We start from the raw sequence: 56131 nt of genomic DNA, 5'->3' as shown, positions 1-56131 counted from the left end.
GCCTCCCAGCCTTGTCGTGTCTCCCGGTCAATCTCGGTATCCTCCAGCGGGTTGCCGAACATACCGAGCGTCGAGATGTTGACATCCGCGTCGCCGATCGCCTCCTTCAATTGTGCCGCCAGCGTCGGCAGATCTTTGTTCATCACCTGCCAGAAGAACGGCTCGATGCTTTCGAACCCATGGGGCAGGATACTTTTCACGTAAGCGGCGGGATCGGGCGCATTGGCCTTGATCATCGTGCCGATGCGGATGGATTTCGCCGGATCGCTCAATTGGAACTCCTCAGATCGTTATTTCTACCCGCTGTCCGGCTTCGGCGCTGTCGATCGCGCCGAACACCATGGCAAGGCTCCTGATATTCTCCGCTCCCACCGTTTCGGGCGCCGGACCACCGCGCGTCGCGGCAATGAAATCCTGCATCACTCCGAGGTGGCCGCCCGTGCGGTCGGAGCGATCGAGGGGAGGTATCTCGACGGCGGCCACCTCGGAGAACAGGCCGTCTCTGCCGGAGGTGACGGCTTCGGCCTGTATATCGTCATGCCCGTCCCAGACGAGCGATCCCCGGCTGCCGACGATGCGCCAGGCACTTTCCCAGCTCGTCCGCATGCCATCAGCGCACCAGCTGCCGCGATAGGTGAAGACCGCTCCGTTGGAAAACTCGAAGATCGCCGCCGCGGACGAGCCCTGGGCATACCAAGAATTGTCGGGTTCCCACTCCCGCGCATAAACGGCGCTTGGGGCTACCCCGGCAAATAGACGTGCGGCGTCGAAGGTGTGTATGGCCATGTCATGCAGCAGCACATGCCGCATTTCCTCGCGAAATCCGCCGAAATGGGGCGCGAGGAAAAAATCGCAGTGGAGGCTCGTCACTTCGCCGATCGCGCCTGAACGGATTAGCCGGCAGATGCGCCGGATCTGCGGAACATACCGCCGATTTTGAACCACGGCGTGGATGCGCCCTGCCCTCTTCGCCCGCCCGATCAGATCGCGCGCTTCATCCAGCGTTTCAGCCATCGGTTTCTCCGAGAGCACATGGCAGCCGGCGTCGAGCCCGGCGGATACGGTCGCATGGCGCGCCTGCGGAATCACGATGTCGAAAAGAAGTTCCGGTTGGGTTTTCTTGAGTACACTTGGAAGATCGTCGGAGATAATCGACTGATCAAGGCCGTATTCCCGGGCACGCGCCTCGGCCCTCTCGGTATCAATATCGATGATGCCGACAATGTCGATATCGCCAATGGCCCGGCTTGCCTCGAACCATGCTTTGCTCATGGCTCCGCAGCCGACTAGAACGACACGCTGCATCCAATCTCCTCCCAGGAATTCATTATTAAACCGATTTAGGCGGCTTAAAATGACTTCCGTAAACGTTTACGATTTCATAATACCATTTTGGTTTTGTCAATCCCTCTTTTCGGTGTTTTATGACGGAAAGGGGTTCGTGGTCGGAGTGTTTGAGATTCAGTTGAATATCAGCACCCCCTGAAACGCGAAGGGAGAAAACTGTGAGCATTCGGGATCTTGCCCGCCATCTCGACATCTCGATTGGAACCGTCTCGCGTGCCTTGAACGGCAAGGCGGACGTCAACCCTGAAACGCGCGAGCGGGTGCTTGAGGCAGCCAAGCGGCTTGGCTATGTGCCGAACCAGTCAGGACGCAGCCTCAGGCAGGGAACGACGAATACAATCGGCTTCATGATCGAGTCCACCATCGAGACCGCCGATGCAGGCGGCAGTTTCTTCATGCCGGTGTTCGAAGGCGTGCAGTCGGTGTTTCGCCGCCATCATCTCGATCTCGTCGCGCTGCTCTGTGGAACGGATGAGGACCCCGCCTCCTATTTGAACCGGGTGGTCGGGCGCCGGTTCGTCGACGGGCTGATCATTTCGGCGACGATGCGTCACGATCCGCGCATCGATTTCCTGCTGGAACGCAAGATTCCCTTCGTCGCCCTGGGCCGCAGCGCCACCAGGGGAGACTATTCCTGGATCGATCTCGACTTCGAAGGAGTCGCCGCGACGGCGGTCACCCGCCTCGCCGGCTTCGGCCACCGGCGCATTGCGATCGGCACGCCGGCCAGTGACCTCAATCTCGGCTATGTCTTTCTTGATGGCTATAAGCGCGCGCTTGCAGCCAACGGCATTGGCTTCGACCCTAGCCTCATCCTGCCTGCCAATGGAAATGAAGAAGGCGGTTATCAGGTGGCGTGCAGACTTCTCGCGCAGGAGCCCATGCCGACCGCGATCATTCTCGTCAACGAGAACATGGCGGTCGGTCTCTATCGGCGCCTCTACGAAGCGGGACTCCAGCCGGGCCGCGACATAGCCGTCATCGGCTTTCGAGAGAGTACCCAGAGCCGGTTTCTCTCGCCGACATTGACGTGCTTCCGGATTTCGCTGCGCGACCTCGGCATCAAACTGGCCGAAGCCATGCTTTCGGCCCTGCCGGCATTCGAAGGCCAGTATCCGAGGGAAACGGTCGAATTGATCTGGCCGATGCAACTGGTATCCGGTGAAAGCGACCGGCCTGGCTCACCATCCGGACTTGCGTGAGACAAACAGAGTGGCTCTCCATATCAGGAGAATGCAGGGTGCATTAAGCCGTTCGACCGAGCTTACGCAATATGTGGATATTTCCTCGCTTCCGATCTTTCGTCACATTGCCGAAGCTGTTGCTTGACAGCCGAGGCCCGGTGCCCCCGCCCCCAAATATAACCGGGCCTCGTCACTTTATTGCGGGCGCCTAAACGGTTCCGGCGTCACGGCAACGCCCCTTCGAAATCCCTGAGGAACAAAGTCGTGCCCAACAGGTTACGACGACGCCGGTGGCGGGCGAATAGCCTGCCAGGCAACCACGCCGGTGCCGGCATGCCAGCCTGGCCGGCAGAGAGGCTTGTTCGGCTACTATCTTGCCTCTCACCGGACTTGGCGGCAATGGTCATCCCTCCCATTGTCTCCGGGTCCACAATCTAGAATATCGCAAATTCCACAATTAAAACGCGATAAAAAGATGAATACGCTGTTGACTTTCTGTTAATAATACTATTTATCTCTCACAACTTTTTGGGGGCACAACAATGCCGGAAACAAACGATCGCGGATTGAGAGATGTGTTGTTGTGGCTGAGCTATGCCTGCGCTTTCGTGGTGATTTTCATCGCGATCAATGAACTGCGTGGTGTGATCGTCTGAAACAGACGCCGCAGACAGCGTGGCTTTGGCGTTTCCCGTACTGGTAGAATCGGAAATTCGGCTCCCGCCATCCCCCTTAATCTCATCATCCTTTGGAAGCGGCGTCACGGAATGCCGCGACTTCGTTATGCTCGGCCCGCTTACCGTGTCGACATGTTCGCGACCGGCGGGCTTGGTGTCATAAGCCGCCTCTGGTTTCGCCCTGCGCCCGCGACGGCCCTCTTGATCATCCTTTTGTAGCGGCTCTTTGGTTGCCTCTCAGGCATGTAGCGGATCATCAACGGTTCAGAAACTGCAGTTGATGGGAACCAAGGCACGCCGAAAAGGTTCCGGCGGAAGCGTATTCACGCAATTTCAAGAGGAACCCCGATGCCGCTTACCTTGACCTGTCCGACCTTTGCCGAAGGCGAAACCATTCCCGTCAAACATGTGCGCGATGGCGAAAATCTGATGCCGCCGCTGAAATGGACGGGAATCCCCGAAGGCACGCAGAGCTTCGTCCTGATTGTGGAAGACCCCGATGCCCCAAGGGGGACCTTCTATCATTGCGCGATATACAACATCCCACCTGACCGCGAGGGGCTGCCTCAAAGCATCGATACAAGCCATGACAATGCGCTGAGCTATGCCCGGAATGATTTCGGCAATGGCCGCTATGATGGCCCGGAACCACCAGTGGGGCATGGTCCGCACCACTATCATTTCCGTTTGGCCGCGCTCGACGTGCCGAACCTCAATATTCCCGCCAAGGCCGGTGCGCAGCAGATCTGGCGGGAGGCGCGAAAACACCTGATCGAGGAAGCCGAACTGGTCGGCGTATACGAGCGGTGACTACTTTGTTGTGATTTCACCCTATCTTTAGTGTGAGACAAGTCGATTTCCTTTCCGATTGAGGAAGAAGCGATAGAGAAACCGCGGCAGGGAGTGCAGGCATGAAAGTTCTCGTCACCGGCGCGACCGGTCTGATCGGATCTGCGATATGCGCTCGCCTTTTCGCCGAAGGACACGAGGTGGCCGCGGCAATACGGCCGGGTAGCACCCCCGTACCCGTTTCCGTTAAGCGCATGATCCCGCTTGACATGGCAAAGGCCACGCATCCCCGGGACTGGATTCCCCACCTCCATGGGATCGAGGCGGTGGTCAATTGTGTCGGTGTTCTGCAGAACAGCCCGCGTGAGGACACGGAAGGAGTCCACGTCAGCGGAGCATCGGCGCTGTTCCTTGCCTGCGAGGAGCTGAGCATTCGGCGAGTGATCCAGTTTTCCGCGATCGGCGTGGACCGCGGCCACGTATCAGCTTTCTCGGAAACCAAATTGCGCGGCGATATGGCTCTGATGGAACGTGACCTTGACTGGGTTATCCTGCGCCCCGCGGTGGTGCTGGGCCAAGCTGTTTTCGGGGCCAGCGCGCTCTTTCGTGGCTTGGCCGCCCTTCCTGTCTTACCGGTCACGAAGGATACAGGCGACTTGCAGGTCGTTCAGCTCGATGACGTGACCGCTACCGTCGCTTTCTTCCTGAAAGCGTCCGCTCCCACACGTGTGGCGGTCGAGCTGGTCGGACCGCAGAGGCTGACCATGAGCGGGGTCGTGGCAAGCTATCGGCGATGGCTGGGATGGCGTCCGGCTCATGAGTTCGATGCGCCTCGCCCGCTTTCGGCACTTCTCTACCGGGCTGGCGATCTTGTCGGGGCTCTCGGGTGGCGATCACCGATGCGAACCACCGCGGCAAAGGAGATTGGCCGCGGTGCGATCGGCGACGCGACGCACTGGAACCGGCTGACAGGCATCAGCCCCCAATCCCTCGATGCCGCACTGGCGGCAAAACCTGTGATGGTGCAGGACCGCTGGTTCGCAAAGCTCTATTTCCTCAAACCTCTGATCCTTGCCGTGCTGGTGTTGTTCTGGATCGCCACCGGAATTGTATCGCTCACCAGTGGCTTTCATACCGGCGTCGACCTGATGGTCCAGGCGCGAACCGGGGGATTGGCCGCTCCGGGCGTGGTGGCGGGAGCGATCGCCGATATTCTCGTTGCACTGGCGATCGCCTATCGCCGGACCACCCGGCAGGGTCTATACGCCGCGATCATCCTGTCGCTCTTTTATATCGTGGCGGGCACGATCCTGCTCCCCGAACTCTGGAACGAACCCCTCGGGCCGCTAATGAAGATTTGGCCCATATTGGCGCTACATTTCGTGGCCCTCGCCATTTTGGATGAGCGTTAGAGAGCCTGGAAAGCGGGAACCGCTTCAATGATCTATTTCATTCTCAAATACCTGCATGTGATCGGCGCCGCAGTGCTGCTGGGTACCGGTGCAGGCATAGCATTTTTCATGCTTTTGGCGCACCGGACGGGCAATGCCGCAATCATTGCCGCCGTTGCGCGTATGGTCGTGATTGCAGACTTTCTTTTCACGGCCACCGCGGTCGCCGCACAGCCCATCACAGGTATCGCGCTTGCGTGGCATCTTGGTTATCCACTCACTGAAGGCTGGATCGTCCTGTCGATCCTGCTCTATCTCCTAACCGGCGCCTTCTGGCTTCCCGTAGTCTGGATGCAGATGGAAATGCGGCGTCTGGCGACTGAGGCCGCGGCAAAAAACGCCGTTCTGCCCGCGCGCTACCACAGGCTCTTCCGGCTCTGGTTCGCCTTCGGCTTTCCTGCCTTTGGCGCTGTCCTCGCCATTTTCTGGCTGATGATTACCCGACCGGCGATCTGGTAGAAGTCCAGCGCCATTCGAAATAATCCAAACCCGAACCAGCCACCCGGAACAATGCATATCCGGGAAGTTTAACGCCGTGCACTGTTTGGTGACCGGGACCTGAAGCAAGGCTGCCGGTTCAGATAATCCACGACTGAACAGCGGCGTCTGCACCGCCCGGAAAGAAGGAGCCCCAAAATGGCGACCATGGATGATTGGCTGAATCAGTGGCTACGTGCGAGGAAATCTGTCATGAGGAGGAAGCCATGGCCGCATGGCTCGCCGATCATGCCGACGAGGTGACGCGCAAATATCTGAAGCGGGAGCAAGTCGAGCTGGAAACAGCCAAGCGGCAGCCAAAATAATTGGAACCGCCTTTTTCTGTCAGCCCAGGTGGTTTTGCATGATAACAGAAAGGCTAAAGAAGAACTTCAGCGTCAGCAATTTTGTGGCGCCGAGTTGCACGCCTATTTATATTATTATTGCAAACATCTGAAACGCCGATAATATCTGAAATCGTTTGACTCTTGCCGATGTGCGGCCCACACTTTTTTCTCAGGCAACTCCATTCATGGCAGCATTTACCCAGAGTCCAGCCCAGTTGAACGGAGAGCAACATGCCGATAAGAGGTGGCTATCCTGGCCCCGAATCCGCCTATACAAGCGAAGACTGGCGCATCATGCAGGCCGCCTATCATAAATCGGCTGCTCTTCTGGGGCAGGCGGACGGAAGCAAGGATACGGATCGGCTCGCCAGGGAGATAATGCGCCTCTACAACCTCGGCTATCGGGATATCGAAGCCTTAGCCTTCGCGGCAGCGAATATCGAGAATAATCGCAGAGAACAGGACAAAAGAAGTCCCGCCTCCGTCTGAATGCTCAACGGCAGCTCGCTCATGCTCCGCGACGCCTATCCCGGGCATCATCGCCAGGGAAGGCCACGAGGCTTCACATCCAACATCTGCGCATTAACGCTCCCGTTAAAGCCGGCTGAAGGCCCGCGACGATCACTGCTCGATGAAAGAGCGGAGCCGCGACAAGGCATCATCCCATTGTCGGGAAACCTCGTCGAGATAAGATCTGATCTCCGCGATCGGTTCGGGCCGCAAAGCGAACTGGCTTTCACGACCCACCCGGCTGCTGCTCACCAACCCCGCATTCTCCAGTACGCGAAGATGCTTGGTGACGGCTTGCCGGGTGATCTCCGTATCCGCTGAAAGCTTGGCAATCGAGCGCGTCTGCCCGTCGCTCAACTTCATCACCAGCGAGAGGCGGGTCCGGTCTCCCAAAGCCGCGAATATGGGCGCGGGGTCCGGATCGCGCGTCTGGATGCTATGCGTCGACATGGGCTTCGATATTCTTCATCTGCTCTGCCCAGCCCCCCTCATTCATACGCAACGCATCAGGCCGACGGTGGCTCGGGAGCGAGTCGAAACCGGATTCGATCACCGTCAAACGCGTTCCCGTCGATATCGGCTCCAGCCGGAACTCGACAAGCGTAGGCTCTTCTCGCGAATAATCGACATCCGGATCGATGGCATAAGGATGCCATGTGAATGAGAAATAGTGCGGCGGGTCCATCCGCTTGATGGCCGCTTCCCAGTTCAGATGCTCATAACCGGGATATAGGATGTGACCACGCGAGATTTCTCCCGGCACGAAGGGTCCGTTCAACCGCACCCGGAACCATGCACCGAATTCCTCATGGTCGGTCAATGCCCGCCAAACCCGCTCGATAGGTGCGTTCAGATCAATGCTCTTCTCGATACGATCAGTCATGATGCAACCTCCTGGTTGCCTATATCATGAAGACTATCGACTCAAAAAGCAACCATTCAGTTGCGTATTTTTGAGCAGCGCCAGTAACAAATGTTCTCCCCATTTGTTAGGGTTGCGACTCACCCAATATTTAGCGCACAAATTGCAAGCCGGATGTTCCATCGGCACTGAGGCCCGACCCCCACCCGCAACCATCATCCAGGTCGGGCCTCTTCCTTTCCCTCACATCTAATTTCAGCTTTCGCGCGATGATTGCAGCACTTCGCCTGTTATGAATAACGGCGGCTCTGTCATGCGTATGGATAAAAGATAACCGACGGCGCATTAACGAATTTCTCGCGGAATCGCTACCCGCAGTTGACTTTTTAATCGACATACAATCTTGTGCCCACAATTCATCTGGGGGCCGATAGTGAAAGAGACGAACCGCCGCGCATTGAAAGACACATTGCTTTGGCTGATCTACGCCATGATATTCGTGGCGATCGCTCTTGCATTCAATTTTCTGCGCGGCACCTCGATGTAATGGAACGGATTCCGGCTCTCAGCAAAAGATGACGGCGGGTCGAGAACGACCCGCCGTCAATTCAAACCGACTATTCCATTGCGGAATAGACAGACTTAGTAGTCGCTGTAAGCGCGCTTATTGCGACGGACGCCGTCATTGACCCGGATCGTCTTTGCGGTACGGATCGTACGCTCCGGCAGATATTCCACGCGGTTGACGTACTGGTTGCGGGTGACGACACGGGGACGCTCGTGAATGCGCGTGACAACATTCTCACGCACGACCGGCTGAACGCGATTGACCTTCACGATGCGGTTGACGTGACGCACATAGCGGGTGTTGTTGACATCGCGGTAACGGGTGACGTTGTTCACCTTCCGAACGGTCTTGTAACGGTAGACTGTCTCGGAGGTCGGACGCACGTTAGCGCGATTGACGACCGTCTTGCCCGTCCGGATATGGCGGGTGGGAAGGACGTTCGTCTGCGAACCATAACGGTTTTCGCGGATCACCGCGGTCCTGTTATGGACGCGGGTGACCGTGTTGACGCGCGTAACCGGCTGGACACGCGTGACGTTCACGATACGCCTCGTGTGCGTCACGGTGCGCGGACGCTCGACGTCCCGATACCGGGTAACGTTGCGAACCTTGCGAACGGTATTTCCCTGCTGATAGGTCGTGCTGACCTTCGTGGTGGCGATCGGACGCTTATTCCGTTCGGCGGCTTCCGCCGAAACCGAAATCGCTACCATCGATGCACTTGCCAGAGCGGCAATGGCAAAGAGCGCCTTAAAGGACTTCATCATGACTATACTCTCCTGGGTTCAAATAGAGAATTACACATGCACGGTACTAAGCCCATCAGCCGCCCCCTCGACCGAAACGACCTAACCTGAATTACTCTAATCGATCATCATCAATTCTGTATCATCAAAAGAAAAACAGAACTTATTCTGCTTTAAGCAGATAAAATGATTTTTATTTATTCTTGAATAAGCTGGTTTTTTAATATTTTTTTACTCAGCCATTCTCCGGACAAATTCCTGCGGCTTATTGCCCGCCATCTCTCCAAAATTAGTAATTTGTAAAGGATAGAAGATGCGTGGGATTCTTCAGGGAGCCATTATAGCTTTGGCCTTTTTCGGCCTTTCCGAAACTGCCAGCGCCGCGCCGAATACTGGATGCCAGAGCAAGGCCATTAACAGTCTGCAGCAACTTTCACCGCACGGTTATCAGGTTTACCGGGCAATGAAGGACAAAAGCCAGTTCACGACATGGATCACCTGTGATGATCTTCAGCTGGGCCTGGCGACCGCCGTGCATGAATCCGTTCACAACCTCACGGAGGAGCGCGACTCCTTCCCGCTGATTGGAGGCGGCAATATCGCCCGCCCGCACCAGACCGAAACGTTCTTCGCACCGAAGCTGATCGCCAGACAGATGGGGCGCAACTTCAATGATACGCTGTTCATCCAGTCCTATCTCAAGCCGGGCTCAGCCTCTTCGGCAGATAATTTCATGTATCTCCTGGATGAGTTCAATGCCTATAGCCATGATCTGAGCTCGGCCACCAAGCTCACCCCGATGCGCCCGGGCGACACCCAGGTTGATCACCGCGATGGGTTGGCCGCAATGATGGCATTCATGATGGGTTATGCCGCCGAAGCGCGCAAGAACCACCCCGAGACCTGGGAAGGACTGAAAGCGCCGCAGACCGCCAAGGTCGTTCAAACACTTTGGAAGCAGGCTGAAAAGACCATGGCGGCATCCTGCGGAATACGCGATTTCGGCACGAATGACCGGGAATATCTCAGCTATGTCTGTAACGCCAAGAATGCCGGCGCCCTGACGGAGATACTCCGCCGCGCGCCCTCTTGTCCGACGCGCTGCCTGACCGCCGCAACGGCAGCAGCGCAATAGCCGGAGTACCAGGGTCAGGACCTGGGGAACTTTTGAACTTGGCATTCGATCTTGAGGCTGACATCGAGCGGATATCGAATGTCAAATTCGTTCCACTGGTCATCTTCGCCATGGCTTACTAGATAACGGGAAGCGGCAGCGTCTCAAAAGGCTGGAAGCCATGGCCTGGTCCTTCAAGATTGGAACGATTGCGGGCACCGCACTGCGTGTCCACATCACCTTCGCGCTTCTGCTCGTCTGGATATGGCTGATGCATTACCGGATCGGTGGCGCGCCGGCGGCCTGGGAAGGTGTCGCGTTCATCATCGCCGTCTTCGCCTGCGTGGTGCTGCATGAATTCGGTCATATCGCCGCCGCACGTTATTTCGGGATCAGGACACCCGACATCACGCTGCTGCCGATCGGCGGGCTGGCTCGTCTCGAGCGCATGCCGGAGGAACCAGGGCAGGAATTCGTGATCGCCATTGCCGGGCCGTTGGTCAATGTGGCGATTGCGGCCATCATCTTCCTCGTGCTGCATGGCTCGACGGGAATGGAGGCGACGGCCGATATCGAGGATCCCCGCCTGAGCTTCCTCGCCAGGCTCGCCGGCGTCAACATCTTCCTCGTTGTCTTCAATATGATCCCGGCTTTTCCGATGGACGGCGGCCGCGTGCTGCGCGCCGCCCTCGCCTCACGCCTTAGCTGGTCGCGCGCGACGCAGGTCGCAGCCTCCATCGGGCAGGGTCTTGCCTTCGTATTCGGCTTCATCGGCCTGTTCTACAATCCGCTGCTGATCTTCATCGCCATCTTTGTCTATCTCGCGGCGGCGGCCGAGGCGCAGAATGCCCAGATCCGCGACGTCGCCGGCAGCGTGCTGGTCGGCGACGTGATGATCACCGAGTTCGCGAGGCTCCAGCATGGAGCCAATATCGCCGATGCCATCGAGATGCTGCTTGCGACCACGCAGCGCGAGTTTCCGGTGGTCGATGCCTCGGGCCATTTGGAAGGCCTGCTGACGCGCGACGACATGATCCGTGCGTTGAAGGAAAGAGGCGCCGGAACGCCCGTCGTCAGCGCAATGCGCACCGATATTCCGAAGGTCCATTATCGCAAGCACCTCCGGGAGAGCCTTCGGCTTATGCAGGAGGCGAATGTGCCGGCTATTGCCGTCGTAGACGGCGCGGACCGACTGATCGGCCTGATGACGCATGAGACGATCGGCGAAATGATGATGGTCCGCGCCGCGACGTCGGACCGCTTCCGCTTCGGCCGACCGCACCACGGCCAGCCGCATTCCCCGCAGATGTGAAGCAACGCCCCGTCGCGAACCCGATTGCGCACAGCGCTCCGTTAACACGGCTCTATCCGCACCCCCCGCCTGATTCAGCATCGCCGTAGACTGAATGAAGAGACTGGCGTCCATGAATTTCCTTCCAAACCTCAATTCGAGACGAAAGAACAAGCGCCAACCCGGACAATCATGCGCAAGTCACTACCTATGGTAGCGCTTCTCTTACCCCTCCCTCAACCGAGCATCCGATGACCTGGCAACGATGGGACAAGAGAATGCCCAAACGCGCCGGTACACTTTTTCTTTCCTGCCTCACATTACCTTGATCACAGCGCTGTTGCCGTTTAGTGGAGACCGCGTTACAGCCTCCCCTCGGAATTTCGAAGTGGACCTCTGTTCGAATCTGCATAAAGTTTTCTATTTCCTATCCCTCGTCATGAGCGTATCAATGTTCAAGCATCGTTGTTCCAACTAAGGGAAAGCAATCTGGCAGCCAAAGGTGGACAGAGATGATCCAGTGCAACAGTCACGGATACTTGCCGACATCTTCATATCCGGCAAACAGCTCTCGAACGCGGAGCCCTAAGTTCGAGAGGATCGGCGTTGATCACCTTGAGTCTGTTATTCCGGGCGCCCAGTTGATTGGCAGGCCCAAGGGCCACATACCGGTCAGGTGATCGCATGCTGTCCCCTGAACGTATGCTGCCCCTTGAAAGTGAAAGCGAGGCACGCGTCGCCATTTTGATGGCCGTGCTCAACGGTGAAAAATTCCTGGATGATCAGTTCAGGTCGCTGGAAGCGCAAACTATTCCCACCATCGACATATGGGCGAGCGATGACGGTTCGTCCGACGGTTCACTCGCCCTTCTGAAGCAGTGGCAGGCGCGTTGGAAAAAAGGGCATTTCCAAATTCTGGCTGGTCCGCAAAGAGGTTTTGCTGAAAACTTCCGCAGCTTGATGATGCGCAGCGATATCGAGGCTGATTTCTTCGCTTTCTGTGACCAGGACGACATCTGGGACGAGGACAAGCTGGAAATAGCCGTGGCGCAACTTTCGCAAAGCTGTGCTGACCAGGCGGGGCTTTATGCATCGAGAACCCGCATCATCGATGCAAGCGGTAATCCGGTCGGCGTTTCCCCACTATTCAGGAAAGAGCCGAGTTTCCGTAACGCCATCGTCCAGAATATCGGTGGCGGAAATACCATGCTCGTCAATCGCCGCGCCTGGAGCATTATCCGGGAAGGTGCACGGCGAACCGGTTTCGTCAGCCACGACTGGTGGTCATATCTGCTTGTAAGCGGCGCTGGAGGGCAAGTCATCTATGATCCGACACCCAGGACCGGCTATCGTCGCCATGAGAAGAACCTGGTTGGCGATAACGCAAGCATAGGCGCCCGCATCGACAGGCTTCGCCGTCTACTCGCGGGGGAATTCGCGGTATGGAACCAGCGCAACATCGATAGCCTCGAACGATGCGAGGATTTACTCGATGCCGATTCCAGGAAAGTGTTTGAGGAATTCAAGCATATTCGCCGCCTGATTGCGTTCACGGCGCTATCGGAACTCATGAGATCCGGCATCCGCAGGCAGACCCTCATCGATAACGCCGCCCTCTTTTCAGCCGGCATGATGGGCAAGTTGTAGAGCGGTCAATAGCGCAAATTCAGAGATACCGGCGGGGTGGCCTTCGGCCAAAATAAGAACCGCGCCAAACACAGGAAAACGGACTTCCCTGTGTTGAATTGCGCTCACAAAAATGGTTTACCAACAACGTGGATCAGCTTTCAAAAAGGGGGAGCACGTTGAAGGGAATAATTCTGGCGGGTGGTAGTGGCACACGTCTGTACCCGCTGACTTTAACGATCTCGAAACAAATTCTCCCGGTCTACGACAAGCCGATGATTTTCTATCCCCTGAGCGTTCTGATGCTGGCGGGGATCCGAGAAATACTGGTGATTTCGACACCGCGCGATCTCGTGGCGTTCAAATCATTGCTGGGTGACGGAAGCGAATTCGGCATCGCCGTTTCCTATGCCGAGCAGCCCCATCCGAACGGACTTGCCGAAGCTTTCATAATCGGTCGCGAATTCATCGGAGACGACAATGTCGCGATGATTCTCGGAGACAATATTTATTACGGCGATGGCCTTTCCAATCTGTGCCAATGGGCGGCGAAGCGGACATCCGGCGCTTCCGTTTTTGCGTATCATGTCGAGGACCCCGAACGTTATGGTGTCGTCACCTTCGACAAGGTTACAGGCCAGGCCCTTTCAATTGAGGAAAAGCCCGCAAAGCCCAAATCCAACTGGGCGGTTACCGGCCTTTATTTCTACGACAATGACGTCGTCGAGATCGCCTCATCGATTAAGCCGTCCGCCCGTGGGGAACTGGAGATCACGACGGTCAACAACATCTATCTCGAACGCGGCGCGCTTCATGTGCAGCAATTGGGCCGAGGATATGCGTGGCTCGACACCGGAACCCATGACAGCCTGCATGAAGCCTCGTCCTTTGTCCGCACGATAGAGCACCGGCAAGGCATCAAGATCGCCTGCCCTGAAGAGATCGGAATGGAGATGGGCTGGCTCAACGCCGAGCAGGTGATGCGTCGTGCGGAGAAGCTCGGAAAAACAGAATACGGCGCCTATCTGCGCCGTCGTGTAGCGGAATTTTTCGAACAATGATCAATATCAACCCGCTAGGCCTCGATGGCGTTCTCGAAATCACGCCGCGAAAATTCGGCGACGCTCGTGGTTTTTTCTCCGAGACCTACAACAAATCGAGCTTCACAGAAGCTGGGATCGATCTTGAGTTTGTTCAGGACAACCATTCCTACTCCGCCGCAAAGGGCGTTTTGCGCGGGCTGCACTATCAGCTCAGCCCGCGCGCGCAGGACAAACTCGTACGGGTTGTCCGCGGCTCGATATTGGATGTGGCGGTCGACATCAGACGGGAATCGCCCGATTTCGGCAAGTGGGTTTCTCTTGTCGTTTCAGCGGAGAAGTGGAACCAGATTCTCGTTCCAAAAGGCTTTGCCCATGGTTTCGTTACGCTCGAAGACGATACCGAGGTGGTCTACAAGGTAACGGACGTCTATTCGCCAGAACACGATCGATCCATCCGCTACGACGATCCGGCCATCGGAATAGAATGGCCGATTGCAGCAACCGAAATACAGTTGTCGGACAAAGACCGGAATGCGCCGCTGCTCTCCGCGGCGGAAGTTTTTGGCTAAGGGATGGGATACCGATGAAGAACATACTGGTAACCGGAGGAGCGGGCTTTATCGGGTCGGCCGTTTGCCGTTATCTGGCAAGCAATCCCGAAATCAATGTCGTCAATGTCGACAAGCTTACCTATGCAGGCAATCTCGCCTCGCTGCGCCAGATCGAAAATCACCCGAATTATCGATTCCATCAGGTCGATATATGCGACGACGTCAAAATGCTCGATATTCTCCGGGCAGAGAAGATCGATGCGATTATGCATCTCGCTGCGGAGAGCCATGTCGATCGTTCGATCGACGGCCCCGGCGCATTCATCGAGACGAACATCGTCGGTACCTATCGCCTGTTGAACGCAACGCTGACCTACTGGCGAGACCTGCCGTCCGAAAAAAAGGAGGCATTCCGCTTTCACCACGTTTCCACCGACGAGGTGTTCGGCGATCTTCCATTCGACAGCGGCATCTTCACCGAAGAAACACCTTATGCTCCGTCGTCTCCCTACTCCGCATCCAAGGCGGCATCGGACCATCTTGTATCAGCCTGGCACGAGACTTACGGCTTGCCGGTGGTGTTATCCAACTGCTCCAATAATTATGGGCCGTATCACTTCCCCGAAAAGCTCATTCCGCTCGCGATTCTGAACGCGCTCGACGAAAAGCCCCTCACTGTATATGGCGCGGGAGCCAACATCCGGGATTGGCTTTATGTCGAAGATCATGCTCAAGCGCTCGCTTGCGTCATCACCAAAGGCGGGCCAGGCGAGCGCTACAATATCGGTGGCCGCGCCGAGCGCACCAATTTGAGCGTTGTGGAAGCGATTTGCGATATTCTCGACAAGAAGAAGCCGCGAAAATCCGGCAGGTCCCATCGTGAACTGATTACTTTCGTGACCGACAGGCCGGGCCATGACCGGCGCTATGCCATAGACGCCTCCAAAATCGAACGGGAGCTGGATTGGAAGCCTCGCGAAACGTTTGAGACCGGCCTGGCGCGCACCGTCACCTGGTATCTGGAAAATTCCTGGTGGTGGCGGCCCATTAGGGAAACGACCTACGCCGGCGAACGCCTGGGTTCAGCTATGAAGGGCGCGGCATGAAGCTGCTGGTAACCGGCAAGGAAGGACAGGTCGCGCGTAGCCTTGTCGAAAGGGCGTCCGGGCTCCACGACGTGACGGTAATCACCGTAGGTCGACCTGAAATGGACCTCGCGGATCCGATTTCGATCCAACATGCCATCGGTGATGCCAACGTCGATATTGTGGTGTCCGCCGCCGCCTATACGGCCGTCGATCAGGCTGAAGACGAGCCAGAACTGGCGCATGCGGTAAATGTGACCGGAGCGCACGCTGTTGCCAGCGCGGCCGCCACCCGCAATATTCCGGTAATACACCTGTCGACCGACTATGTCTTTTCGGGAACGTCGAACGCGCTCTATACGGAAGAGGACGCTACGGATCCGCAATGTGTCTACGGACGGACAAAACTTGCGGGGGAATTGGCGGTGGCGTCCGCCAACCCGCAACATGTCATCCTGCGCACGGCTTGGGTATACAGCCCTTACGGCAAGAATTTCGTCAAAACGATGATGAGGCTGGCGGCCGAACGGGATGAAATATCCGTCGTTTCGGATCAATGGGGAAACCCCACATCTGCGCTGGATATCGCGGACGGTATCATTCACATAGCCGAGCGGATTCTTTCCGACGACAGAAATGCGCCTTATGGCCTTTTCCACCTGACGGGTACGGGTGAAACAAACTGGAGCGGTTTTGCGGACGAAATCATGAAGACCAGCCCGGTCCATGGAGGCCCGACGGCTGTAATTCGACCAATCAGCACTAGCGACTACCCGACCAAGGCCAAACGACCCGCCAACTCGCGATTGGCGACCGAAAAGCTCAAAGCAGCCTATGGCTGGAAGGCGCCGCGATGGCAAACTTCTCTCGGTGAGGTCTCAAAAAGGATACTTGTCGGGTGAAATCGGGATCTTCGATGCCGGATGAACGGAAACGGGATACCCGTTGCGTACTCGGCTGATATAAAACGCTATGTTAACAATTAATCGCCCGGCCGAGCTTTGGGGTCAGTTCGCTGCAGAACTGCGAAAGCTGAAACTCGTCTATAATCGTATCCTTCTGGAAACCCGCCGCAACGCACGGCCTGGGTTCGACCTCCAGGACGGAAAGGGCGAAATCGTCGGCCGTTTCGAAGAGATCAAGGTCGAACGCGGCATGGTACACCTGAAGGGGTGGACGATAAAACCCGCTCTCCGGCTGATCTCGGGATCCGTCCGTCGTTCGATCGCTCCAGACCAGGCCCGTCACGATATCAATGATGCTCTGGGTTTACGGCTTGATACGCGCACCGGCTTCAACATCAATTTTCCTTTTCGCGACGATGACCTGTGTGTTGAATTTGACGGAATAGACGGTCCCCGGGCCTATGCGTTCACCGCGATGACGCGTATGGAGCGCGCATATTCCACTGGCTCGATCTTCTTCCATCTCGCATGGGTGGGCGTCAGAAACATCCCTCTTCTGTTTCGATATTTCGTCCTGCGCGATCCCCTTGCCGCAAGTCGGCTGAAAGATCAGTACTTCACTTTCGAGCGCAAGCCTGAGGTGGATCTGGCCACCGGCATTCTGACCCAGAGTTCGCCGCAGCTGGTGCTCGATGAGGAGGTATTCATCATTCTTCCCATTTATAACGGGTATGAACTTTTACCCGAAGTGCTGGACCGCGTCGATCGTTTCACCGAAGGACCATTCCGCCTCATCATCGTGGAGGACTGTTCCACGGACGAGCGTGTGCGCCCCTGGCTGCGGAATTGGGTTGCCGGTCGTCAGTCGAGAGTTCTTCTGATCGAGAATGAACACAATCTCGGCTTCATACAGGCGGTCAACAAAGGACTGGCAGCCGCGGAAGGGCATCACGTCGTTCTCCTGAACTCCGATGCCTTTGTGCCCGAAGGGTGGCTCTCCCGGCTCATGGCGCCGATCATCGCCGATGAGACGGTAGCCTCGGCCACGCCGATGTCCAATGACGCCGAGATTTTCTCCGTGCCGGTGATATGTCGGAAGGCCGACCTGCAACCCGGTCAGGTGGACGAGATCGATTCCGTCGCGCGCAATATTGACGCGGCGGTTCTCTCGCTTGAAGCACCGACCGGCGTGGGCTTCTGCATGGCGATGAACAAGACGTTCCTCGGCCGCATTCCGGCGTTCGACCAGGCCTTTGGGAAAGGCTACGGCGAAGAGGTCGACTGGTGCCAGAAAACGCGGGCGCTCGGCGGGCGTCATGTAGCGGTGCCGAATCTGTTCGTGGAACACCGTGGCGGCAGTTCATTCGGCCTGGAGGCGAAAACCCGTCTGGTGCGCTCGAACGGCGCGATCATCTCACGGCGATATCCCGATTATGACGGGGATGTTCAGAATTTCATTGCAACGGATCCGCTTCTATCTGCCCGGATTCTACTGGCCATTGCAGCAATCAAGAGGCCGGCCAGGCCCCTGCCGGTCTATTTCGGCCACGATATGGGCGGTGGCGCCGAGGCTTATCTGCAAAACCGCATCAAATCGGAAATCGAAACGCTCGGCCAGGGCGCAGTCACCGTGCGCGAGCGCACGGGCGCCGGACTCTACGAGATGGAAATCCATTCCGCCGCGGGCAGAACCAGGGTTCACACCGATAATCCCGGGAACCTGCGTGACCTCCTCCATACCGCCGATCAGCTCGATCTGGTCTATTCCTGCATCGTCGGATCACGCGATCCGCTCAAGCTCGCCGCCTTGATGACGGAGCTTCGCCGTCCCCGGGATTGTCTCTCGGTCCTCATCCACGATTATTTTCCGCTCTGCCCGTCCTATACGCTCCTGGACAACAACGGGAAATATTGCGGAATCCCGACAATTGAAGTCTGCACGGTCTGCCTCGGGGCCGGCAACCCCAACAGCGCGGTGGCCGATGCCGATATCCGCGAATGGCGGAAGGTGTGGGGCGACATGATGACCGCTGCTGAGCAAATCGAGGTCTTTTCCGAAAGCAGCCGGGAGATCGTTTCCAGAGCCTATCCGACGATTGCACCCAAGATCACGGTTAAGCCACACCGCCTTCGTGCCCTCCCCTCACCCGTAACGCCGCCCAACGCCCGCGTCCTGACGATCGGAATCCTGGGCAATATCGGCTATCAGAAAGGCGCGTCTGCGGTGAGGGAACTGGCGGCCGCTCTTCCGAAGGACCGAAGCGTCCGTATCTCCGTCATCGGGAATTTCGATTACCGCTTTCATCATTCCGCGATCAACGTCTATGGCCAGTATCAACTCGAAGACCTCACCAGCATCGCCGCACAGCAGCAGATCGGATGCTGGCTGATGCCGTCGATCTGGCCCGAGACCTTCTCCTATTCCATCCACGAAATGCTGGCGACCGGCCTTCCGGTCTTCTGCTTCTCGCTCGGCGCACAGGCCGCAGCTGTCGCCAGATCGGAAAACGGCCATGTCCTGAAAGCTCTTCCGGACCAGCCCAGCGAAATCCTGAATGAGATTCTCAACGTGATGCGCCAGATATCGAAATCGGCTGCATGATACTTATGGCCGGAACGAACAGGAACGTGGAAATAAATGCCCAACCTTTGTATAAAACCTTCAACGCTTGCCTTCCCTCTGCCGCTATGAAAAGAAATAACGAATCGAGGGCGCGGAAGATTGTTGTGGCGCTCAAGCGCCGGTATCGGACATCGCGAGTGGGTGGGGGCTCAGTAGAAACGAGTGGGATGTTTCACCTGTGAAGAAAGCAGCTAAAGCAATCGATCCGCAGCAGCGCATTTGTGTTCTCGTTCTAGGCATGCACCGTTCCGGCACGAGCGCGTTGACCCGGGTGTTGAACCTCGTTGGTTGCGATCTGCCCAAAACCGTGATGCCGGCACATCCCACGAATGAAACGGGGCACTGGGAACCCACCCCGATCGCCCAGCTAAATGATCGGATCCTCACTTCCGCAGGCACCAAGTGGGATGATTGGCTGGAGTTCACTTCTCACCAGCTCAATTCTTCTCAAATAGACAGGTTCCGCGAAGAAGCCATCGCAACGCTCGAACAGGAATTCGGGGATTCGCGCCTGTTCGTCCTCAAGGAACCCCGCATCTGCCGTCTCGCACCATTCTGGATCGAGACCCTTCAGCACGCCGGCATCCGTCCGCTGGTCATAACGCCTGTACGCAATCCGCTCGAAGTCGCGGCTTCGCTACAAAAGCGCAACGGCTTTGACCCTTCCTATGGCCATCTCCTGTGGTTGCGCCATATGCTGGATGCCGAATTCACTTCGCGTGGAGTGTCGCGCTATTTTACCAGTTACGACCGGCTGCTGACTGTGTGGAGCGCGGTCCTCAAAGACGCAGAGAGCACTCTTGAGATTTCCTGGCCACGTATGTCCGGTGAAGCGAGCATGGAAATCGATGCCTTTCTTTCAGAGAGATACCGGCATCACAAGGAAACGCCCGAGCGTGTCCTTGAAAATCCGGCCCTTTCAACATGGCTCCGCGAAACCTTTACGATCTTCGATAGATGGGCGCGAAGCCGCGAACAACCAGAAGATTTTGCTGCGCTCGACCAGCTGCGCGGCGAGCTGAATGCTGCCGCGCCGGCTTTCGCTGATCTGATTGCTCGAGGGCGGGAGGCCGATCTCAAGACCAGAAAGCTAGCCGAAGCAAATGCCCAGCTTTCGCAGATGGAAAACTCTTTAGAGCAACATCGCTACGAGACGAAACGAGCGACGGCGGAGCTAACATCCGCCCGCGAGGAGCTGAATCGCATAACAGTCCACAGAGGCGAAATGGAAAAACTTGCCGAGGGTTTCAAGGAACACACCGAACTCCTTCTTGCCGATCTCCGGGAGAGGCGCAAGTTGGAGAATGCAAGCCATCTCCAATTGAAGGACAGGGAAGAGGCGCTTCTTATTGTGCAGAAGCAGATGGCAGAGGCAACAGAGGCGCTGGTGCTTACACGAACGCAGGCAACGGAAGCCCAGTCGTCAGTCGACGCCCTGCGGAAGGATCTGGCCGCGCAGCGTCAAAGCCACGCCCAGGAAATTGAACGCATGACGCGTGAAACGGCAAAGATACGCAACGAAAACGATAATGAAATCCGCAAACTCAAAGCCGAGATTGAGCGCGCAAAAGCCGAGCGTGACAAATTACAAACGCGGCTGAAGGAGCGTTTCGAAGAGATCACCACGTTGACGCGCCTATTGCAGCAGCACGAGCAGAGAACAAACCGCTTTAGCCAAATTCGACAATTGCCCGGCACCACACGTCGAATTGTAAGGGCAGCCGGAAAGCGGCGCCATTGGGCCAATCTCTGGCACCGCATCCGCTATGCCGGCGCACTCGGACGCCTAGAACGCTCCGGTATTTTCGATGAAAACTGGTATCTGTCGGAAAATCCGGACGTCTCCGCTAGAGGTGTAGACCCGGCGCTACATTATATCCGCTTTGGTGCTGCGGAGGGCCGCCAACCGAGCGCGACAGCGGCACCCGGTCAGCTTGCATGATAAACATTTGATTTGGGGGCTTTGAATGACGAGCGTTAACAACAAGGATGTTGAATTAATTCACGCATCTGGCCTTTTTGATGCCGATTGGTATCTCAAAGAATATCCTGACGTAAAAGCCTTAGGTATAGATCCGATTAAGCATTACCTTTGGTTGGGTTGGAGACTGAAACGAAATCCTTCTCAAAAATTCGATGCTATTACTTACTTCAAGATCCACTCTGACGTTGCGGCTGCAGGTATTAATCCACTTTTACACTACGTAAAGTGGGGTCGCCGCGAAAATCGTGCGTTCGCTCCTATACCGGAGAAGGCAACTGCTCGAATAGCAAATCCCTCAAATGCGAGAATAATCATTTATGAAAGCCATAATTTAAAACTCCAAGGCGCACCCAATAGCTTGTTTGAAATTGCGTACGGCATAAAGAAACGCGGAAAATTTCATCCCATCTCAATGGCACCCCAAATGGGACCGCTGGCCGAAGCCTATCGACACAATAATATAGAGTGTCTAGAACATAAAATATCGCAATTTCGGCTAACCAGTCCGGCAGAACGCGACAAATGGATAAGTAATTTAGCAAACCATTATAAAAACTCAGGTGGAACACTTGCGCATGTTAATACTTTGCAAAACTTTCATTGTATTTTAGCCGCACACAAAGCCGGAATTCCATCAATATGGAATATCCGTGAAAGTGAAGATCCAGAAACCTATTACGATTACTTGCCTAGGGATCTTCGACAGATTGCATACTCATGTTTCTCTAAAGCAAGCGCTGTTGTATTCGTTGCAGAAGCAACTCGTAGCAAATGGCGATCGCGCCTAGATAATGTTGTAGAGAACCTGACAGTATTGAACGGCATTGATATCACGCGCTTGATGCGCTTCGTCTACGGCACGAATCGACCTTCGTTGCGAGCCTCGCTAGGTATAAGTGAAGATGATGTGTTGCTGCTAAGTGTTGGTACTGTTAGCCCAAGAAAAGGGCAACAAGATTTAATAGATTCTCTTAAGCACATTGATGAAACAACAAAACAGAGAACCGTTTTAGCAATAGCCGGCATGAATGAAAGCCAATATTCTCGCAATATCCGCGAGCAACTTGACGATTTGTCAAAACAAGGCTTACGGGTAATTTCTGTCCAAGAATCGGCATCGGAGGCTGAACGGCGGAAAATTGCTGAGCTATACTTGGCCGCAGATGTTTTTGTAATGAATTCACGGATCGAAAGCTATCCAAGAGTGATTTTGGAAGCGATGGAGTTTGGGCTAGCTATTATTTCAACGCCTTGTTTCGGCGTGAAGGAACAACTCGTGGATAAAGAAAGTGGCTTGTTTTATGATGAGGGTGACATCGAAAAACTTCACGACCATCTCCGCCTTCTTTGCAACAAGCCAGAAGAGAGGCGCAGGCTTGGATTAGCAGCGCGAAAGCGTTTGTCTAGCTTGAACTCCTATGATCAGATGCTCGAGGCATATGAAGCCCTCTACGAACGCATATTAGCAGCCCACCAAGCCAATTCCTGATGAAAAGCGCCTGATATGACCCTAACATTCCGAAATCCTAGCAATGCCGTTGCGAACCCGCAGTTATCCATTCTTGTGATTTCTCGAACCGCAGAGAACATGACACGCCTCCTAAAGGCCGTCGCAGAGAACGGAATTGGCGCTTCCTATGAAGTTCTTTGTTCGTGGAACGGTGAAACCGCCGATACCAAAAAGATCGAATGTCCAGACGGTCTCGGTTTTCATCTGGTAGAGCAGAGACCTTACAACTTTGCACGTAATAATAATGCATTAGCCCGATTTGCGCGAGGTGAATATGTATTGTTTCTAAACGATGATGTGATACCCGATCGTGGAGCGATTCATCGAGCGCTGGCGGAAATCGCTAGTCCAGCTGTTGGGATGGTTGGTATCAACCTTCGTTATCTCAATGAAAAGCTGCAACATGCGGGGGTTTTTTTTAATGAGGATGGCTCTCCTTATCACCGCCTAAAGCACCAAGTAAAATGGGACGACCCACGACTTTCAACCGATATGTTTGTCCCAAGTGTCACTGGCGCGTTCATTTTGATGCGAAAGGTGGAATTCGATGCCTTGCGATTCGATGAAAAGTTTAACGTTTGCGGCGAGGATATAGCGCTCAATCTTTCCTATCGTGAGAAGTTCGACAGAGAAATACTTTATGTTTCCAGCGCTACAGCGTTGCATATAGAGAATGCCACACGCAAGAAGACTGGAGAAACCAGAACGCCTCGAGAGGACCTAGAGCGTATCCTGACTTATTCCAAGCGCCTGCACAATGGTCGACCCCTTACTGAGGTGCGCCGTCCGCGTGTACGCATTATCACCGAAAAGCCGGGATGGATCATGCACCGCATGGCTGATGAAATTTCTAAGCACATGGGGGCACAAAATGTCCGTATAAATGAAGATTGGCCAGATGCAGAGATTAATTATTATATCAATTATGGTTACTTCAATGCTAAACCGAAAACTGGCACTACAGTGGCGAATTTTACCCACTATGACCCTGATCATCTTGCAGATAAATTTATTCAAACAGCTCACGAGGTAGACCACTGTGTTGCTATATCGGAAGCTACAGCGGATATCCTCCGCAGTTTCGATGTTCCCGACAGCAAGATAACCATGATTGTAACGGGCGCAGATACTCACTTCCGCCCCATGCTTACAGTAGGTCTCGTTGGACGAACTTACCCTGGGGGTCGTAAGGGCGAAGATATCGTCCAAGCGCTCCTTGAAGATCCTGACATAACGGAAAAGGTAAGGATCGTTGCGACGAAAGAAGGCTGGAACGTGCCGGTCTGGAATCTGGAGTCCGCCGATTTTTATCGGGCTGTGAACTACTTGCTGGTACCAAGTCGTCTCGAAGGAGGCCCGGTCCCATTTATGGAGGCGCTTGCATGCGGAACAATGTCAATTGCGCCTGAGATTGGCGTCATCCCACAATTCCCGCACGTGTCCTATCCTGTTGGTGACGTGACAGCGCTCAAAAAGGTATTGATAGAGTTGGCTGATCAGCACGTCTTACAGCGGCACTTCCTGTCGTCTCGGATGAGGGGCCTCAACTGGAGTGGGTGGGCTATCGAACACGAAAAACTCTTCCGCGAACTCCTTTGGCGGCAATCGTTGACTTGAACTCAATCAAACTGCGCTCCATACCTTTCGACAAGGATAATCGTACAAAAGCCCCCGTCTCTTGAAAGGAATCCCTACCCACTTTGATAATACGGCTAGCTAGTTTTTCAACGAGGGGTACCGATATGAGCATTCGCGACATCGAGAGAAGAAGATTCGGTGATAGAGTCGAGAAGCTCCGGCGTAAAATACAGGTTGGAGCGCGAGGAAGAAAGAACGGCCCTGATTGGATTGCCATTGACAAATTCGATACCGGGCCACTGATCGATGAAAACGTCGATCTTCATGACCTCCCATACGACGACTGTTCGGTTGATTGTTATGTGTGTAATGCGGTTTTGGAACACGTATTCGAGCCACAGCTCGCAATCTTCGAAATGTATCGAACCCTAAAAGTGGGCGGCTTTATCTGGGTCGAAGTGCCGTTTAATCAGTTCTATCACGCCCACCCACATGATTTCCGACGCTGGACCGTCCAAGGGCTGGCTTGGGACATGTATCGTTTCAAGCAACATGGCGCCGGCATAACGGCTAATGCCTCACGTGAAATACGCAATATTGCCAAGACAATGCAGAATGAAAGCACAATTAGCAAAATTTCTGAAACTTCCATTGCTAATTTAGAAAATCTCGTCGAAGACTACTCTGGTTCTGCAAAAATACTTCGCTTATATAGCGGATGCTTTTTTTGGGGCGAGAAAACGGAACACAAAATCGATGAAATTGATCTCGTGTTTATGTCCCGTCTAAGAAGACGCGTTCTCGAAGCTAAGTAATCAGCAGAACCAGCGATTTACCATCTGTTGCTTTCAGTTCAGGAAACTTCCTTCTCCGCTTTCCTCCCAAACCACTCCTCGGCCGGTTGAAACGCTTTCACCCGGCCTTTCTCCAGTTCGAGAATCTTGTTGCAGGTGCGTTTAAGCAGAGCATGATTGTGGCTGGCGAGCACGATGATGCCGGCCTTTTCGGCCAGTTCGTTCATCCGCTTTTTGGCCTTGTCCTGGAAATTGGGGTCGCCCGCGCCGATCCACTCGTCCATCAGGAGGATTTCGGGTTCCAGGCTCGTCGCGACGGAAAAGGCGAGCCGCGCGGCCATGCCCTGGCTATAGGCCTTGAAGGGGATGTCGATGAAATCACCGAGCTCGCTGAATTCGATGATCTCATCCATCCGCTTCTCGATCTCGGCCTGGCTCCAGCCGTTGATCAGCCCGCGCAGCATGATATTACGCCGGCCCGTGGCCTCGCGGCGGAAGCCGAGATTGATGTTGAACAGGGCATCCACGCGACCTTCTATGACGGCGTGCCCCTTCGTTGGCTCGTAGATGCCGTACAGCACCTTGAGGAGCGTCGTCTTGCCGGCGCCGTTGGTTCCTACCAACCCCAGCCGGTCGCCCGCCTCCAATGAGAAATTCACGTCGTCCAGCGCCGTGACGAAGCGAGCCCGTCGCCCGCCATCGATATGACCGCCTGTCGGCACACGATTGTCCCGCGGCGCAAGCGTCAGCTTCTGTCGCAGCCTGTAGGTCAGGCCCAGATGTTCGGCACGGATCGAAATCATTAAAGCACGAATACGATTTGTTTTCGAAATTTGCCAAGCAAAAAGATAGCTGCGACCCAAAGTGCCGCAGCGATGAAAAGGCAGATGACGAATGAGTGGACCGGAACCTGACCTTCCGTGATCGGCAGCCGCACGGTTTCGATGAAATGCGTGAATGGGTTCCAGTGATAAAGCTTGCCGCGAATGTCGTTGCCCGCATGCACCCAGAAGATCGGCGTCAGGAACATGCCGACCCGCATGAGATTGGAGACGATGAACTGCAGGTCGGGAAAGAAGGCGCCCGCAACGGCGCAGACGATGATCGCCGCGGGAATGGTGAGGATGATCTGCACGATACCGAGAAGCGACCAGAGCCAGATTGTAGTCGGCATGGTTCCGGTGATGAGCAGGATCGCCAGGCAGCCGAGCGCCGCATATCCCGTGCGGATCAGCGATTGCATCGTCAGCCGAAGCACATAGACCGACAATGGCAATGTCGTTCCCTGGAGGAAACTCTCTTCGCGGTTGAAGAGCGTGACGCCCAGGATCACGACCTCCTGAAGGAAAAGCCAGACGAGCATTCCGATGGAGACGTAGGCCGGGAAATTGTGCTCGGTCGAGTTCAACCCGAAGATGAGGACAAATGTGCCGACATAGATGAGATAGTTGAGCAGCAGCCAGAGCGGCCCCAGCGCGGTGCGCCGGTGCTGGTCGCCAATATCCTCGCTGGCAAGTGCGATCCACACCCGCCTCATCCTGAGACCGGTGAGGATATCGTCTATCGCGGCGCTGATCGTGCGGCCCATTACGTCCTCTTTTTGAAGTCGCGCGGAGTTAACACATCGAGGCTTAAATGCAAAGACGAAGGGCCAGAACCGCCTTGCAAAGCGAATGCTTCTTCCGGATTGGCGAGGCCATATGCGCGCATCCAGGCATTTCCCGCACGACGCCAGCCGGCATTTGGGAACAATTATGCCACGGTTTCACTTTCTATGTGGAAAGGAAGGCGTTCGTACATGAGCAGGCATATCGCTGCAGTGCTGTTGATGCAATTGGCATGGCTCGGCTGGTCGGGACCGGCCGCAGCGGCACCGCTCGATCGCTTCACCGGCTCTTTTCGTGCTTCGGGGACGGTCGTTGAAGGCCCAAAAGCCACCGCTCATCGGGCGCGGTGCAACTTTGTGGTTGAGCCATCGGGCGCAAACCGCATCGCCTTGCGAGGGACATGCAGCGCCTATCTGGTCTTCACGCGAACGATCAGCGCCGATCTCGCCCTCAGCGGCCGCTCGGGTCGCGTGACCGGCACATATAGTGGCGCTCGTGTCGGCACGGCGCGGCTTTCCGGTAGGATGCGCGGCGGAGCTGTTGAGATGACCGTCAAATGGCCAAAGCCGCTCTATGGGGATACGACCGCCAATATGCGGATCGTCAGCCTCGACCGGAACAGGCTGAAAATCCTCGTGACAGACCGCATCGGCGCGCGAGGACCAACCCGCCAGACAACGGATCTGACGCTGGTGCGCCGCTGACCCTTCACACCCGAACCTTTGCCGTTCCACGCCCGGTAACCGCCGGATATCAAATTTGAACGGCGGACGGAGAGCACGTCCGAAAACAACTGTATCATCCCAAAAATTCCCCGAAACCCTGCCATTGACGGACACGGCCGCCATATGATGGCCCGCTCCAGCCTTGATCGTCCTCATGCGGGGCTCTTGTGCATTGCAGCATCGCGACGTTAAGCTGCTGGCTCCACTCGATTCAAATATTTGGCTGGTTGTCTTTCGAGTTCAGCATTTGTTCGAAAGCCTGTCCCAACGAGACGCAAATATTGGAATTGGACCAGTAGGACGAGGGTTGCCGATGACAGAGCATGATCCCCGAGAAATCAGCATTGGCCACCAGACCCGCATCGAATGTCTAGACGGGCTGCGGGGATTGGCATCCCTCTGGGTGATGATCGGTCATGCGCTCCTGCTGACGGGCTGGCGCTTGCCGGTTCTGTCGGAGCCTGATCTCGGCGTCGATCTCTTCATCATGCTCTCCGGCTTCCTGATGGTGTTTCACTATCAGTTGCGTGCCAGCAAGGAACCATGGGAGCTAACTTCCACCTGGAGACGCTTCTGGATTCGTCGTTACTTCAGGATTGCCCCGCTCTATTATCTCCTCCTGGCCATTGCCCTCGCTCTTGGCCCCTGGCTGTTCGAAGCCAGAATGGTCATCGATCATTTTCTCGGCAGGATTCCGCAGGCGCCATACCGCTTCCTCGACCACAGCCTGACAAACGGGCTGATGCATCTCAGCTTCCTTTTCGGCCTCTCGCCGGACTATGCCTATCGGACGCCGCTGCCGGACTGGAGCATCGGGCTCGAGATGCAGTTTTATGCAGCCTTTCCCTTCATCATGCCTTTGCTGCGGAAAACCGGCTGGTTGAAGGGCGCCCTGCTCACGGCTCTCATTGCAGCCGCGATCTGGTTGATGCTCAAGCTCACCGGAATCCGCTTTCCCATGCCGGCGTTCCTGCCGTTGAAAATGCATATGTTCCTCTGTGGGATGCTGTTGGCGCTTTCCCTTCAGGCCAATAGAACGAAGGCTGTTCTCCACGGCATGGCAGCAACGGCACTTGCCTTGCTGCCGATCGGTGGCGACATGACGATGGCAAAAATGCTGATGCGGGTTCTCCTGGTCACGGTCTTTTTCGCCTTGCTTTATCATCGCCTGCTGGGCGGAAACCTGGCCGCCAGGCTCGAGGCGCTTTCCTCCTTCCTCGGAAACCGCTTTTTCCATTGGCTGGGGGAGTTGTCCTTTGGCGCCTATCTCTGGCATTTCATCTTCTTGCAGCCTATTGCCGCCTATTTCATCGCCGCCTTTGGCGACACGCTCGCGCCGCCCGCGCGCTTTATGGCGGTGACCGTCATCCTGATACCCCTCGTCTACGCGGCCGCCTGTGTGACTTTCCTAGCGGTCGAAAAACCCGGTCAGCGTTTAGCCAAGTATCTGATCGCCAGGAAAAGACCTTGGTTGGCCGGCGAAGCAATACAATGATTGCCATCTGCCCCGGCTACTTGCGTGTGGTGTAATCCGCGGTAATCGGCAGTGTCAGGATGGCCACGCACTGGCGGCAAAGGCAAAAAGCCTTACCGCGGCCCTCCTCTCTCACATACATGAAGAACCAGAACACGGGCGCTGCTTTGGCGAAGCGATGAGCATGCCGGCAGCCAGGCTCGGGATATCACGGAAGAAACTGGAAATTCTCTGCGCTGACACCTCGTATTCAGTATTTTCTTAAGTTGACATAATGAAGCAAAGCAATTCTATGATTTTAAGCGCAAGTTAACTGACGAATCACATGCTATGTGAAATAAGATATTATATTAGGTAGTGTTAATTCTGTATCGCCTGCCAATTCACGCAAGATCATCATTCAGGGGGCTCTCCATGAAATTGAGATCATTGGCAATCCGGTCGATTGCTTCAATCGCCGCAGCATTCACCCCATCCGTTGCCTGGGCTCATGCTGGAACCGGCGCAGCGGCTGATTTTTCTCACGGCTTTCTTCATCCGCTTACAGGTGCCGATCATATGCTCGCCATGATCGCCGTGGGTATTCTCGCCTATCAGATCGGCGGCCGCGCGCTCTGGTTCGTTCCCTTGAGCTTTCTGCTGTTCATGGTCGTCGGCGGCACTCTGGGCGCCACGGGTGTCGACATGCCCCACGTTGAATTGGGCATTGCTCTTTCGGTCGTCATTCTCGGAGCTGCCATCGCGTTCGGCATTGCCGCGCCGCTTCTCGTGACCATGGCAATCGTGGGTATCTTCGCGGTTTTCCATGGTCATGCGCATGGTGCCGAAATGCCGGCAAGCACAAGCGCTCTTGGATATGCGCTCGGCTTCGTCAGCTCGACGGCGCTCCTGCACCTGGCCGGCATCGGCATAGGCATGCTGATCGGTCGGATCGGCGCGCGTCACGAACCGGCTCTGGTTCGCGCTGCCGGCGGGCTGATGACCGTCGCGGGACTGGGCGTTCTCGGCGGCGTGCTCTGATCTTGCTTTCAAGCCAGGCGCAAAGCGCCTGGCCGATCCCATGGATTGAAATCTTGAAGGGGCTTCGTCAATGCACCTCACTCCAAGAGAACTCGACAAGGTTCTGACCTATACCGTGGCCGATATCGCGCTGAAGCGGAAGGCCAAGGGCATCAAGCTCAATCATCCCGAAACCGTGGCCGTGCTGTCCGCCTATGTTCTCGATGGGGCCCGAGAGGGGCGCTCCGTCGAAGATGTGATGAGCGGCGCGCGCTCCGTCTTGACCATCGACGACGTGATGCCCGGCGTCGCCGACCTTATCCCGATGATCCAAATCGAGGCCGTCTTCACCGACGGCAGCCGGCTTGTGACCCTTCACCAGCCAATCCAATAGGAGCAAAGGTATGGCCGGATCAGATAAATCCAAGCGTTCCACCACCGCCAAACCGGCGTCCGCACAGAAAAAAGCGTCTAAATCGAGCCGAGCTCAGCAGCAGGCCCAATCCATACCGGTCGGTGGCTATGATCTCGCGGATAGCCCCATCGAGATCAATGCCGGCCGGCCGCGCGTCACCCTCAAGGTCCGCAACACGGGCGACCGGCCGATACAGGTCGGCTCGCATTTCCATTTCTTTGAGGTCAACAGATATCTTTCCTTCGACCGGAGCGCCGCCTTCGGCATGCGGCTCGACATTCCCGCCAACACGGCAATCCGCTTCGAACCGGGGGACGAGAAAGACGTCACCGTTGTACCATTCGGAGGCAAGCGCTTCGCCTATGGCTTCAACAATCTCGTCGACGGCTGGACCGGCGAAGGCTCCGAGCCGAACTACCGGCCGAATTTCGCCAGCGCCGTGGAGCTCGCACGCAAGCGAGGCTTCAAGACCACGTCATGAATTGTGCCGGGTGTGGATCGCCATGCCAAACGTGAGGACGAGAAGCAATGACCCAGATATCCCGCCGCCAATATGCTGATCTCTACGGCCCCACGGTGGGCGACAAGATTCGCCTGGCCGATACCGATCTCTATGTCGAGATCGAGCAGGATCTGCGAGCCGTCTATGGTGACGAGCTGCAATATGGCGGCGGCAAGACCCTGCGCGACGGCATGGGCTCCGACAGCCTCCTGACCCAGGAGGCTGGCTGCCTCGACCTCGTCATCACCAATGTGACGATCCTCGAACCTATGCTGGGTGTGGTGAAGGCCGATGTCGGTATCAGGAACGGCCGCATCGTCGGCATCGGAAAAGCCGGCAATCCCAGCACCATGGATGGTGTTACCCCTGGTCTGACGACGGGCGGATCCACCGACGCCATTTCCGGTGAGCATCTGATCCTGACGGCGGGCGGCATGGATACCCATGTCCACTTCATTTCCCCGCAGCAAACCTATGCGGCTCTCAGCAACGGTATCACAACGCTTTGGGGCGGCGGGATCGGTCCCGCCGACGGCTCGAACGGCGTGACCTCGGTCAATGGTCCGTGGAACATGGAGATGATGCTGCGGGCCATCGAGAATATCCCCATCAATGTCGGCTTCTGCGGCAAGGGCAATTCGACGGGCACCGCACCACTCGTCGAGCAGCTGAAGGCGGGCGCCGCCGGCTTCAAGGTCCACGAGGATTACGGAACCACCCCGGCTACGATCCGCTCCTGCCTCACCATCGCCGATGAATACGACGTCTCCGTCGCCATTCATACGGATACGCTCAACGAGGCCGGTTACGTCGAAGATACGATCGCGGCTTTCGACGGGCGGACCATCCATACATTCCACAGCGAGGGCGCCGGCGGTGGCCATGCGCCAGATCTTCTGAAGGTCGTCGGCCAGAGGAACGTCCTGCCCAGTTCGACGAACCCGACGCTGCCGGCCGGCGTCAATTCCGTGGCGGAACTTTTCGACATGATCATGGTCTGTCATAACCTCAATCCGAAGATCCCTTCCGATGTGGCTTTTGCCGAAAGCCGCGTCCGCGGCGAGACGATTGTTGCCGAAAGCGTTCTCCATGATATGGGGGCGATTTCCATCATCGGCAGCGACTCGCAGGCCATGGGCCGTATCGGAGAGAATTTCCTCCGCGCCTTTCAGACCGCCGACGCGATGAAGCGTGCCCGGGGCAAGCTCCCGGAGGACGCACCCGGCAACGACAATTTCCGTGTGCTGCGCTATCTGGCCAAGGTAACGATCAATCCGGCGATCACAGCCGGACTTTCGCATGTGATCGGTTCCATCGAGCCCGGAAAAGTGGCCGATCTCGTCCTTTGGTCGCCGGCCTTCTTCGGCGCCAAACCGAAGATGGTGATCAAGGGCGGCATGATCGTCTGGGCCAATATGGGCGATCCCAATGCCTCGCTGCCCACTCCGCAGCCCATGTACTATCGCCCGATGTTCGGCGCATACGGAACGGCCCTGCCGAAGACCTGCATCAGCTTTGTCTCCCGCGCCGCATATGATGCCGGCGTGAAGGAGAAGTACGAGCTCAACCGCATGGTCATTCCGGTCGAAAACACGCGGGTGCTTGGTAAGGAGCACATGGTGCGCAACGCTTACCTGCCAAAGATCGACGTCAATCCGCAGACCTTCGCCGTCACCGTGGACGGCGTCCACGCCACGGTCGATCCGCCAAAGACCATTGCGCTCAACCAATTGTATTTCTTCAGCTGATGGGGTGATGAATGATCCTGATAGAACAGGTTCTCGGCAATACCAAAGAGGTTCTCTGGAAACAGAAGCTGGATTCAGCTCGCATCGACTGGCTCGTTCTCGATCAATGGGAAGCCCAGAAGAACCGCCTGCGCAAACGCACGAGTGGCGATCTCGAGGTTGCGATTTCGCTTGACCGCAATACGCACCTGCATGACGGCGATATTCTGATATGGGACGAGGCCGGATCATGCGCCGTCGTCGTTAAAACGGAGCTGAAGTCGGTCATGGTGATCGATCTCGGCAATGTCGCGACGCAATCACCGGAAATCATCCTTCGCACATGCTTCGAGCTCGGCCATGCGCTCGGAAACCAGCACTGGCCGGCAGTGGTCAAGGGCAGCAAGGTTTTTGTTCCGCTGACAATCGACCAGAAGGTCATGAGCTCGGTCATGCGGACCCATGATTTCTCGGGCATCACGTTTGAATTCGTGCCCGGTGAGGATGTCATCCCCTATCTTGCACCGCACGAGTCACGTCGGCTGTTCGGCGGGGCCGAACCGGCTTCCCACGCCCACGCCGATCACGGCCATATGCATACCCGCGCCCACGGCCACGGCCACAGCCACAGTCATAGTTAGCGCCATGAGCGATCTCACCAGGTTGCTGCAGCTCCTCCAGTTTTCCGACTCGGCATTGCCTGTCGGTGCCTTCACCTTTTCCAACGGGCTTGAATCGGCGATCCAGAAGGGCGCTGTCCATGATGCCGCCTCGCTGCGGGAATTCGTTTTCACGGCGGTCAGGCAGGCAGCCACCCTGGACGGTATCGCGCTTCTGACGGCGCATCGGGCCGCCCAGGCAGCGGACGTTCGGTCGATCGTCGCCACGGATCACGCTGCTTATCAGCGAAGGCTCAATGAAGAGATGCGAACGATGACGGTTCGCATGGGCAAAAAGCTCGGCGAACTCGGCGAACATCTTGTCGGGACAGGCCTGCTGGCTGACTGGAACGCGATGATCCGCAGCGGCGCCACGCCTGGCACTTTCCCTATCGGCTTCGCGTTGGTGACGAGCGGGTTTGGCATCGACGCCCGCCAGGCCTTCGCAGCCCATCAATATGGCGTCGCATCCATGATCCTCGGCGCGGCGCTCCGGCTGATGCGTATCACCTTTCTCGAAACGCAGGCGATCCTGTTGGAGGTGAACGCAGCCATCGAGGAAATCTACGAGGAGATTCACACCGATACGCTGGACGACATGAGAAGTTTTGCGCCAGTCGCCGACATTCTGGCCGCGGTGCACCTGAAGGCGCATCTGCGCATGTTCATGAACTGAGGATATGATGATGAAGAAGATTACCCGGATTGGCGTGGGTGGCCCGGTCGGCTCCGGCAAGACCGCCATCGTCGAGGCGATAACCCCGCTGCTCATCAAGATGGGCATCAAGATCCTCATCGTCACCAACGACATCGTGACGACGGAGGACGCCAAGCATGTGCAACGCACGCTGAAGGGCACGCTGATCGAAGAGCGCATCATCGGTGTGGAAACCGGTGGATGCCCACATACCGCGGTGCGCGAGGATCCGAGCATGAATCTGGCAGCCGTGGAGGAGATGGAGGCGCGCTTTCCCGATACCGATCTCGTCCTGATCGAGAGCGGCGGCGACAATCTGACCCTGACATTCAGCCCCGCGCTCATTGATTTCTTCATCTACGTCATCGACGTAGCGGCCGGCGACAAGATCCCGCGCAAGAACGGACCGGGGATATCGCAGTCCGATATTCTGGTGATCAATAAGACGGATCTCGCGCCCTATGTCGACGCGAGCCTCGAAGTGATGGACCGTGATTCTCGCCTGATGCGCGGCGACAAGCCCTTCATCTTCACCAATTGCAAGACCGGTGAAGGCATTCACGAACTTGTTCATCTGATCCGCGAGAACGTGCTTTTCGATCTCGCCGTGCCGGCGGAATAGGTCGGCTGTGCTGCAGATCCATGCACCGGGGCTGGAGCAGGTCCAGGAAAAGCGCGAAGCGGCTTTCCCGGAAAAAGCAGGAACTGCTTTTCCAGCGGACTTGTGTCAAAACAAGGAATTGTCGCGCTATAGCGATGAGCCGAGACAGCTGCGCAGCGGCGGCCTTGGCAAGAACGCGTCCCTGCAGCTCGGCTTCGAACGCCGGGGGGATCGAACGGCACTCATCAAGCTCGACCGCCGCGCCCCGCTCCTCGTGCAGCAAGCGCTTTACTGGGACGAGGAGATGCCGGGGCTGCCCTGCGTCTCCATCATCAGCAATGCCGGCGGCATTCTCCAGGGCGACCGCTACGCCATCGGAATCGATCTCGCGGAGGGCGCGGAGGCGCATGTTACCACACAGGCGGCCACCAAGATCCACGAGATGGATGCAAACTTCGCCACCCAGACCCAGGACATCACGCTCGCCGCCGGCGCCTATCTCGAATATCTGCCGCTTCCCGTGATCCCGCACAAGAACTGCCGCTTCGTCAGTCACACGCGCATCAGGATCGACCCCACCGCGACGCTGCTCTATTCGGAAATCCTTATGCCAGGCCGCAAGCATTATGCGAATGGCGAGCTCTTCGCCTATGATCTTCTCTCAGTCGCGGTCCAGGCCGAACGTCCTGATGGAAAAGCCTTGTTCGCCGAGAAATTCGTCATCGAGCCACGGAGCGCCGATATCCGGAATATAGCCGTCATGGCCGGTTTCGATGTCTTTGCCAATGTCCTGCTGTTGACCCCGAAAGCTCATACCGACCGCCTGTTCGAGCAGATCGATCCGGTATTCGATCCAAAACAGGGGTGGGCGGCCGGGATCAGTCGCCTCCCCGGCGATGCCGGATTGATCTTCAAGGTGCTTGGCATGGAAACGCAGCTTGTTCGCGCCAAGGTCCGCGAATTCTGGTCGCGCGTACGGCGCGAGGTGAAGGGCGTCCCAATCCCTGAAGAGTTTCTTTGGGAATAGGAGAAGGAAGATGGACGAGCTGTTGTCATGGTGGGGGAAGACCGTCGGGCAGAACCACGCGCTCAGGCTGGTCGATATCTGCCTGCGCGGCGCCGGCCAGGTGATGCTGCAAAACAACCCTGTGACGGGGTTTCTATTCCTCCTCGGTATCTTTTGGAGTGTATCGGTTGAAGGCGCTGCCGCCGTCGCCATCGGCGCCATTGTCGGGCTCGTTGTGGCGACCATGACTGCCATCCTGCTCGGCTCCGACGAAACTTCGATCGATCAGGGTCTGTTCGGGTTTAACGGTATTCTGGTGGGTGTCGCGGTACCGACGTTTCTCGTCATGGGGCCGGAGACATGGTTTCTGCTCATTATCGGCGCGGCCTTCTCGACCATCGCTATGCTTGCGATCAGCCACGTGACCAAGCTGTGGGGCGTTCCCGCCCTCACCTTTCCCTTTGTGCTGACGACCTGGTTCCTGGTGCTGGCGGCCTACTCATTCGGCCATCTGCCGATCGCCGGCATGGGGCCGCCTGCCCTGCCCTCGCCTTTTGCTGAACCGGCCGATCTGTCGGCTGCGTCATTTCTCAATGCCTGCCTCAAGAGCATCTCGCAGGTTTTCCTGATCAACAACGCGGTGACCGGTATCATCTTCATCGTGGCGCTTCTGGCGAGTTCCGTCTACGCCGCCGCCTTTGCCGTGGCGGGTGCCATGGTCGCCGTTGCCGTCGCTTCATTCCTTGGCGCAAATCCGGCCGATATGAGCGCCGGCCTCTACGGCTTCAGCCCGGTATTGACGGCAATCGCGCTGGGCTGCGTGTTCTTCGAACCATCCTGGCGCGTGGCGCTGTTTGCGCTGCTCGGAACCGTCGTAGCGGTGATCGTGCAAGGCGCGCTCGATGCGGCGATCGCACCCCTGGGCGTCCCAACATTCACGGCAGCCTTCGTCTTCGTGACCTGGCTGTTCCTGCTGCCGAAATTGAACCTGAAACCGCATGGTCACGAGCCAGTCAGCGATGGCATCATGACCGGCAAATAGCCCGTCGGCGTTTTAGGATTTGCTCCCTTTTTTCAGAAAAGCCATCCCATTGGACGCTGTATGACTGACGAAATCCCCTATGAGTCCTTTCGACTCATAGGGGAAATTGAGATCAGACTCAGCTTGCGGGCGTAAGCGTTACGGAAGTGCCGGTCGCGGCAAGGTTGAGGCCGAGCTGGCCGGTGACGCTCACCGTCTGCAGATGGATGGAGCCGGACGTGCCGCCGACGAGAATATTGGCGCCGATGCCCGCACCGACGGTGGCTTCCACCGTGGCACCCTGATAAAGGCCGCCGAGCGACCCCTGATGATAACCGGCAGTCGGGGCGAAGACCGCCCAGATCAAGCGCGAGCGGGTTGTGAAGCCGAGATCAATACCCATCTTGCGGATAGTGGCGGTGTAATGGTCACGCGGCTTGCTGCCGATGGACGAAGTGAAGACGCAATCGGCCTCCTTCGCCGACCCCAGCACATAGCCGACGCCGCCACCGATCGCGCAGTCGAGATAGCCGATGCGCACGCCGCCGCGCTCGTCCGGCTCCTGGTAGACGGGGGCCCGTCGTGAAATCACATCGGCCGCAATGGCGGTTCCGGCGCTAGTCAGAACCGGAAGGGCGGCAAGCGCCGTGGCAACAATCTTTTTCATCCCTGTACTCCTTCAAATATATCCCGGCCCGGCTATTTGTGATTCTGTCGAACCGGCCGGGTAGTGATGGGCAACGCTTGTGGCGGAAGAATGATCCCGCACCGCGGCACACAAATTGTCACATGCTTGTGCTCGAAACAGCTACGGGCTTCAAAAAAACAGTTGCAGAAGGAAGCTTAGCGGCAGACCGGCGTGGCGGAAACTCGCCGGCTCGAGCACGGTACGCACGGCAATCTGCTTCCCAAAGCAGGTAAATGGAATCAAATTAGCTTCCAGCAAGATCATTTCGCGCCATCGCTTCCATAGCAAACTGCTCAAGTTCGCCAATGCGTATGAGGTCCTCCAGTACTGAGCGGATTTGCGGCCAGGGAAATTCACCACAATCGTCGCACCATTCGCCATGACAAAGGGCAACATCGAGCTTAAGGGCAACGCCGGCGAGTGATTGCGCTGGCTCGACCCACAATGCCCTCAGCAACCGTTCCTCGCGTTTTGCGGCAACAGCTTCCGCTTGTGCGGCGCGACTGTGACCGATGCGGCGATCGGCCTCGTCCCAGCGTGCTTGCAATGCCGTGAGTTCGGCTTTCTTCTCGGTGCATATATCAGCGATTTCAGGATATTGGCTGAGCCAGAAGTCGAAATCCTCCGCCACGAATACCGAAGCGCTTGGGCCTTTCGGGCAGGATAATCTCGACACGTGGAATCTCCGCCTCCGCCATTAGCTGTGCTTCGAGCTGCTGCTGGCGTTTACAGCACCGCAGCGTCTCTGCATGCACTGCCAGCCACTCCCGCCACAGATCAAATAGTGGATCAGCGGCATTGCCTTCCGACAGCATCAAAGGCGCTGCAAAAGACGAATTCATGTGGATTGATTGCGCCATGGTCGCCAAGGAGGTGCTCATCAGCATTTTCCTACGGGTGACGGCGGACAAACTTCTGCTAATCTCAGAATCAGCCATTCCGAGCTCCTATCAGCTTGGTTGTGGTTAGGCTGAGTGAGGTGTTGCCGCACTTCGCTCAGCCGCGCTGCATACGCAAAATTATGTCAAAGATATAATCTGGTAGACATGATAAATTATGTCAAGGTATTAATTTTGATAACAGAAGAACAAATACGAATGGCGCGTGCTGCACTGAAATGGGGCGTACGAGATTTAGCACGTGAAGCTCATGTGACTGCTGCTACCATTACACGTATTGAAGCTGGCAAATCAGCACATGCTTCCACTCTGGAAGCGATACGCAAGGCATTTGAGGCTGCGGGAATTGAATTTATCCCTGAGAACGGCGGTGGCCCAGGCGTGAGGTTGCGGCGACGCTGAGCGATCGGCCCTTGGGCACTTCCATGCAATTCCCCACAAAAAACTTTTTGAACTTAGCTCTCGATCAGGTTTGGCGAACAGCCCACGGATTGATGATTTCCAGCTCGATTCCTTCGAAATCAGCGACGTTACGGGTTGCCAGCGCCGCTCCGCGGGAAAGGGCAATGGCGGCAATTTGGGCATCAAATTGGCTGATTGGTCTGCCGGCTTTGCATCGGTGGATGGCGATTTTCGCATAAACATCCGCCGCATCGCGATCAAACGGCAAAACGCGACCTGCAAAATCCTCTGTAAAGATCGGCAGAATGGCTGCTTCAAGCTCGTGCTGCCGCCCAATTTGAATTCGAGAATGTTTCACCTGCTGAGCGTGCCTAAAACGCTCTCGCTTCTTTTTTGAAGCGGTTTACCTTGATAATCTTAATTAACGAAAAAGCCTGATCATGGCGGCCTGTTATCCTATCCAGATCGGCGCCGGCTTACTGCATGCTGGAGACGTTCGCAGGATGATCAGCAAATGTACCAACTTCAACTGACAGGTTGGTTAGATCTCCTTCGCCTCCAAATGGATCGAAGCGTAGCTTATGTCCAGCAAATTTGCTTGGCAGAACGACCTCGATTTCACGATCATTTCCAAGAGCTGGAAAGCGTACTGAATACCCTTCAGAGTAGGACGAACGGTTGGCCATTTCGCGCGGCAGATACAGAACTGACACCGATTCCGAATTGGTCTTAAAACGGATTCGCATGCAAACTCGACCGCCATACTTCTCCATGGGAATAAATATTTGGGCGTCACGCATACCTCGCCACTCGCTCTGCTTGAGCTCGAGATCTCTCAATAAAAGCTGATCGGTAGCAACCTGGCGATAAATACAGTGGCGAGCCGCATTCGCATTCCTTTCCACAACATGTTTAGCCAGCGGCGAACTCCAACTCAGGGTGGATGTCGTCACTCGGTTGAAGAAACTCCGTTCCACGGAGTTGACTATGATAGTTGGCGGTTTTTTTGCGAGTGCAGCAACGTGCTTTTGGATGTCCCGGTCAAGATGGACCATCTCGGTACCAGGAAAAAGCATCTTCAACTGTGTCGCAGCACCTTCATAGAATGAGTCATGCAATATGACTGTATTTGGAATGCCGCGACCTACAGCTTTTCGAAACTGCTGATTCCAATAATCGGGGAAGGTTAAGGCTGATTCCTTAGCTGAAACTCTCAGCATTCTGGCGAGATCGCCGTTTCGATGCTCCAAAACGCCCGCATTTATCGTGGGAAGGCCGGGATCTGTTCCCGTCACCTTTTGAGTGAGTTGGCGTAGCGCAATAGCTCGACCATAGTCATTCCAATGGGTATCTTCTTTGTAATATTTTAACAAGTCATCGCCCACAGCCAGCATTGCCGCCAGATGGTCGATGATTTTGGAATGAACTTGAAGGGCGTATTTCCTCCAAAAAGCGGTTGCCCTGGTCTTGCATTTGGAAGCAATACCGGCACGAAGACCAAGACGTTCAGGGTAAACCGACGACTTGTCCGGAGAAACGGCAACGATTAGGTTGATATTTGCGCCTTCGGCGATATCGCTCATTGCGTTGACGTTATCGACAGCCTTCATTGCGAGCTTTTCATTGCAAAGGTCTTCAGCAAATTGCGGCTTGTAGAACAGCCATCCATCGTTGCCCGAAATCACCCTGTGTGTGTTTACAAAACCAAATACGTTGTAATCAAGAAACGATTTCACCTGCACCGCAGCAATCCCAGCAGGTGAATTCACCAACATCTTTGCCAGCGTGTCTCGGCGATATGTCTTTTCAGGCGCTACCAATTTGGAATAGCGGATGGATTTCAATCCCGGTGGGTTCTCGGCTCTGCTGGAGTATCCAAAAATCACGAGTCCCAAAACCGGGACCACGAGAAAAGTTGAGAATAAAATAGTAGCGGCTATATCGATTACCCGTCGCATGTCAGAATCGAAAATAGAGGAAAGGAGAAAAGCCCTGAGGAAAGACAAAAATCGATGTAACTGCAGCAGTCACAGCAATAAACGCAAGGCGTCCCGCTTTTTGAGTAATGGAACCGGGTTTGTGGAGGATTGGCCCAAGCGGAGGGACTTTACCTTGAGCAAGAATGGCGATTATGCCGATTCCAAAGGCGAGCGCCGCTTGGGGCGTGAAAGCTAGGAGCATTTCATCGCTAAGATTGAATGCACCCGGAGAGAAAGGTGCAAACATACCTGCAATGAACCGGCCGAAAGTAGCTAGATCAGGGGCTTGGAAAAGCGCCCAGCCAACAATGGTGGCCGGCAGAAAGTAAACAAAACGTAGTACTGGATTGGTGCTTCCTCCGATGCCGAGCACGCGCTCAACAATAAGGAAGCCGCCATGGTAGAGCCCCCATAGCAAAAAAGGCCATGCCGCTCCGTGCCAGATGCCAGTCGCAAGGAATACTATAAATAAATTAAAGTAAATTCTCGTATGATTGACGCGGTTTCCACCCAGCGGGATATACAGGTACTCACGAAACCAAGTCGATAGGGAAATATGCCAGCGGCGCCAAAACTCAGTAATGGTCGAGGCAGCATAGGGATGATTAAAATTCTCGTTGAATCTGACACCGAACATCAACGCAAGGCCAATTGCCATATCTGAATAGCCCGAGAAGTCGAAGTAGATCTGAACGGTGAATGCCAGGGCACCAAGCCAGGCAGAGGCAAACGTCATGTCTCCACCACTGAAAAAGGCAGCATTTGCCACGACGGAAACGGTGTCCGCGATCAAGACTTTCTTTGCTAGCCCGTGTAGAAATCGTGCTGCGCCGCCCGCAAAATGATCTGCTGATACATCCGGATGGCGGAAGCATTTATATACGTCACCGTAACGAACGATAGGTCCAGCAATTATCTGTGGAAAGAACGACTGATACGCCGCATAGAGAACCAGATTCGGCTCGGGCTCCACATCGCTTCGCCAAACGTCGATCAGGTAAGAGACCCCCTGAAAGGTGTAGAACGAAATTCCTATTGGCAAAATTATACCGCCGGCAAAATCTCTGATTGAGGAATTTCCGAAGAAATCAAAGTTACCAAGCAGGAATCCTGTGTACTTGAAATAGGCAAGGATAGCAAAATTCGCTAGCAGAAACACCACCAACACCGCTTTCTTGCGACTACGGCAAATGATTAATCCGCCGATGTAATTTAAAACGATACTGAAAAGCAGAATGAGAGTGAGCACTCCCGATTCCCAGTAGAAGAATATAAGGCTGGCGACCAAGATAGCCGGATTGAATGCACGCGTTCCGCGCAGCGTCAGGCATACAGCAAGCGTAATAGGCAGAAAGAAAAAGATAAATCCTTGATCTGAAAATACCATCTAGGTAACTGCTGCGCGTTGAACATATAGCGAATCGCTTGGAGAAGTCCGCAGATTAGTCCGGAAAGCAGCGATCATTGCAGCACGGCTCGTCTACAAAACCTGAATGTTATCGCGCTTTACGGAAAAATCCCCAGCCCAATGCTGCGCTGATTAAGCACAGGGGGAAGTCAATCGCAATGATAAATGTAATGGCTGCCTAGCGGACACGAAACAGTCGTGTCCGTCTCCGCGCAAGCATGCCAACTGGAATTGTCGGCCTGCCTTCTGGCACTATGATTTGCGCAATCTCACTCTCCAGAATATGGGAACAGCTGCAATAATATTCGATGACGTCCAACGGACTTTATTCCATCATCCTGCACGCAGTTAATAGTTAGATGCGTGATTGAGATCAGGACATGCATCGTGGCAGATGTGACCTCGTATAGGTTGATCGGAACAATGCAGGAACGGAAACTCCTGTTTCCGATCAACTGAGGCGATTCGATTGACTAAATGGATTGACGTTCCGGACGCGAATCTACGCAACATCGACCAGTTTGAAGAGGAGCCAAGCGATGCTCTAATCGCTGAAATCAAGCAGCATATAAGAGACACAGCAAACCCATGCTCATGGTGGGGGCATTCACATAGCGTGAGCACCCAACCGCGTATTGGGTGATCGCACTCAAAGCCAGAGGTAGTGTCGCGCGAGCCGCGGCGTGTCTAGCATCGCGCCTTTCACGTTCCTGTCGCTCTGCCGACTGAATCTGTCCGTTAATTGCGCTGGCGCCGATCAGTGCCGCGCCGATAGCAAAGATGCCGGTAATGAGGGTCTGATAATGATAGATCCAATGAAAGCGGAAGAGCGCGGCATAGCCGGCCAATAGCACATCGGCTTTACTGCCATGATATGCCTGCGTGTCGATTGAAATTAACCAAATGATGTGCGCCGCGAACAGGCACATGAAGAACCAACATACAAGGTTGAATATCCGCCCCATTGGAGAAGCATGCTCTGGCCCACAGAGCCTGTCGAGCGGTTCTTAAACGTTATCCAAAAAGATTCCTAATTCCACGAGCTGCCGCGTTTATGCCCTCCTTGGGCCGTCCCCCTTTTCCTCCGTGAGTTCGATCCACCTAACCACCTGCTCATCTCTCTGGAACGAAGCAGGCCGGCGCGTCCTTTCGCACGTGGGGGCGTACAAGAGAGGGGCGCCGGCCAGGCAGCACAGAGGCCGCAAAATTCAAAGTAGCATGAAACTTCTTGAATGTAAAAATGCGAACTCGCTTATATTTTAAAGTTTAATAGGCGAATCCGCATAATATAAATTTCCAAAATATTTTGATTGACCTTAAATGTGTTTCGCGCTTTCTTTTCTCTATTCATGCCGTGGGGGCGTGATTCCATGAGAGAGGAAGTTGTTATGAATATCCACGTTTCGTCCGCACCATCTATATCAGAACGGCAAATTTGCGACTTTGCCCGCAACACCTTTGTAGTGGACATTCTCTGGGCGACCTTTCGCGATGAATTGAAGGCGTGCGCCGACATGGGGCTCAGCGCTGCGGACGCGATCGAAAAGACAGCCCGGTATATGGATGCGCTTGATAATGCCGTCGACGATGCGCAGATTGCGGGTCGAAAACTGCAGGCTTCACACTAACAAAGTTTCGAATCGCGCGGCCAATCGCCATGCGAAAACCGTGGAACACCCGCCGCGTGTGCCCCTTCCGTCGAATGGCGGGAGGGGTTTTCATTTCCGCAGGTGCGCATTACATCACGAGCATGAGCAGACTTAACGAACCTCCGAAGATGCGCGTGCGCCATTGGGGCGCACCGACAGTGCTCGGAGGCAAATATGCATCACAAACGGAAACGGCCGAAATCGGGTCGAGCCGGTTGCTTGCTGTGCAAACCGCATAAGGCGAATGGAATGTGTTCCCGTCACAAAAACATGCGGGGCGGGAATCTACGCCGATATCAATCCGGGAGCGAACAGCTTCGGTGCGAAGGGCTGAAAACCCTTCAAGGGATTAGTGGTCGGAAAGCCCGCACGAAGCGGGGTTTTTCGTGTTGCAGATGTGTTGCATGGAATAAATTGCAACACGCGACCACCATTGAAATCATTGGCTTTTTTCCGCAACGTGTTGCAACACGTTTCAACCGTAGATATCCGCTAAGTGCTTGATTTTTATGGTGCCCAGGGGCGGAATCGAACCACCGACACGCGGATTTTCAATCCGCTGCTCTACCAACTGAGCTACCTGGGCATCCTACTCCACGGCATCTGTCCGGATCGGACAAAGCGGCGGGGTTGGCAATCCGCCGGAAGCGCGTGGGTTATAGCACTAAATTCGGGGCTGTCCAGCACCGGAATGCGAAATTTTTCAGAGCTTTTTCCGGCAATGCCGAACAAAGCTGGTTAAAGAACCCGCCGTCGCGACGGCACCCGATAAATCTGGTGGAAAACACAGCAAATTTGTCCAAACCACGGTATTTTCACCCCATTTCCATTCTCAATCTCCGTAATTGAAAAGCAAGAATATGGAGGGGGAAGAACAGCGGTGAAGACGGTAGGATGGGGTATTGTCGGAACGGGTGAAGTTGCGCGACGCTTCGCCTCCGATCTGGCGCTCGCGCCCGGTGCGGTGCTGCACGCCGTTCACTCGCGCAATCCCGATAACGCCGAGAATTTCCGCACTGAAACAGGCGCGCAGAAGGCTTATCACGACATTGACGCCTTCATGTCGGACCCGAAAGTCGAAGCCGTCTATATCGCCACGCCGAATTCGCTGCATCTGGCGCAGACCCTGCGGGCGCTGAGAAACCGCAAGGCGGTGCTCACGGAAAAACCCATCGCCCCCTCCTATCCCGAGGCCGAGGTGATTGAACGCGAGGCCTTGCGGCAGAAGACCTTCGCCATGGAGGCGATGTGGACGCGGTTTCTCCCGGCCATCAAGGCAGCAAAGGTACGAATCAAAGCCGGCGCCATCGGCGAAATCCGCAAGATTCGCGCCGATCTCTCTTATTTCCGGCCCTATGATCCCGAAAGCCGGTTCTTTTCGCGGGCGCTCGGCGGCGGCGCGGCGCTTGATCTCGGCGTCTATCCTGTCTCGCTGGCGATGCATTTTCTCGGCGAACCGGAAAAAGTTTCGGGCCGCTGGTTCAGCGCGAAAAACGGTGTCGACATGCGCACCGAAATCACCCTGCACTACGCCTCGGCCGATGCGGAGCTCTCCTGCGGTTTTGATCGTAACGGCGCGAATCATTTCCTCATCGAGGGCAGCACCGGCGCGCTGCGGCTGGATGCACCTTTCCTTAAAGCCCAGCGTCTCACGCTCTATTCGCCCGCTGCGATGAAATCGCCGCTTATCGCACCGTCTCCGCAGGGCGATCGCCTGGCGGCGAAGCTCATCTCCCGCCTGCCCTCCCCGTTGACGCGGCTCTGGGGCTGCCAGATCGAGCACCATCCCTTTGAGGGCAATGGGCTGCAATTCCAGGCGATCGCCGTCATGGATGCGCTGCGCGCCGGCGAGACGCGATCTCAGATCATGCCGCTGCAGGAAAGCGTCGCGGTGCTGCGCGCCATCGGGATCGTGCTTTCGCGCTCCCCTATGTCTGAAAAGATCCCGGCCGCGTGAAGGTGCTGCGCAGCAGATAAGGCTGGGGCAGATCGTGTGCGTTGTTGAGCGCCAGCGCCAGCTCGGTCACATGCAGCGCGACATTGCCTGAGAAGAAGGCCGGAATGCCACTCCCGATCGATCGCGCCTGGGCGGCGATCCCGGCGGCAAAATCGATGCGCGAGGGAAAGGCCGGCAGAGCGCCTTCCGCGCCGAAACCCTTGTAAGACAGGCGCCGTCCTGGTGTCGGCTTCCATGGCAGGGCGCGTTTTACCTTGCTCTCGAGCCAGTCGGCCATCCGCATCTTCAACTGCTTTCCTTCCGAAAGCCGCTCCAGATGGACAGCGGAGCGATTGTCCCAGAGATCGCGAACCGTCATCGACCCGCCATCGCCCAGAACTGTGAGCGAGCGATCCCGTGGCGCGGCAAGGCCGCTGGTCAGCCGGGCCACGACGCCGGAACGAAAGGTGATGCAACCGACCGAGAAATCCGGCGCCATGGTGATCCCTTCGGTCCCAGGCCCCTTGTCGGGAAAGGAGACGGCGGAAAAAGCGGTGACGCCGGTCGCCGGACCGAACAGCAAAACCAGCCAGGAAAGCGCGTATCCCGCATGCTCCAGCGTGCAGCCGATCTCGAATTCGTGCAAGCCCGGCCAGCGCGCGCCGGACCGCGACCGCCAGGTCTTCCATTTCCCCCTGAAGACCGGACCGTCTTCCATTTGCGCATAGACGAGACGAGGCACGCCTATCGCCCGGTCGCTCAGCGCCTTGCGTACCAGCCGGCTGGCATCGCTCAGCGCATTGGCGGGCGCGGAGGCGAGCGTCAGGCCGCGTTTTGCCGCCAGCTCCACCAGTTCCTGCGCGTCCTCGAAGCGCATCGCCAAGGGCTTCTCGCAATAGACATGCTTGCCGGCTTCCAGCGCTCGTTTCGATATCGCGTAATGGCTTTCCGGCGTCGTCAGATTGACAACGATTGCAATTTCCGGATCGTTCAGGATCTCATCGATGCCAGCATAGGCACGCATATCGTAAAAGGCGCAGAACTGTTTCAGCCTTTCAGGGTCGCGGTCATAAACGCCGGCGAGTTTCAGGGAAGGGTGGTTCGGCAGGGTCGTCATGTAGTAATCGGCGACAAACCCGGTGCCGATGATGGCGATCTTCATGATGTCATCCCCCTCAAGGAGAGGTCTTCCCACCGGCCTCTATTCCTTGCAAGCATTTAGCCAGGTCTGGGTGAATGAAGCGTGAAAAAGCTCAGCGCTCGCCTTCGTCCGTATCGTCGCTGTCATCGGCCGATTCCACGGCCGGGATGACATAGGACCCCGAGAGCCAGCGATTGAGATCGATATTGCGGCAGCGCCGCGAGCAGAACGGATAGTCCTCTCGGCTCGACGGCTTGCCGCATTCCGGGCATGGCCGGGTGGGACGCAGGGGCGTCACCTTCGCGCCGGGTGCTGCCGATATGTCTTTCTTGCCGCTCATATCCCGCTAATGCTTGCCCGTGGTCCAGGTTCCGTAGACCTTGTATCCCTCGCCAGTCAAAAGGCTGACCGTCTCATTAAGGGGAAGCCCGACGACATTCGTATAGGAACCGACGAGCTTGACGACGAAGCTCCCGGCAAAACCCTGGATGGCATAGCCACCGGCCTTGCCGCGCCATTCGCCGGAAGCAAGGTAACTGTCAATTTGTTCCCTGGTCAACCGCTCGAAGCGCACCCGGCTTTCGACCAGCGTCTGCCGTACACGGCCTTTCGGCGTGACAAGGCAGATCCCGGTAAAGACCTTGTGCGAGCGGCCCGAGAGAAGACGCAGGCATTCCCTCGCCTCGTCCTGGATCTCGGCTTTCGGCAGGATGCGCCGTCCGACAGCGACGACCGTATCGGCCGCAAGCACATAGCTGCCGGCGAATTTATCATCCGTCTTCAGGCTTTCGGCGGCTTTTTCCGCCTTCTCGCGCGACAGGCGGCGCGCCAGCGAACGCGGGTGCTCGGCGCGAAGCGGCGTTTCATCGATATCGGTCGGATGAAGGTGATCCGGTTCGATCCCCGCCTGCCCCAAAAGCTCGATCCGGCGCGGCGAGCCGGAAGCAAGAACAAGCTTTTGCTGAGCGCTCATGAAAATAGCGTCCCTTCGGGAACGAACGGAAAACGGACTATTTGAAACGGTAGGTGATACGACCCTTCGTCAGATCGTAAGGGGTCATCTCGACGAGCACCTTGTCGCCGGCCAGAACGCGGATGCGGTTCTTGCGCATGCGGCCGGCTGTGTGGGCAATGATTTCGTGTTCGTTTTCGAGCTTCACCCGAAACATCGCGTTGGGCAGCAGCTCCGTCACGACGCCGGGAAATTCGAGGACTTCTTCTTTCGCCATACGTATCCTGTTTTCTTCTCTTGGCCGACCAGTTCATATGCGGACGGGCTGAATTGCGCGGAACCTATATGATTAAAGTTCATTTGTGAACAACGTAAATTGGCGTAGATTCGCGGTTATTCTCTGCCGAAGCGCTCAGCGATACGGCGTTTGAGACGTTCGCGCACGTCCCGATAGGCATCGAGTATCTGTTCCCGGGTCCCGCGAACCAGCGTCGGATCTGGCATCGGCCAATATTCCACATCAACGGAAAAGCCGCGCATGCGTTCCAGAACGGTGTGATGGGCGAGTGGCGTGAGCGTCACCACCAGGTCGAAATAGCCGTCCCCAAGCTCTTCCAGTTCCTTCGGCTGGCGCTCGGCGAGCGAAAGGCCCTCCTCCGCCAGCACCGCATCGACGAAGGGATCGCGCTCGCCCCGTTTTACCCCTGCCGAAGCGAGATAAACCTTTCCCGGAACTATTTGCCGGGCGAGACATTCGGCCATCGGCGAGCGGATCGCATTCATGCCGCAGACGAACAGGATGGATGAAGGTGCCGCGGAAGCGCTCGGCAGCGCCGTCCCTGCGCCTATATCATCCGCTTTTTCAGCCTCGCGCCCTGTCAAAGCCGTCTTCAGCCCCGCCAATGCAGCACGCAGACAAGCGTAAAAAGCCGGCGTGCCGTGTCGAAATCCACCTCGATCTTGCCGCCGAGCCGCTCCTTCAACGTCTGGGAACCCTCATTATGCAGCCCGCGCCGGCCCATGTCGATCGCCTCGATCTTGCTGGGCGTCGCCGAGCGGATGGCCTGATAATAGCTTTCGCAGATCATGAAATAATCCTTCACCACCCGCCGAAATGGGGCAAGCGAAAGGATATGGATGGCGACTTCCTCGCCGTTTTCGCGCGTGATCGCAAAAACCAGCCGCGATTCGACAAGTGAAAGCTTCAGCCTGTAGGGCCCACCGACCGCATCGCCCACGGGATAGAAGCTGTTCTCCTCGATGAGGTCGAAAATGGCGACAGCGCGTTCGTGCTCGACATCCGGCGTGGAGCGTCCGATGGATTCGTCCAGTTCGACGTCGATCAGCCGGGCCTTCTTGTCGCCGCCGGATGCCATATTGCCCTACAAGTTCAATCTGATAGCCACCGAACGGCCATGCGCGTCCAATCCCTCGACGCGTGCAAGCTCGATGGCCGCCGGGCCAAGTGCGCGAAGCTGATCCGGCCCGAGCTTCAGGATCGAGGTGCGCTTGACATAGTCGAGCACTGACAGGCCGGACGAGAAGCGCGCCGAGCGTGCGGTCGGCAGGACATGGTTCGATCCGCCGACATAATCGCCGATTACCTCCGGCGTATATTTGCCCAGGAAGATCGCACCCGCATTGCGTATATCGGGCAGCAAGGCTTCCGGATCGGCAACCGCCAGCTCCAGATGCTCCGCCGCAATGCGGTTGATCAGCGGCACAGCCGTCTCGAAATCCTTCACCAGGATCACCGCGCCGAAGTCCCGCCAGCTTGCCGAAGCCGTCGCAGCGCGGGGCAGCGTGCTCAGTTGCCGTTCGACCGCTTCCTCGACGGCCCGCGCGAAATCCTCGTCATCCGTCATCAGGATCGATTGGGCGGCAGTGTCGTGCTCCGCCTGCGCGAGGAGATCGGCGGCGATCCAGTCTGGATCATTATCCCTGTCGGCAACGACCAGAACTTCCGATGGCCCGGCGATCATGTCGATGCCGACCGTGCCGAAGACCAGCCGCTTGGCAGCTGCGACATAGGCATTGCCCGGCCCGACGATCTTGACCACGGGTGCGATCGTCTCCGTGCCATAGGCGAGAGCGGCGATCGCCTGCGCGCCGCCTATCCGATAGATTTCGGAAACACCTGCGAGACGCGCCGCCGCAAGCACCAGCGGGTTGAGCACGCCGTCTGGCGCCGGCACCACCATGACAATGCGCTCCACCCCGGCGACTTTCGCCGGTACCGCATTCATCAGCACAGAGCTCGGGTAACTCGCCGTACCGCCCGGTACGTAGAGACCGACGGACTCGATCGCCGTCCAGCGGGAGCCGAGTTCGACGCCGAGTGCGTCGGTATAGCGATCGTCTTTCGGCAACTGCCGGCTGTGGTGCGCGCGGATGCGGTCGCGCGCCAGTTCCAGCGCCTCGACGGTCGCTTTGGGCGCGGCGGCAACCGCCGCATCGATTTCGGCTTCCGTGACGGCGATCCCGAGCTTTTCCAGGTCAATGCGGTCGAAGCGGCGTGAATAATCGATCAGCGCCTTGTCGCCACCCTCGCGCACACCGGCGATGATCTCGCGCGCCGCGCGGTCGACATCTTCCGAAACCTCGCGTTTGCCTGCGAGGAAAGCGGCGAACTTCGCCTCGAAATCAGTATCGCTTTGTCTGAGCGTCAGTGCCACGCGGCAAATCCTCAACTACAAATTCTACTACTCAGGCATCATGCTCGGGTTTGCCGTGCGCTTCCCAAGCCGGACCGAGATCGGTCAGCTTGGCCTCGATGCATTCGACATCAAGCCTGATGGCGGCATCGCCGGAAAAGGTGAGTTCCACGACGCCGGCCGGCGCATCACCGGGCAGAAAGCGAACCGCCAGAAGCGAAAGCACATCATCCTTGCGGCTTCGATCAATACCATGAACCTTGACGGCGGTGACGCGATCGAAATGCAACACGGAACGACGTCGCTCGAACGTGCGCTTACCGAAACGGCCGGATGCGGCGCGTTCCCAAACAAAACGATTGGTAACCCCAACGAAGCGCTTCTCCTGCTGCAGATAATCGAGATCGCCTACTTTCAGCACCGCATCCTGCAGATAGGCCGAGATGATCTGCATATCCTCGTCGTCGAGCGCCACAAGCTTCAGCATTTCCATTGACTTCATTCCATGAAACAGCGGACGCCCTCTGTTAGGACGTCCGCAGGCTCAGCGCAACCGACAAGGAGAGATGTTTGTTATCCGCTGACGCGCTCGACAACCGCTCCGCAGCGCGAAAGCTTTTCCTCGAGCCGCTCGAAACCGCGGTCCAGATGATAGACGCGGTTGACCATCGTCTCGCCCTCTGCTGCAAGGCCAGCGATCACCAGTGACACCGAGGCGCGAAGATCCGTCGCCATGACGGGGGCGCCCTTCAGCCGGTCCACGCCTTCGACCGTGGCCACCTGGCCGGAAAGCGAAATTTTCGCGCCGAGACGCGCCAGCTCCTGCACATGCATGAAGCGGTTCTCGAAGATCGTCTCGGTAATGCGCGAAGTGCCCTTGGCCTTGGTCATCAGTCCCATGAACTGAGCCTGCAGGTCGGTCGGGAAGCCGGGGAACGGATCGGTGCGCACATCGACCGCATGAATGCCGTGGCCGTTGCGCACCACGCGGATGCCGGTATTGGTCTCTGTGATTTCAGCGCCTGCCTGCGAAAGCGTTTCGAGCGCGGAAGAAAGCAGGCTCGCCTGCGCCCCTTCAAGCACGACATCACCGCCAGCCATCGCCACAGCCATGGCATAGGTGCCGGTCTCAATGCGGTCCGGAATGACCCGAACGCGCGCGCCCGAGAGACTGTCCACGCCCTCGATGCGGATCGTGCCGGTGCCGGCACCCATGATATTGGCGCCCATGGCGTTGAGGCAGTCGGCGAGGTTGACCACCTCAGGCTCGCGCGCCGCATTGGAGATGACCGTCTCGCCCTTGGCGAGTGTTGCGGCCATCATCAGCACATGGGTAGCGCCGACCGACACCTTGGGGAAGGTGTAATGCGTGCCGACAAGACCCTTCTTCGCGGTTGCCTTGACATAGCCGTTCTCGATATCGATCTCGGCGCCGAGCGCGGCAAGCGCTTCGAGGAAGAGATCAACCGGACGGGTGCCGATGGCGCAGCCGCCGGGCAGCGAGACATTGGCCATGCCCATGCGCGCCAGGAGTGGCCCGATCACCCAGAAACTTGCCCGCATCTTGGAGACGAGCTCATAGGGTGCTGTGGTATCGACGATGTTGCGCGCAGTGAAATGGATCGTGCGCGAATAGGCGCCGTCCTGCCGCTCGCGCCGGCCGTTGACAGAATAATCCACCCCGTGATTGCCGAGAATCCGGATGAGCTGCTCGACATCGGCCAGATGCGGCACGTTCTCGAGCGTCAGCGTATCGTCGGTCAGGAGCGACGCGATCATCAGGGGAAGCGCCGCGTTCTTGGCACCGGAGATTGGAATGACACCATTGAGCTTGTTGCCGCCGACGATTTTAATGCGATCCATGTTTATCCACTTTCACGGGATCAGCGCCCGGTTTCGATTACTCCCGAGGGAGCCGGTTCATCTAAAGCAAGTCCAGGAAAAGTGCGAAGCAGTTTTCCCGGGAAAAGCAGAAACTGCTTTCCCATCGGACTTGCGTAAAATAAAAACTCGGAGCGGTTTCCTAAAACAGGAACAACTCCAGACGAACGGTGCGAGGGCTTCAAGGAAGCAGCATGCGTCATCCGCCGCATCTTCATACCTCAACTGACGCGCACGCATTATTCCACATCGGTTCTTGACAGTTTATTGACGGGATCCGAAGCCGCTTCTATGCCGTCCGCCCTGTCATCCGCATCACCAGCGCGCCGCGCACGGGCTTGCGCCTTGCGGCGCATAAGATTCGCCCGCAACTGTTCGGCAAGTCGCTTTTTGCGTTCCGCCGCCTTGCGACCCCTCGGGTCCTGACCGGGTTGCCTGGAATTCTCGTTCATCCTGCAGCTTTCTTACATCAGGAATTGCCCGAGGAAAAGCGCGTGGGGAACACGCCTGTGGAGGATTTGCACAATATGCGAAAAGAATCCCGATTGCTTGCTTGCGGTTTGCGCGATGTTGTGGCAAAAGCCGCCCCATTCGCGACGATGCTGCGGTAGCTCAGTGGTAGAGCACTCCCTTGGTAAGGGAGAGGTCGAGAGTTCAATCCTCTCTCGCAGCACCATTCAATTTTCTTCGAAATTATCAGTAGTGTGGTATATCGGCGGAATTTTGTTCCATGCCGATTGTTGCGATTGCCCCTCGTTACCGTCTGACGGGAAATTCTCCCTACGCTGGGTTGATGGCCTTCGACACTATCTGGATCAATGGCGAAACCTTCACCCAGACCGAAGAATGGCTCAGCCGTAAGATCGAAATCTCAAAATAAGCCGTAAGAAACACTTCACTCCAATCTTCGCCGGAAAAGCCATGATGCGGCACTCAGCGTTACAATGGCAATGAGCGCCAGCGGGATTGTATTGTCCAGCACCTCGCTTGCCGGGATATCGCGCAGGAACACGCCTTTGACGATCACCAGAAAAAAGCGCAGCGGGTTGATAAGCGTTATCGGCTGCAGCCAGCCCGGCATATTCTCGATCGGCGTCGCAAAGCCCGAGAGCAGCGTCGCCGGTACCATGAAGAGGAAGGCGCCAAGGATCGCCTGCTGCTGGGTCATTGACAGGGCCGAAATGAACAGGCCAAGCCCGACGACCGCCGCGAGATAGACGACAGCACTGCCATAAAGAAGCAGCAGCGAACCGCGCAGCGGCACGCCGAAGATGAAGATCGCGGCAAGGATAAAGATCGTCATATGGAACATGCCGATCATCATCGGTGGTATCAACTTGCCGATGAGGATCTCGTGGGTGCGCAGCGGCGAGACCATCAGCTGGTCGAAGGTGCCGAGCTCGCGTTCGCGCGCGATCGACAATGCGGTCACGATGAGCCCGATCAACAGCGCGATGCTGGCGACCAGATTGGGAACCATGAACCATTGGAAAATCAGGTTCGGGTTGAACCAGTTGCGCGCAACGACGCCGATCTCGGCTGAAGCGGCGCGCTGACCCGCCGGTGTATCAGCGGCGACACCGGCGACGATCTGATTGAGATAGCCAGCGACGAGCTGCGAAGCATTCGAACGGCGCCCGTCGAGGATGATCTGGATATCGGCGGGGCGCCCCGCTTCGATATCGCGCGAAAAGGTTGGCCCGATCTGGACCGCGGCGATCACCCTCTGCCGGTCGATTGCCGCATGCACCGCCGCCGGATCCTCCGTATAGGCGATCGAGCGAAAGGTCGGCGTACTGCCCGAGATCCTGTATATCAGCTCCTGCCCCCAGTTTCCGGCGTCGCGGTTGAGGACCATGATATCGACATTCTTCACCTCGAGCGTCGCGGCATAGGAGAAGACAACGAGCTGGATGATCGGCGGCCCGATCAGGATCAGCCGGCTTTTCGGATCGCGCAAAACCGCCAGCAATTCCTTGATGATCAGTGCCTTTAACCGGATCCACCACATCTCAGCCGATCCTCTTGCGGGTGGAGCGGGCGGCAAGGGTGAAGAAGACCGCGCCTATGAGAAGCATGACGGCAATGGCCTGCAGGAACATCGGCCAGATGTCGCCGGCGAGGAACACCGTCTGCAGGCTGGGGATGAGATAACGCGCCGCGACGATCGTTGTTATCCACTGAATGACGCGCGGCATCGAATTGATCTCGAAGAGAAAGCCGGAAAGCAGGAAAGCCGGCAGAAAGGCCGAGATCAGCGCCAGTTGCGAGGCGAGGAACTGGTTCTTGGTGGCTGCGGAGATGAGCAGGCCCTGGCCGAGCGCCGGTATCAGAAAGGTCGCGGAAAGCGCATAGAGCGCCAGGATGGAACCCCTGAACGGCACGCCGAACAGGAAGATGGCCACGAGAACGCAGAGCGTCATCGAGGCGAGCCCCAAAATGAAATAGGGCAGGATTTTCCCGGCCAATAGCTCCACCGCGGTAACTGGCGTCGCCATCATCGCCTCCATCGTCCCGCGTTCCCATTCCCGCGCGACGACGAGTGATGTGAGAAGCGTGCCGACCAGCGTCATCACGATGGCGATAGAGCCCGGCACCAGGAAAAAGCGGCTGGTGAGCTGCGGGTTGAACCAGAAACGCTGCTCCACGCTGACGGCGGGCGGCCGCGCCCCGGTCTCCAACCCGCGCAGCGCTGCCCAAGTGGCGACGACGCCGCGCGCATAATTCTGCACGAAGCTCGCCGTGTTCGGGTCCGATCCATCGACGATGACCTGGATCGCGGGCGCGGTGCCCGCCGCGAAGTCGGACGAGAAGGTCGAAGGAATCACAACGATGCCCCTCACCCGGCCGACGATCAGATCCTCCTCGAATTGCCGCCGGTCATTGCCATTCGTCACGTCGAAATAGCGCGAGGCCTGAAAGCTCGCCGCCAGATCCCGGGTTATCGGCGTGGGGTCTTCCATGACCAGCCCTATGCGTGTGCGGGTCGCATCGAGCGATACGCCATAGCCGAAGAGAAAGAGCAGGATCAGCGGCAGGACGAAGGCGATGAGGATGCTGCTCGGATCGCGGATGACCTGATATGTCTCCTTGCGCACCAGCGCGGCGAACCGGCGGGCGCGGTCGAGGCGGTTGGGCTCTGCTACGGGCGCTTTCATGCCGCTGCCGCCTCCGTTTCGGATTCCTGCACCAGCGCGATGAACGCATCCTCCATCGTCGGGTCCGGATTGTCCTTGCCGGCAACCCGCGCCTTCAGCTCATCCGGAGAGCCGAGCGCGATGGAGCGGCCGCGATAGATCAGGGATATGCGGTCGCAATATTCGGCCTCCTCCATGAAATGGGTGGTAACCAGCACCGTCACGCCTTTTTCCACCAGCCCGTTGATATGCGTCCAGAATTCCCGCCGCATGATAGGATCGACGCCTGAGGTAGGCTCGTCCAGGAAAAGCGCCTCGGGTTCGTGCATCACCGCGCAGGCGAGAGCCAGGCGCTGCTTCAAGCCGAGCGGCAGATCCTTGGTGGACATGTCGGCATGCGGCGCGAAATCGAAGATCTCCGTCATCAGCGCGATGCGTTCCTGCTTGCGCCTGCCGCTCAGACCATAAACGCCGGCGAAGAAGGCGAGATTCTGCGCGATGTTCAGGTCGCCATAGAGCGAGAATTTTTGTGCCATATAGCCCAGATGATTGCGTGCCTCGGCCGTATCACGGCGCAGGTCGAAGCCCGCGACGCGGCCCTCCCCTTCCGTTGGCTTGAGCAACCCGCACAGCATCTTGAAAGTGGTCGATTTACCGGCGCCATTCGGCCCGAGCAAACCGAATATCTGGCCGCGCGGGATCTCGAAGGTGATGTCGTCGGCGGCCGTGAAATCGCCGAAGCGTTTGGTGAGGCCATGCGCGACGATGACGGGCTTCCCTCCGTCGGAAGGCAGCGTGGTGGTGGCGTCCGCCAGCTTCGACTTTCCGCCCGGGCCGCCCCCCAGCATGTCGACAAAAGCGTCCTCGAAGCGCGGTGTCGCCGGCACAAGGCGGCCTTCACCGCCGATCT

General features: G+C 56.7%; 58 protein-coding genes, 2 tRNA genes and 1 pseudogene (2 of these 61 only partly in view). 33 read left to right on the top strand and 28 right to left on the bottom strand.

Annotated features, from left to right (window positions below):
• On the bottom strand, window positions 1-272 hold the 5' portion of the coding sequence (locus tag ATN84_RS13450; RefSeq protein ID WP_068882164.1) for a sugar phosphate isomerase/epimerase family protein. Its footprint begins 625 nt before the window's first position; 272 of the gene's 897 nt are visible here — the first part of the coding sequence; it begins with the start codon at window positions 270-272; the stop codon falls past the left edge of the window.
• A gap of 10 nt (window positions 273-282) precedes the next feature.
• Window positions 283-1305 carry a Gfo/Idh/MocA family protein gene (locus ATN84_RS13445; RefSeq protein WP_068882163.1) on the bottom strand — a complete coding sequence of 341 codons (1023 nt, stop codon included), beginning with the start codon at window positions 1303-1305 and terminating at the stop codon, window positions 283-285.
• Between the two features lie 200 nt (window positions 1306-1505).
• On the opposite strand from ATN84_RS13445, the gene ATN84_RS13440 reads away from it, so the two are divergent.
• The 5 genes from ATN84_RS13440 to ATN84_RS13420 all read left to right on the top strand — a co-directional run bounded on the left by ATN84_RS13440 (window position 1506) and on the right by ATN84_RS13420 (window position 6761).
• Window positions 1506-2549 (top strand): LacI family DNA-binding transcriptional regulator, encoded by a 1044-nt coding sequence (locus ATN84_RS13440; protein ID WP_068882162.1) that lies wholly within the window; start codon window positions 1506-1508, stop codon window positions 2547-2549.
• A 1007-nt stretch (window positions 2550-3556) separates the two neighbouring features.
• The gene (locus ATN84_RS13435; RefSeq protein WP_068882161.1) at window positions 3557-4018 is read left to right on the top strand and encodes a YbhB/YbcL family Raf kinase inhibitor-like protein; all 462 of its coding nucleotides are present in this window, start codon (window positions 3557-3559) and stop codon (window positions 4016-4018) included.
• 101 nt (window positions 4019-4119) lie between these two features.
• Window positions 4120-5409: an SDR family oxidoreductase gene (locus ATN84_RS13430; protein WP_068882160.1), complete on the top strand. Its 1290-nt coding sequence runs from the start codon at window positions 4120-4122 to the stop codon at window positions 5407-5409.
• A 27-nt stretch (window positions 5410-5436) separates the two neighbouring features.
• Window positions 5437-5907 carry a DUF2269 family protein gene (locus ATN84_RS13425; RefSeq protein WP_068882159.1) on the top strand — a complete coding sequence of 157 codons (471 nt, stop codon included), beginning with the start codon at window positions 5437-5439 and terminating at the stop codon, window positions 5905-5907.
• 596 nt (window positions 5908-6503) lie between these two features.
• On the top strand, window positions 6504-6761 hold the full coding sequence (locus tag ATN84_RS13420; RefSeq protein ID WP_068882158.1) for a hypothetical protein: 258 nt from the start codon (window positions 6504-6506) through the stop codon (window positions 6759-6761).
• A gap of 132 nt (window positions 6762-6893) precedes the next feature.
• On the opposite strand, the gene ATN84_RS13415 is transcribed toward ATN84_RS13420, so the two are convergent.
• The 3 genes from ATN84_RS13415 to ATN84_RS13405 form a co-directional block, all read right to left on the bottom strand.
• Window positions 6894-7232, bottom strand: coding sequence for an ArsR/SmtB family transcription factor (locus ATN84_RS13415; protein WP_068882157.1), 339 nt, complete (start codon window positions 7230-7232; stop codon window positions 6894-6896).
• Window positions 7219-7665 (bottom strand): SRPBCC family protein, encoded by a 447-nt coding sequence (locus ATN84_RS13410; RefSeq protein WP_068882156.1) that lies wholly within the window; start codon window positions 7663-7665, stop codon window positions 7219-7221. Before ATN84_RS13410 ends, ATN84_RS13415 begins: the two co-directional genes overlap by 14 nt.
• A 621-nt stretch (window positions 7666-8286) precedes the next feature.
• Window positions 8287-8979 (bottom strand): hypothetical protein, encoded by a 693-nt coding sequence (locus ATN84_RS13405; protein ID WP_068882155.1) that lies wholly within the window; start codon window positions 8977-8979, stop codon window positions 8287-8289.
• A gap of 442 nt (window positions 8980-9421) precedes the next feature.
• On the opposite strand from ATN84_RS13405, the gene ATN84_RS13400 reads away from it, so the two are divergent.
• The 12 genes from ATN84_RS13400 to ATN84_RS26190 all read left to right on the top strand — a co-directional run bounded on the left by ATN84_RS13400 (window position 9422) and on the right by ATN84_RS26190 (window position 25083).
• Entirely contained in the window at window positions 9422-10093 is a 672-nt protein-coding gene (locus ATN84_RS13400) for a hypothetical protein (RefSeq protein WP_161939577.1), read from the top strand.
• Window positions 10094-10253: 160 nt separating this feature from the next.
• Window positions 10254-11384 (top strand): site-2 protease family protein, encoded by a 1131-nt coding sequence (locus ATN84_RS13395; protein ID WP_068882153.1) that lies wholly within the window; start codon window positions 10254-10256, stop codon window positions 11382-11384.
• Between the two features lie 663 nt (window positions 11385-12047).
• Window positions 12048-13010, top strand: a complete 963-nt coding sequence (locus ATN84_RS13390; RefSeq protein ID WP_082766284.1) for a glycosyltransferase family 2 protein — start codon at window positions 12048-12050, stop codon at window positions 13008-13010.
• A gap of 158 nt (window positions 13011-13168) precedes the next feature.
• Complete coding sequence (gene rfbA, locus ATN84_RS13385; RefSeq protein ID WP_068882151.1) at window positions 13169-14050, top strand: glucose-1-phosphate thymidylyltransferase RfbA; 882 nt, start codon at window positions 13169-13171, stop codon at window positions 14048-14050.
• Entirely contained in the window at window positions 14047-14601 is a 555-nt protein-coding gene (gene rfbC / locus ATN84_RS13380) for a dTDP-4-dehydrorhamnose 3,5-epimerase (RefSeq protein ID WP_068882150.1), read from the top strand. Before rfbA ends, rfbC begins: the two co-directional genes overlap by 4 nt.
• 14 nt (window positions 14602-14615) lie before the next feature.
• Window positions 14616-15689 (top strand): dTDP-glucose 4,6-dehydratase, encoded by a 1074-nt coding sequence (rfbB, locus tag ATN84_RS13375; protein ID WP_068882149.1) that lies wholly within the window; start codon window positions 14616-14618, stop codon window positions 15687-15689.
• Window positions 15686-16570, top strand: a complete 885-nt coding sequence (gene rfbD / locus ATN84_RS13370; protein WP_068882148.1) for a dTDP-4-dehydrorhamnose reductase — start codon at window positions 15686-15688, stop codon at window positions 16568-16570. Before rfbB ends, rfbD begins: the two co-directional genes overlap by 4 nt.
• Window positions 16571-16640: 70 nt before the next feature.
• Window positions 16641-19175 carry a glycosyltransferase family 2 protein gene (locus ATN84_RS13365; RefSeq protein WP_068882147.1) on the top strand — a complete coding sequence of 845 codons (2535 nt, stop codon included), beginning with the start codon at window positions 16641-16643 and terminating at the stop codon, window positions 19173-19175.
• A gap of 199 nt (window positions 19176-19374) precedes the next feature.
• Window positions 19375-21138: a hypothetical protein gene (locus tag ATN84_RS13360; protein WP_153020235.1), complete on the top strand. Its 1764-nt coding sequence runs from the start codon at window positions 19375-19377 to the stop codon at window positions 21136-21138.
• Between the two features lie 25 nt (window positions 21139-21163).
• Entirely contained in the window at window positions 21164-22669 is a 1506-nt protein-coding gene (locus tag ATN84_RS26195) for a glycosyltransferase family 4 protein (RefSeq protein WP_082766283.1), read from the top strand.
• 15 nt (window positions 22670-22684) lie between these two features.
• On the top strand, window positions 22685-24307 hold the full coding sequence (locus ATN84_RS13350; protein WP_082766282.1) for a glycosyltransferase: 1623 nt from the start codon (window positions 22685-22687) through the stop codon (window positions 24305-24307).
• A 125-nt stretch (window positions 24308-24432) separates the two neighbouring features.
• Window positions 24433-25083 carry a methyltransferase domain-containing protein gene (locus tag ATN84_RS26190; RefSeq protein WP_082766281.1) on the top strand — a complete coding sequence of 217 codons (651 nt, stop codon included), beginning with the start codon at window positions 24433-24435 and terminating at the stop codon, window positions 25081-25083.
• A gap of 38 nt (window positions 25084-25121) precedes the next feature.
• On the opposite strand, the gene ATN84_RS13335 is transcribed toward ATN84_RS26190, so the two are convergent.
• Together ATN84_RS13335 and ATN84_RS13330 are read right to left on the bottom strand one after the other, a co-directional pair.
• A complete protein-coding gene (locus ATN84_RS13335) occupies window positions 25122-25865 on the bottom strand; it encodes an ABC transporter ATP-binding protein (protein ID WP_068882141.1) in 744 nt (247 codons plus the stop codon).
• Window positions 25865-26650, bottom strand: coding sequence for an ABC transporter permease (locus ATN84_RS13330; RefSeq protein WP_068882140.1), 786 nt, complete (start codon window positions 26648-26650; stop codon window positions 25865-25867). Before ATN84_RS13330 ends, ATN84_RS13335 begins: the two co-directional genes overlap by 1 nt.
• A 210-nt stretch (window positions 26651-26860) precedes the next feature.
• Between ATN84_RS13330 and ATN84_RS13325 the strand changes: the two genes are divergently transcribed.
• From ATN84_RS13325 to yut, 11 genes are all read left to right on the top strand, one after another.
• Window positions 26861-27373 carry a hypothetical protein gene (locus ATN84_RS13325; RefSeq protein ID WP_068882139.1) on the top strand — a complete coding sequence of 171 codons (513 nt, stop codon included), beginning with the start codon at window positions 26861-26863 and terminating at the stop codon, window positions 27371-27373.
• Between the two features lie 334 nt (window positions 27374-27707).
• Window positions 27708-28889, top strand: a complete 1182-nt coding sequence (locus ATN84_RS13320; protein ID WP_068882138.1) for an acyltransferase family protein — start codon at window positions 27708-27710, stop codon at window positions 28887-28889.
• A 399-nt stretch (window positions 28890-29288) separates the two neighbouring features.
• The gene (locus ATN84_RS13315) at window positions 29289-29888 is read left to right on the top strand and encodes a HupE/UreJ family protein (RefSeq protein ID WP_425287411.1); all 600 of its coding nucleotides are present in this window, start codon (window positions 29289-29291) and stop codon (window positions 29886-29888) included.
• A gap of 70 nt (window positions 29889-29958) precedes the next feature.
• Window positions 29959-30261: an urease subunit gamma gene (locus ATN84_RS13310; protein ID WP_068882136.1), complete on the top strand. Its 303-nt coding sequence runs from the start codon at window positions 29959-29961 to the stop codon at window positions 30259-30261.
• Between the two features lie 10 nt (window positions 30262-30271).
• Complete coding sequence (locus ATN84_RS13305; RefSeq protein WP_068882135.1) at window positions 30272-30763, top strand: urease subunit beta; 492 nt, start codon at window positions 30272-30274, stop codon at window positions 30761-30763.
• 47 nt (window positions 30764-30810) lie between these two features.
• A complete protein-coding gene (locus ATN84_RS13300; RefSeq protein WP_068882134.1) occupies window positions 30811-32532 on the top strand; it encodes an urease subunit alpha in 1722 nt (573 codons plus the stop codon).
• Window positions 32533-32543: 11 nt separating this feature from the next.
• Window positions 32544-33152: an urease accessory protein UreE gene (locus ATN84_RS13295; RefSeq protein WP_068882133.1), complete on the top strand. Its 609-nt coding sequence runs from the start codon at window positions 32544-32546 to the stop codon at window positions 33150-33152.
• 4 nt (window positions 33153-33156) lie between these two features.
• Entirely contained in the window at window positions 33157-33846 is a 690-nt protein-coding gene (locus ATN84_RS13290; RefSeq protein ID WP_068882132.1) for an urease accessory protein UreF, read from the top strand.
• Window positions 33847-33856: 10 nt separating this feature from the next.
• The gene (gene ureG, locus ATN84_RS13285) at window positions 33857-34489 is read left to right on the top strand and encodes an urease accessory protein UreG (RefSeq protein WP_068882639.1); all 633 of its coding nucleotides are present in this window, start codon (window positions 33857-33859) and stop codon (window positions 34487-34489) included.
• 100 nt (window positions 34490-34589) lie between these two features.
• Entirely contained in the window at window positions 34590-35495 is a 906-nt protein-coding gene (locus ATN84_RS13280) for an urease accessory protein UreD (protein ID WP_068882638.1), read from the top strand.
• Window positions 35496-35505: 10 nt separating this feature from the next.
• On the top strand, window positions 35506-36516 hold the full coding sequence (gene yut / locus ATN84_RS13275) for an urea transporter (protein WP_068882131.1): 1011 nt from the start codon (window positions 35506-35508) through the stop codon (window positions 36514-36516).
• 118 nt (window positions 36517-36634) lie between these two features.
• On the opposite strand, the gene ATN84_RS13270 is transcribed toward yut, so the two are convergent.
• The 3 genes from ATN84_RS13270 to ATN84_RS13260 form a co-directional block, all read right to left on the bottom strand.
• The gene (locus ATN84_RS13270) at window positions 36635-37162 is read right to left on the bottom strand and encodes a DUF992 domain-containing protein (RefSeq protein WP_068882130.1); all 528 of its coding nucleotides are present in this window, start codon (window positions 37160-37162) and stop codon (window positions 36635-36637) included.
• A 265-nt stretch (window positions 37163-37427) separates the two neighbouring features.
• Window positions 37428-37814, bottom strand: coding sequence for a hypothetical protein (locus ATN84_RS26910; RefSeq protein WP_153020234.1), 387 nt, complete (start codon window positions 37812-37814; stop codon window positions 37428-37430).
• Window positions 37774-38121: a hypothetical protein gene (locus ATN84_RS13260; RefSeq protein WP_153020233.1), complete on the bottom strand. Its 348-nt coding sequence runs from the start codon at window positions 38119-38121 to the stop codon at window positions 37774-37776. The genes ATN84_RS26910 and ATN84_RS13260 overlap by 41 nt, the downstream gene beginning before the upstream one ends.
• Window positions 38122-38280: 159 nt before the next feature.
• Between ATN84_RS13260 and ATN84_RS26185 the strand changes: the two genes are divergently transcribed.
• Window positions 38281-38484, top strand: a complete 204-nt coding sequence (locus ATN84_RS26185; RefSeq protein WP_082766323.1) for a helix-turn-helix domain-containing protein — start codon at window positions 38281-38283, stop codon at window positions 38482-38484.
• 64 nt (window positions 38485-38548) lie between these two features.
• Here the strand turns inward: ATN84_RS26185 and ATN84_RS26180 are convergent.
• The 4 genes and pseudogenes from ATN84_RS26180 to ATN84_RS13240 all read right to left on the bottom strand — a co-directional run.
• A pseudogene (locus ATN84_RS26180) lies at window positions 38549-38815 on the bottom strand (PIN domain-containing protein); the annotation flags it as partial.
• Between the two features lie 145 nt (window positions 38816-38960).
• Entirely contained in the window at window positions 38961-40442 is a 1482-nt protein-coding gene (locus ATN84_RS13250) for an alginate O-acetyltransferase AlgX-related protein (protein ID WP_082766280.1), read from the bottom strand.
• Window position 40443: 1 nt separating this feature from the next.
• Window positions 40444-41850 (bottom strand): MBOAT family O-acyltransferase, encoded by a 1407-nt coding sequence (locus tag ATN84_RS13245; RefSeq protein ID WP_068882125.1) that lies wholly within the window; start codon window positions 41848-41850, stop codon window positions 40444-40446.
• 578 nt (window positions 41851-42428) lie between these two features.
• Window positions 42429-42836 (bottom strand): hypothetical protein, encoded by a 408-nt coding sequence (locus ATN84_RS13240; protein WP_068882124.1) that lies wholly within the window; start codon window positions 42834-42836, stop codon window positions 42429-42431.
• Between the two features lie 423 nt (window positions 42837-43259).
• On the opposite strand from ATN84_RS13240, the gene ATN84_RS13235 reads away from it, so the two are divergent.
• Window positions 43260-43499, top strand: a complete 240-nt coding sequence (locus ATN84_RS13235; RefSeq protein WP_068882123.1) for a hypothetical protein — start codon at window positions 43260-43262, stop codon at window positions 43497-43499.
• Between the two features lie 531 nt (window positions 43500-44030).
• Here ATN84_RS13235 and ATN84_RS13230 read toward each other — a convergent pair.
• Window positions 44031-44106, bottom strand: a tRNA-Phe gene (locus ATN84_RS13230).
• A 294-nt stretch (window positions 44107-44400) separates the two neighbouring features.
• Here ATN84_RS13230 and ATN84_RS13225 point away from each other — a divergent pair.
• The gene (locus ATN84_RS13225; RefSeq protein WP_068882122.1) at window positions 44401-45477 is read left to right on the top strand and encodes a Gfo/Idh/MocA family protein; all 1077 of its coding nucleotides are present in this window, start codon (window positions 44401-44403) and stop codon (window positions 45475-45477) included.
• Here the strand turns inward: ATN84_RS13225 and ATN84_RS13220 are convergent.
• The 10 genes from ATN84_RS13220 to ATN84_RS27485 all read right to left on the bottom strand — a co-directional run bounded on the left by ATN84_RS13220 (window position 45449) and on the right by ATN84_RS27485 (window position 52536).
• The gene (locus ATN84_RS13220; protein ID WP_068882121.1) at window positions 45449-46618 is read right to left on the bottom strand and encodes a Gfo/Idh/MocA family protein; all 1170 of its coding nucleotides are present in this window, start codon (window positions 46616-46618) and stop codon (window positions 45449-45451) included. The genes ATN84_RS13225 and ATN84_RS13220 overlap by 29 nt on opposite strands.
• A 91-nt stretch (window positions 46619-46709) precedes the next feature.
• Window positions 46710-46937 (bottom strand): DNA gyrase inhibitor YacG, encoded by a 228-nt coding sequence (gene yacG, locus ATN84_RS13215; RefSeq protein WP_068882120.1) that lies wholly within the window; start codon window positions 46935-46937, stop codon window positions 46710-46712.
• Between the two features lie 6 nt (window positions 46938-46943).
• Entirely contained in the window at window positions 46944-47570 is a 627-nt protein-coding gene (locus ATN84_RS13210) for a Maf-like protein (RefSeq protein ID WP_068882119.1), read from the bottom strand.
• Between the two features lie 37 nt (window positions 47571-47607).
• On the bottom strand, window positions 47608-47826 hold the full coding sequence (gene infA, locus ATN84_RS13205; RefSeq protein WP_002965531.1) for a translation initiation factor IF-1: 219 nt from the start codon (window positions 47824-47826) through the stop codon (window positions 47608-47610).
• Between the two features lie 116 nt (window positions 47827-47942).
• Entirely contained in the window at window positions 47943-48398 is a 456-nt protein-coding gene (locus ATN84_RS13200; protein WP_068882637.1) for an arsenate-mycothiol transferase ArsC, read from the bottom strand.
• Window positions 48399-48439: 41 nt separating this feature from the next.
• Window positions 48440-48925, bottom strand: a complete 486-nt coding sequence (locus ATN84_RS13195; RefSeq protein WP_068882118.1) for a UPF0262 family protein — start codon at window positions 48923-48925, stop codon at window positions 48440-48442.
• Window positions 48926-48931: 6 nt separating this feature from the next.
• On the bottom strand, window positions 48932-50224 hold the full coding sequence (hisD, locus tag ATN84_RS13190) for a histidinol dehydrogenase (RefSeq protein ID WP_068882117.1): 1293 nt from the start codon (window positions 50222-50224) through the stop codon (window positions 48932-48934).
• A 31-nt stretch (window positions 50225-50255) separates the two neighbouring features.
• Entirely contained in the window at window positions 50256-50696 is a 441-nt protein-coding gene (locus tag ATN84_RS13185) for a DUF2948 family protein (protein WP_068882116.1), read from the bottom strand.
• 80 nt (window positions 50697-50776) lie between these two features.
• Window positions 50777-52066, bottom strand: a complete 1290-nt coding sequence (gene murA / locus ATN84_RS13180; protein ID WP_068882115.1) for a UDP-N-acetylglucosamine 1-carboxyvinyltransferase — start codon at window positions 52064-52066, stop codon at window positions 50777-50779.
• Between the two features lie 257 nt (window positions 52067-52323).
• Window positions 52324-52536 carry a hypothetical protein gene (locus tag ATN84_RS27485; protein WP_068882114.1) on the bottom strand — a complete coding sequence of 71 codons (213 nt, stop codon included), beginning with the start codon at window positions 52534-52536 and terminating at the stop codon, window positions 52324-52326.
• Window positions 52537-52685: 149 nt separating this feature from the next.
• Here ATN84_RS27485 and ATN84_RS13170 point away from each other — a divergent pair.
• Together ATN84_RS13170 and ATN84_RS27260 are read left to right on the top strand one after the other, a co-directional pair.
• Window positions 52686-52760 (top strand) — tRNA-Thr (locus ATN84_RS13170).
• A 54-nt stretch (window positions 52761-52814) separates the two neighbouring features.
• Complete coding sequence (locus ATN84_RS27260) at window positions 52815-52964, top strand: hypothetical protein (RefSeq protein WP_161939576.1); 150 nt, start codon at window positions 52815-52817, stop codon at window positions 52962-52964.
• 15 nt (window positions 52965-52979) lie between these two features.
• Here the strand turns inward: ATN84_RS27260 and ATN84_RS13165 are convergent, their stop codons facing one another.
• The 3 genes in view from ATN84_RS13165 to ATN84_RS13155 are tightly spaced (at most 1 nt apart) and all read right to left on the bottom strand, a layout consistent with a single transcriptional unit that may run on beyond the window.
• Window positions 52980-54095 (bottom strand): ABC transporter permease, encoded by a 1116-nt coding sequence (locus ATN84_RS13165; protein WP_068882113.1) that lies wholly within the window; start codon window positions 54093-54095, stop codon window positions 52980-52982.
• 1 nt (window position 54096) lies between these two features.
• Window positions 54097-55242 carry an ABC transporter permease gene (locus tag ATN84_RS13160; RefSeq protein WP_068882112.1) on the bottom strand — a complete coding sequence of 382 codons (1146 nt, stop codon included), beginning with the start codon at window positions 55240-55242 and terminating at the stop codon, window positions 54097-54099.
• Window positions 55239-56131: the 3' portion of an ATP-binding cassette domain-containing protein gene (locus ATN84_RS13155; protein WP_068882111.1), read on the bottom strand. Its footprint extends 865 nt past the window's final position; 893 of the gene's 1758 nt are visible here — the last part of the coding sequence; its start codon lies off the right edge, out of view; the stop codon is at window positions 55239-55241. Before ATN84_RS13155 ends, ATN84_RS13160 begins: the two co-directional genes overlap by 4 nt.

Origin of the sequence: Paramesorhizobium deserti, assembly GCF_001558695.1 — a bacterium.
Taxonomy (GTDB): Bacteria; Pseudomonadota; Alphaproteobacteria; order Rhizobiales; family Rhizobiaceae; genus Paramesorhizobium; species Paramesorhizobium deserti.
Note: the sequence above shows the minus strand (reverse complement) of the source record. Positions and strands in the feature narration are given on the sequence as shown.

Excerpts from the sequence above, each read along its gene's own strand:
- ATN84_RS13445 (WP_068882163.1), bottom strand. The coding sequence starts at position 1,305 with ATGCAGCGTGTCGTTCTAGTCGGCTGCGGAGCCATGAGCAAAGCATGG.
- ATN84_RS13435 (WP_068882161.1), top strand. The coding sequence starts at position 3,557 with ATGCCGCTTACCTTGACCTGTCCGACCTTTGCCGAAGGCGAAACCATT.
- ATN84_RS13430 (WP_068882160.1), top strand. The coding sequence starts at position 4,120 with ATGAAAGTTCTCGTCACCGGCGCGACCGGTCTGATCGGATCTGCGATA.
- ATN84_RS13425 (WP_068882159.1), top strand. The coding sequence starts at position 5,437 with ATGATCTATTTCATTCTCAAATACCTGCATGTGATCGGCGCCGCAGTG.
- ATN84_RS13420 (WP_068882158.1), top strand. The coding sequence starts at position 6,504 with ATGCCGATAAGAGGTGGCTATCCTGGCCCCGAATCCGCCTATACAAGC.
- ATN84_RS13415 (WP_068882157.1), bottom strand. The coding sequence starts at position 7,232 with ATGTCGACGCATAGCATCCAGACGCGCGATCCGGACCCCGCGCCCATA.
- ATN84_RS13410 (WP_068882156.1), bottom strand. The coding sequence starts at position 7,665 with ATGACTGATCGTATCGAGAAGAGCATTGATCTGAACGCACCTATCGAG.
- ATN84_RS13405 (WP_068882155.1), bottom strand. The coding sequence starts at position 8,979 with ATGATGAAGTCCTTTAAGGCGCTCTTTGCCATTGCCGCTCTGGCAAGT.
- ATN84_RS13400 (WP_161939577.1), top strand. The coding sequence starts at position 9,422 with ATGAAGGACAAAAGCCAGTTCACGACATGGATCACCTGTGATGATCTT.
- ATN84_RS13395 (WP_068882153.1), top strand. The coding sequence starts at position 10,254 with ATGGCCTGGTCCTTCAAGATTGGAACGATTGCGGGCACCGCACTGCGT.
- ATN84_RS13390 (WP_082766284.1), top strand. The coding sequence starts at position 12,048 with ATGCTGTCCCCTGAACGTATGCTGCCCCTTGAAAGTGAAAGCGAGGCA.
- rfbC (WP_068882150.1), top strand. The coding sequence starts at position 14,047 with ATGATCAATATCAACCCGCTAGGCCTCGATGGCGTTCTCGAAATCACG.
- rfbB (WP_068882149.1), top strand. The coding sequence starts at position 14,616 with ATGAAGAACATACTGGTAACCGGAGGAGCGGGCTTTATCGGGTCGGCC.
- rfbD (WP_068882148.1), top strand. The coding sequence starts at position 15,686 with ATGAAGCTGCTGGTAACCGGCAAGGAAGGACAGGTCGCGCGTAGCCTT.
- ATN84_RS13365 (WP_068882147.1), top strand. The coding sequence starts at position 16,641 with ATGTTAACAATTAATCGCCCGGCCGAGCTTTGGGGTCAGTTCGCTGCA.
- ATN84_RS26195 (WP_082766283.1), top strand. The coding sequence starts at position 21,164 with ATGACGAGCGTTAACAACAAGGATGTTGAATTAATTCACGCATCTGGC.
- ATN84_RS13350 (WP_082766282.1), top strand. The coding sequence starts at position 22,685 with ATGACCCTAACATTCCGAAATCCTAGCAATGCCGTTGCGAACCCGCAG.
- ATN84_RS26190 (WP_082766281.1), top strand. The coding sequence starts at position 24,433 with ATGAGCATTCGCGACATCGAGAGAAGAAGATTCGGTGATAGAGTCGAG.
- ATN84_RS13335 (WP_068882141.1), bottom strand. The coding sequence starts at position 25,865 with ATGATTTCGATCCGTGCCGAACATCTGGGCCTGACCTACAGGCTGCGA.
- ATN84_RS13330 (WP_068882140.1), bottom strand. The coding sequence starts at position 26,650 with ATGGGCCGCACGATCAGCGCCGCGATAGACGATATCCTCACCGGTCTC.
- ATN84_RS13325 (WP_068882139.1), top strand. The coding sequence starts at position 26,861 with ATGAGCAGGCATATCGCTGCAGTGCTGTTGATGCAATTGGCATGGCTC.
- ATN84_RS13320 (WP_068882138.1), top strand. The coding sequence starts at position 27,708 with ATGACAGAGCATGATCCCCGAGAAATCAGCATTGGCCACCAGACCCGC.
- ATN84_RS13310 (WP_068882136.1), top strand. The coding sequence starts at position 29,959 with ATGCACCTCACTCCAAGAGAACTCGACAAGGTTCTGACCTATACCGTG.
- ATN84_RS13305 (WP_068882135.1), top strand. The coding sequence starts at position 30,272 with ATGGCCGGATCAGATAAATCCAAGCGTTCCACCACCGCCAAACCGGCG.
- ATN84_RS13300 (WP_068882134.1), top strand. The coding sequence starts at position 30,811 with ATGACCCAGATATCCCGCCGCCAATATGCTGATCTCTACGGCCCCACG.
- ATN84_RS13295 (WP_068882133.1), top strand. The coding sequence starts at position 32,544 with ATGATCCTGATAGAACAGGTTCTCGGCAATACCAAAGAGGTTCTCTGG.
- ATN84_RS13290 (WP_068882132.1), top strand. The coding sequence starts at position 33,157 with ATGAGCGATCTCACCAGGTTGCTGCAGCTCCTCCAGTTTTCCGACTCG.
- ureG (WP_068882639.1), top strand. The coding sequence starts at position 33,857 with ATGAAGAAGATTACCCGGATTGGCGTGGGTGGCCCGGTCGGCTCCGGC.
- yut (WP_068882131.1), top strand. The coding sequence starts at position 35,506 with ATGGACGAGCTGTTGTCATGGTGGGGGAAGACCGTCGGGCAGAACCAC.
- ATN84_RS13270 (WP_068882130.1), bottom strand. The coding sequence starts at position 37,162 with ATGAAAAAGATTGTTGCCACGGCGCTTGCCGCCCTTCCGGTTCTGACT.
- ATN84_RS13260 (WP_153020233.1), bottom strand. The coding sequence starts at position 38,121 with ATGGCTGATTCTGAGATTAGCAGAAGTTTGTCCGCCGTCACCCGTAGG.
- ATN84_RS26185 (WP_082766323.1), top strand. The coding sequence starts at position 38,281 with ATGGCGCGTGCTGCACTGAAATGGGGCGTACGAGATTTAGCACGTGAA.
- ATN84_RS13250 (WP_082766280.1), bottom strand. The coding sequence starts at position 40,442 with ATGCGACGGGTAATCGATATAGCCGCTACTATTTTATTCTCAACTTTT.
- ATN84_RS13245 (WP_068882125.1), bottom strand. The coding sequence starts at position 41,850 with ATGGTATTTTCAGATCAAGGATTTATCTTTTTCTTTCTGCCTATTACG.
- ATN84_RS13240 (WP_068882124.1), bottom strand. The coding sequence starts at position 42,836 with ATGGGGCGGATATTCAACCTTGTATGTTGGTTCTTCATGTGCCTGTTC.
- ATN84_RS13235 (WP_068882123.1), top strand. The coding sequence starts at position 43,260 with ATGAATATCCACGTTTCGTCCGCACCATCTATATCAGAACGGCAAATT.
- ATN84_RS13220 (WP_068882121.1), bottom strand. The coding sequence starts at position 46,618 with ATGAAGATCGCCATCATCGGCACCGGGTTTGTCGCCGATTACTACATG.
- yacG (WP_068882120.1), bottom strand. The coding sequence starts at position 46,937 with ATGAGCGGCAAGAAAGACATATCGGCAGCACCCGGCGCGAAGGTGACG.
- ATN84_RS13210 (WP_068882119.1), bottom strand. The coding sequence starts at position 47,570 with ATGAGCGCTCAGCAAAAGCTTGTTCTTGCTTCCGGCTCGCCGCGCCGG.
- infA (WP_002965531.1), bottom strand. The coding sequence starts at position 47,826 with ATGGCGAAAGAAGAAGTCCTCGAATTTCCCGGCGTCGTGACGGAGCTG.
- ATN84_RS13195 (WP_068882118.1), bottom strand. The coding sequence starts at position 48,925 with ATGGCATCCGGCGGCGACAAGAAGGCCCGGCTGATCGACGTCGAACTG.
- ATN84_RS13185 (WP_068882116.1), bottom strand. The coding sequence starts at position 50,696 with ATGGAAATGCTGAAGCTTGTGGCGCTCGACGACGAGGATATGCAGATC.
- murA (WP_068882115.1), bottom strand. The coding sequence starts at position 52,066 with ATGGATCGCATTAAAATCGTCGGCGGCAACAAGCTCAATGGTGTCATT.
- ATN84_RS27485 (WP_068882114.1), bottom strand. The coding sequence starts at position 52,536 with ATGAACGAGAATTCCAGGCAACCCGGTCAGGACCCGAGGGGTCGCAAG.
- ATN84_RS27260 (WP_161939576.1), top strand. The coding sequence starts at position 52,815 with ATGCCGATTGTTGCGATTGCCCCTCGTTACCGTCTGACGGGAAATTCT.
- ATN84_RS13165 (WP_068882113.1), bottom strand. The coding sequence starts at position 54,095 with ATGTGGTGGATCCGGTTAAAGGCACTGATCATCAAGGAATTGCTGGCG.
- ATN84_RS13160 (WP_068882112.1), bottom strand. The coding sequence starts at position 55,242 with ATGAAAGCGCCCGTAGCAGAGCCCAACCGCCTCGACCGCGCCCGCCGG.